The sequence below is a fragment of the Arthrobacter sp. UYCo732 genome (assembly GCF_040547265.1).
Classification (GTDB): Bacteria; Actinomycetota; Actinomycetes; order Actinomycetales; family Micrococcaceae; genus Arthrobacter.
The window spans coordinates 1-57,032 of sequence record NZ_JBEPPJ010000024.1 but is presented as its reverse complement, the minus strand read 5'-3'; the positions used below and the strand labels follow the sequence as shown (position 1 = coordinate 57,032).

Below are 57,032 nucleotides of genomic sequence, written 5' to 3'. Positions count from 1 at the left end.
GCGGATCGGCTTGCGGGCATGGCCTCGGGCCTCCATCTTCCTCAGCCTCGCGGGCTGGACGTCCCCATTTGATTGTCAGAGATACAAACCGGGAAGCCCCCGAGTAGGCTCTAGCCCTTAGTCAAGAGGAGCAGTCGCCCCAATGCGAAGCCACCCTGCGGGCTAACGAGGAGGATTTTCGTTCAGTCGGGCGAGTAGGGACCGGAATGGCCCTGGGTCGAAGTCGACGCGCCGCCGCACTGACCAGGCTTCAGCCACGTCTACGGCATCTCGCATGGCTTGTACTCCATACGCATATGGATCATCCGGCGGGTCAACGGGTACGGCTACCTGAATCTTTAGGAGGTGGTCGGCCTTGCGGAACGCGCCGGTGCGAACTCCTTGGAAATCAGGACTGATGATGTGTCCAGGGATTTGGAACTCGACGTTAATGTTGAAATCCGACTCAAGTTGATCCCGTATTTCTGACACGTCCCTGGATAATCGCGTGAGCGCCTCCCGCCAGACCTTACTCTGGGCGGTAAATCCGCCGACAATGACTCCGACGGAGAGCGCTTTGGGCCTGTCGGGAATTGATTCAATCACGGCACAGCACTTTCGAAGTCTCCCGTCCCACATTCCCGGATGCCGCTCCACGGCCCGATCGCGTTGATTGATGCGTGGCCGCTAGCCTCACAGATCGCGTCAATATGTCCCCCGTCAAACAAGATCGCTTCCGTATCTGCATGCATAGAGCTTACTGAAGGGCTCAGCAGGGTGGTTGAGGTGCCGCGCACTGTGAATCAGACCACGTCACAGCCCCCGCTCAGGGATCCCTTACCGGATACCTCCTATCCCGAGTCCGGGTGGCAGGACCATGCGCCTTCGGCAGTTCCTGCCAGCCGCTGAGGAGGCAGGGCCCGACTTGATTCACTAGCCTTGCCTTTTGCAGGTGCGCCCGCGGCCCAGGAGCCAACTGCCGGTCCAAAGCAGCACCACGAGAGTCAGGATCGCGGTGCCATTGGGAGCCAGGCTGAACACTGCTGGAACGTACGGGAGTACGAAGATGATGGTGGCTGTCCCGGCGCCCGGGGATGAGCCACCCCCGGGCGCTGATCCCCGTTCTCCGCTATTGAGCCCGCTACGCGCTTTCTCCCGCCGCTCGTCGGCTTGGAGGATGCCGTCGCGGACAGCGGCGCGGATGACGCCGTAGAGGACGTAGAAGAAGACTGCCGCGAAGACCACGAGCAGGACCGGGTTGTTGAGTGGATTCATCCCTGCACGTCTTCCTTCAGGCCAGTACTTCTGGACTCCAGCAGCGGCATCTCGAAGCTGAAGGCCGTCGAGGGAGATGGAGCTTTCGGGCATGCCCATGTCCGTCCACTGCGCGACAAGGCGCAGGTCCCCGGCCGGCGGCAGCGGCCAGAGCCAGAGTGCGGCGTTTGCTGACATGTCATCTTCCCCGCCATTACCGCCCTTGGGCCGGTATTCGAAGACCGGGCCATCAGGTTTCTGGTCCAGCGGCTTGTGCCCGTACATCGCCAGGGATGAGCTGCTGGCCTTTGTGCCGTCCGGGAACTGGACTCCGAGCAGGAGGATGGAGTCGGAAGAAATGCCTCCATCGCGCACTTGCGGCGCCGGCCGGTGAGAAACGGCATTGATCTCCGCCCACTTTCGGTCCTCCTGGTCGGTGCGGCGCAGAATCCATTTCACGTCAATGATGCATCCGGTGGAGTAGACCTCAACGGCCATCACAAAGGTCGGGGACTGGTGGACGAACCGATTCACCGGGACGAGGGCGGGCAGTTCGTAGGGGGGTGGCGCCCGCCCAGGGAGGCGGCGTGAACTGCGGCGTCCGTGGGCGGGGAGGCGACGACGGGATCGAGTAGTCCTGGAAGAAGGTCACGGTCGTTCCTACGGTTACGATGGCTGCGACCGACCAGTGGAACAGCGGCGTGCGCCGCTTTGGATCCCCCAATCCGCCCTTACCGGCCCCAGTCTAGCCTCGGACCACAGTCCTAGGGATCGTGACGCCGGAGCGACGGCACGAGCTGCCCGTTAGCCGGTGGCCCACGGGGCTCCAGTGCCCGATTGGGATCCTTTACCGGGCACCTTTCCGTCGAGACGAGCCAGCCACCGCGGACGCTGTGAATCGCCGCGATAGGGCACTCCGTATGGTGGGAACCTGAGTCTGCAGATTTGCGCCTAACAGGTTACCTCGCCAACGCCATCACTGCATGGGGCTTGCTGGGCGCTGCCGTGGGCCAAGCAACACGGACGCTGCGAACCCGGCGCCAAGGACAAGGACACACCCGAACCATCCGAGTACCAGATAAACCCTGATCATTGTGTCTGTGGCCTCGTAAGGGGTGAGCGACTGCCCGGCAACCACGACTTTTCCGGCCGATGAGCGGGCAATGACTGCCATCCGTAGTCCGGGCTCCGGCTGCCACGTCACAGCATCCTCACCTGATCTCCTTGCCGTGTCGAGCACGCCGGATGGGAGGGTTGGAAGTACTCCGTGGAGAGTGGCCGTTCCCGTCTCCGGTTTGTCATCGGTGCCGTACACGATGACAAACACCCCACTATCGGGGGTCAACTCCACCAGTGGGACCGACGCAACGGATGTGCCGAGAAGCTGCATCTGGGCAGCGGCCGCCGCAGAGGGCGCCACATTGGCAGACCTACGGCCGGATTGCTGGAATGCAATGTACAGACTGCCGAATACGACCGTCACGACAGCTGCTGCTGCCAGCCACCCGATAATTCTTTTCATACCGGTCATCATCGGACATCCACCGCCAAGGCGGAAGGGACGGCGCTTGGCCCGGTCGGCAGGGGTTACTTGGCAGACCTGCTGGTGCCAGTCCCGGCCACCCGTTCACAACTAGGAAGGATCCCGGTGACGCGCCGCTCGGAACGTTCCTTGCCGTGGGGATGGTTCCGCCAGTGGCCGCTTGACATAGCGCGATGGCCGTTCCGTTCACGGAACGGCCATCGAAGCCGGGTGCAGGTCGAACAATAGCAGGCGCCCGTACCGCAATCGATACCGTTTGCCGAGGCCGGCTTGGCAACAGAGGTGGAAGCGTGTTTTCGCGTCGGGCTTACCCGGGGCATGCCCGGGTGGTCCGGTGAAGGATCGTCCAGCGGACGATCACATGGCCGTGGGTGTATAGGATTCGGGAATGGCTGAATTCATTGAAGACTGCGAGGTCTATGCCGGGGGCTCCTATCCCGTCGCGATCTCCCACGGTCACCCGATTCTGGGCAAGGTAGGGCTCAAGGCGCGGGTCGACGTCGAAACCGGCGAAGTGACCTTCTACGTCCCGACCGAGAAGATCCACAAGCTGAGGTAGCTAGCCCCCCCAGGTTCACGGCACCAGCAGAAACCTGCGCGGCCGGAGCGGCTCGCTGACCATCTGGGTCTGGCCGCTGCCAGTGGACGGTACCGACCGTCTGGTAACCGATTGGCCGGGCGTGGGCATCCTCGAGAGCGGCCGAAGTCAGAGTCCCTCGATTTTGTAGCGGCGTTCGATTCCGTCGGTGACGCGTCCCCATTTACTGCCGGCGACCCGGGCTTGGTGAGCTCTGAATGCCGTGGCATCGCGGAACAATTCATCAACGTGCCACACCAATGGGTCGTCGGTAGGGCTCACACGGAATGAGACACAGCCAACTTCGGCGCATGTTTGCGCAATGTGGACGGCAAGATGCTGGACGACGGCGACGTCGTCGTTGTCGCGGCACACGAGTTGTCCACTGAGATAAACATCAGTCATCGAGCCATCTTCCCGCATCACCAGTGGCCCCTTCAGCCGACGCGCCTTGGTGACGCGCGTGCGGTGAAGGATCCTTTAACGGGCGTATTCGACACGCTATTCGGTCGTCGGGAAGTTGGATAGCGGCCGGGGCTTTCTGCGATTGGTCACTCCGGCTCGAGGCTTGGGTCGCTTCGGAAGCTGGCGACCAGTTGTTCGAACTTGGAAACGTGCTTGTGGATTCTTGCCGCGTCCTGGTCGGAGTTGAGCCAGGGCTTACGCTTCCCAATCAGGAGAACATCGCGCAGCTTGCCGTCGATGTCGAAGGGTGTCGTTAGCGGGAGAAGGGCGTTCAACGCTTCCGATTCCACTGTTTCGTGCAACCGTGCTCGGAGCCAAGCGATCTGCTCTGTTGTGAACAGGTTGCATGGTATTCGTAGATTTTCGAGGTTGGTCAGTGAACCAAGAGGCTGGATCCGACCATCGTCGATGCGTTTCGGAAGCAAGCTTAGAGTCAGTAATCCCGTCAGCGAGGCCAGGGGTTCCAGCGTCTCGAAAGTAGTCTTGCTCCATACCGCGTCACCGAGGATGAGTTCCTTCAGAGCGTGCCCGGTTAGTAGGTCATCCAGCCGGTGGAATCGGGTGAAGTCCTCTACCCGCAACGCAGTCAGATGCGGCGTACGCGAAAGGTTCCATAGTCGTGTGGACCGCTGATTCCAATAGAACGAGACCATCCGGAGCCCTGACAGGTCCTCAAGCGGGGTGAGGTCCTCAATCCTGGGGCACTTCCAGAACTCAATCGCTGTGAACTGCCTTCCGCAGCTGGAGACCAGTCGCTCAAACACGGCCTGGTCCAGCCCGCTGATACGAAGGGCGGTTGAATCAGGGTGCGCCTCGATTTTCGAGAGGTGTCCGGGATCGAATTTCCCGCCGCCGATCTGCGGCTGGACAAGGTCAAGGAACCATAAGGGCTGGGCATCGCCCGCCCGCCTGAGCTCCAACAGGTCCTTGGGGCCTGATTCCATGTTTGCTCCGTCTCCCCGTCAGAAACCCATCAAAACGTTAGTCGCAAACCTATCAATCGGGCGCAGAAGTAAGCATGGCAACCTGAGAATGTCGTCTTGCGATGCGCCCGTAAGCCGGTCGTCCACCGGCCGTCCCGACGCTGCGCTTGGGTCTTCTTCACATCCGAGTGTTTCCGCCATTGCCGGATTCCCGTATACCCTGCCCGAATTAATGCCCGGTACGCTACAGTCCGAAGCATGCTCATCGGCTACGCCCGCTGCTCGACCAGCACCCAGGACCTCACCGCCCAGCACCATGCCCTCCACACCCTCGGCGTCGACGCCGAGATGGTCCACGTCGACCACGGATTCACCGGCACCAAACGCGACCGACCCGGGCTGGGCAAAGCTCTCGCGGCGTGCCGCGGCGGCGACACGTTCGTGATGACCAAACTTGACCGGCTCGCACGGTCCCTACCGGATGCGACGGATATCGCCGACGAGCTCACACGCAAGGGCGTGACCCTCAACATCGGCGGCAGCATCCACAACGGAGAGATCGCCGAACTCTTCGGCGTTGCCCGTTCTACCGTCTTCCGGGCCATCCAGCGCGCCGTGCTGGCCACGTGACCTTCTCCCGCCAGCTGGCCGGCGCATCGTGACCATCTGTTCGGAACCGCATGGGCATTCAATTTAGCGCCGCTGCTACCAAGAGCTGCCCCGCCACCCTCATTCAAGGCCTCCAGGGACGCCGCCAGCCGGGACCCCGGACAATGCCCAGGCGAGCCTCAGTAGCCTGACGTTTTGTGCACGCGACTCCCGACCAAAGTGACGCTTTGTGCAGGGGACTTTGGACACCAGATGTCCATACCCGTCCGCACATCTCCCGTACTTTCAGGGGCAGCTTATGCAGACGACTTCGGAAAGTGAGAATCTGCTCCGCATCGGTGGCCATGTCATGCCGATCCCCCGCACTCCTTCATGAACAGGTATCAGAGCGGAAATTCCGGACCGGCCTCAAGCCTGGGTCGATCTAAAGAATAATCAGCAAATCATGTTGCACGCGACCCTAGCCACCATGAAGTAGTGAACGCTAAAAAGCCGACGGAAGGACGAAGAAGGATGAGCACCCAGAAGGGGCCCCACAGGGCGGCACCCGGTCCGCCGTAGTCCGCCGCTCCCCCACACAAACAAATAGGTCTGTCCGGGACCCGCACACCCGGAACATCAGATTTGAGGCGAGGGTGTGCACAATGTGCACACGAAAAACACCCAAAAAGCCCCTGACCTGCGGAACCACTGTGCCCGAGGTGGGACTCGAACCGGACTCCAGCCCCTGAGTTTCCGCCACTCCCCCGAAAACATCCGCAATCCGGCCCAGTCCGGCACCAGTACGACCCGATCCGAAGCCCAGGGTGTGCACAATGTGCACAGCCCGCTTCGGCCTTCGAACTCCCCCACCGACTGCTCATCGAGAATTCCGAGCCATCAGCCTGAGCCCCCTCCGCAGCACTAGCCGCCGCATCAGGTGCTCCTCGGCCAGGACGGCGCTGCGATTCAAATCGATGTCGCCGGCCGCCACGCCAACCACCAGCCCGAAGCCCTCCGATGCGTTGAAGTAGCGCCGGTGGCCGTGGACCCAGAGCAGCAGAACCATGAGCGTTCAGACGGTGCGTTTGTCGTCCGCAAACAATGGGCACAATCCGATTGGGCGTCCGGGTCCACGAACTGGAGGTCTAGGCTGTTCGGCGGCTGTGGAGGGATTCGAGTCGCTCGGCGGAGAGCGCGTGTTCGATGGCGAGGATACTGGCACCGATGACGCCGGCCTGGGGCCCGGAGCGTGACTGTGCGATGGTCAAGTGGTGTGTGGCTATGGGTGTGGACCGGCTATAAACGGCTTCGCGGATTCCGGCGATTAGGTGTTCGCCGGCTTCGGCCATCGAGCCCCCGATGGTTATGACGGAGGGGTTGATGATGCTGACGCACATGTTCAGGACCTCACCGATGTCCCGGCCCGCCTGTCGGACGGCCTGTATGGCGGGGAGGTCTCCGGCGCGCACCAGTGCAATGACATCCGCCACCGTACGGACATCCGCGCCGTTTTTTCTGAGGCCGGCAGCTACTGCCGGACCGCTGGCGAGGGCTTCGAGGCAGCCCATATTGCCGCAGCTGCAGGGGACGAGGGCGCCACGGGAGATGGGTATATGGCCGATATCCCCGGCGGTTCCGTCGGCCCCGCGTTGAAGCTGTCCGCTGCTGATGATCCCTGCTCCGATGCCGGTGGCGACCTTGACGAAGATCATATGGTCCGTGTCGGGCCATTGGGCTGAGCGTTCACCCAGGGCCATGATGTTCACATCATTGTCGACCAGGACGGGCACCTGGAATTTTTTTCGCATGGCTTCCGGAACGTCGAATCCGTCCCAGCCCGGCATGAGGGGCGGTTTGGAGGGTTTCCCGGTGCCGTGTTCAACCGGGCCGGGCAGTCCGATGCCGATGGCTATAAGTTCGCGGGAATCGCGGTCGATCTGCTTCAGGAGTGCCGTGATGTTCTCGGCCAGGGAGGTGAGCACATCGTCGGGCCTGTCGGCAATTTCAAGTCTCGTATGTGTTTCAGCGATTCTGTTCCCGGCGAGATCGGTGATGGCGATAGCGGCGTGCGTGGCACCGAGGTCAGCGGCCGCGACAATTCCGGCGCCGGCGTTGAAGGCAATTTGAGACGACGGCCGCCCGCCGGTTGAAGAGGCATAAGAGACCGGCTTGACCAGCCCAAGCTCCGAGAGGGTGTCGATCCGCGCGCCGATGGTCGACCGTGAAAGTCCCGTTTGAGCAGTCAGCTCGGCCCGGGTCCTCGGTTTGCCGTCGCGCATGAGTTGAAAGACCTCGAATGCGCCGAATCCGGGCGTTTGGGTGGTCACTGAAACTGTCTCCCTCCGGTAGGACTGCGAAGCCCCGCTTTGTCTCATCTGTTGATTATTACACGCCAATGGGTAGGCGTCGATGATCTAATGGGCATGCTTAGGCATCTTTTGCCTATCTCTTGACATAAGACAGGTGATCAATGTCATACTGATGCAATGAACGAGAACGGAACTGATGCGGTGTCCGCCCCGCTGCGGGCAGGCTTTATTGGGGGCGGGTTCATGGCCGCCGTTCACGGGAGGGCTGTCCGATCTGCCGGTGTCATCCCCGCCGGGGTGGCCTCCTCGACGCTGGCGAGTGCTGTGCGGGCCGGTTCCCGTTTGGGTCTTGGCCGTGCTTATCGTTCTGTCGAGCAGTTACTCGACGATGATTCGATCGATGTGGTGCATGTCTGCACGCCGAACGTCACCCACGCGGAGCTCGCTACGGCGGCGCTGCAGGCTGGCAAACACGTGGTCTGTGAAAAGCCGCTTGCCACCTCCGTGGAGGACGCTGCGGCAGTGACCGCACTGGCCCGCACCACGGGCCGCACCGCTGCCGTGCCCTTTATCTACCGGTTTCATCCCATGGTCCGGGAGGCCCGGGCCAGGGTCCGCCATGGCCAGGTCGGACGTGTCCTGACCATCCAGGGTTCATTTCTTCAGGATTGGCTTCTGTCCAGCGAAGACGACGACTGGAGGGTCGATGAAAGCCTCGGAGGACCCTCACGGGCCTTCGCCGATATCGGCTCCCATCTGTGCGACGTCATCGAATTCATTCTTGATGACCGGATCAGCCGGCTGGCCGCCCTGACCCGGAAGGCCTTCAGCCAACGGGGCGGCCGGGACGTCCGGACCGAAGACATTGTCTCCGTTGTCTTCGAGACCCGCGGCGGCGCCGTAGGGACGCTCCTCATCAGCCAGGTCGCCCCGGGACGTAAGAACCGTCTCGCGCTGGAAATTTCGGGAACGACGGAAACACTGGCCTTTGATCAGGAGCAACCGGAAACTCTGTGGGTCGGGCGCCGCTCGGGCTCCCATCTGATGGTCCGCGATCCGGCCGTCCTTGATCCGTCGGCTGCCCGATACTGCAGCCTGCCGGCAGGCCATCCGCAGGGCTATCAGGATGCCTTTAACTCATTCATATCCGACGTTTACCTCGCGGTGAGATCCGGTATGGCTCCGGATGGCCTGCCCCTGTTCGATGACGGCCTGCGGGCGGCCCGGCTCACCTCCGCTGTTCAACGCTCCGCCCGGGAGGGCGGCTGGCAAGACGTTCCCCCGAACTACCCGACACCGACCGGCCACAAAACCCCTTTATTAACCTTTAAGGAAAGGCAGTAAGATGATCCGATCTCTCGATCGCGTCAAGCGATCCCGCATCGTAGCGGGCTTGGGAGCCGCGCTCACCGTAGCCCTGTTGGCAACCGCATGCACGGGCGGGTCATCAGCACCCAACACCGCCGCGGCCAAACCGGCAGAGCTGCGGATGCTCTACACCACCGATGAGGCCAACAGCGCCGCGGTCGCAGCGCTCGTGCCGCAATTCAAGGAAAAGTTCGGCATCGATCTGAAGATCGACAACCAGCCCTACGACGCGTTGCAGCAGAAGGTCTTCTCCGAGTTCGCTTCGGGCAGCAATTACTACGACATCGTCGTCGTCGACACCCCGTGGGCGCCGGCGTTGGTGCAGAACCTCGAACCCCTGACCCAGTACCTCCAGAACGGCGCCCAAAACCCTGACAGCCCGCAGTCCAACGTGGGCGACTTCATCCCCAAGGTGTTCTACGACACGGCCGTCTATAATGCTGATTCCCCGATCAAACGCTACCCGGATTCCACGGCAAAGCCCGACGCCTCCGCGATCAAGAATGCCGGATTCGACGTGTACGGGATGCCGATCCAGTCGAACGTGGCCGTCATGGCCTACCGCAGCGACCTGTTCAACGACCCGGCCCAGAAGGCGAACTTCAAAGCCAAGTACGGCAAGGACCTTACGGTCCCGAAGACATGGGACGACTACGCCCAGGTGGCAGAGTTCTTCACCCAGCCCGACAAGAAGCTCTACGGCACCACGGTCATGGCAGGGGTAGGCGACTGGGCCACTGATGACTTCAAGACCCTGCTCGCCTCCCAGGGCGGAGACGGGACCCTGGCGGACCAGAACGGCAAGCCCACGTTCAACACCCCCGAAGGAACCCAGGCACTGGACTACTACGCCAAGCTGGCGCAAAGCGGGCACGTGCCCCCGGGCAGCACGTCAGCGGACTGGGGTACAACCGCCGAATCGTTCGGCAGCGGGCTGACCGCCATGACGATCAACTACCACGACCTGAAGCTCGGTGACAACGTCAAGGGCGGCACCATCGGCTACGCCCCGGTGCCCAGCGCGAAGGCCGCCGGACCCCACTTCGGGACCTGGATGCTGAGCGTCAACAAGAATTCCAAGAACAAAGAATGGGCCTACCAGGGGATCAGCTGGCTGACCGCCGCCGAGCAGCAAACGACGATGACCGCCAAGTCCCTGCACCCCAGCCGGACCTCCGTCTTTGCCGGCATCAAGAGCGATAACCCCCTCGCACCCTTCTACGACACCCTCGGAAAATCCCTCGCAGAAGGCGTGGGCCGTGCACGGTTGACCAACTACACCGAAGTCAGCCACGAGGTGGCCGTCGCGGTGAACAACGCCGCAACCGGCGCTTCCTCGCCATCGGACGCCCTCAAGTCCGCGTCGGAGAAGGTCTCGGCCCTCCTTAAATCGGCCGGCTACTAACCCATCGGACCGCTCAAGGTCGCCCAAGGAGTATCGATTATGAAAGCAACCGCCGCACCATTGGATGCGACCTTGACGGTTGACGCTTCGAGCCGCGCGGCCGGCCGTGCCACGGCCGGCCCGCACGGCAGGAAGCCGCTGACCTGGAAAAAACGTTCGACCCCGTGGGTCTACATGGCCCCGGCCATGTTTGTCCTGCTGCTGATGACGGTGGCCCCGGCCATTTTTATCTTCTACTCGGCCTTCCGCAACGACAAGATCCTCGGGGGCGTGGGCAAATTCGTCGGACTGGACAACTTCATCACGGCGGTCACCAATGCCTCGGTCCAGCACGCATTCCTGATCACGTTCGGCTTCGTCGCGGTCGCGGTAATCCTGGAGATGATCCTGGGCTTCGCCCTGGCACTCCCGCTAGCGGCCCAGACCCGCGCCAACAAAGTCGGGGCCGCGCTCATGCTGCTGCCGTTCGCCGTCACGCCGGCGGTCGCGGCCATGGTCTTCAAGCAGCTGCTGAACCCCAACTACGGGTGGGTAGGCTACTACCTCGGCGTCTTCGGATTCCCCAAAGGCATCGACCTGCTGGGGGATCCGACATCGGCATGGATCGTCCTGGTCATTCTCGACATGTGGCAGTGGACCCCGTTCATCGCCCTGATCCTGATGGCGGGGCTTCAGTCCCTGCCCGGGGAACCCCGGGAAGCAGCCATGGTCGACGGAGCGACCCCATGGCAGATGTTCCGGTACATCACCTTTCCGGCAATGGTTCCGTTCATTGCCATCGCGGCCGTGCTGCGGACCATCCAGGCCTTCAAAACCTTCGATTCCTTCAAGATCCTGACCGGCGGCGGTCCCGGGGAATCCACCGAAATCATCAACCTGGGCATATTCCGCGTCGGCCTTCAAAGCTTCAACGTCGGTCTCGCCTGCGCCCTGGGCGTGGTCTTCCTGATCATCCTCTCCCTCCTTATCCCCTTCATGCTGCGCATCATCGGCCGCCGGTCAGACCCTGAGGAAATGTAATGACAACGACATCATCAACCAGCCGCGGCGGTGCCGTGGCACGCGTCATCGTCGGACGCACCTTTCTGTGGGCATGGCTCCTGGTCGGCCTTGTGCCGCTGCTGTTCATGTTCATCACCTCCATCAAGCCGGCCGGGATCGCCAACCAGATCCCCCCGGCATGGATCTTCCAGCCCACTCTGGACAACTACGCCTCCGTACTGTCAGCCGGCGGCGGCAAATCTGAGAGCTTCGGTCAGCTGCTCACCAACAGTGCAATCGTCAGTCTCGGTGCCACCGCGCTGGCCATCGTCGTGGGGGTCCCGGCCGCATATGCCCTGACCATGAGGGATTTCCGCGCCGGCAAGGGGCTCTCATCCTGGATCCTGTCGACCTACATGTTTCCGCCCATCGTCGCCGTCATCCCGGTCTTCGTCTTCGCCGGCAAGCTCGGGCTCATGGACACCTACCCGGCCCTGATCATCCCGTACGCTGCCTTCAACCTGCCCATCGTGGTCTGGATCCTGCGCAGTTCGATCCTGCAGCTGCCCTATGAGATCCAGGAAGCCGCCATGGTCGACGGGGCCTCGACATGGGACGTGCTCCGCCGGATCATCTGGCCCCTGCTCGTGCCGTCCGTCGCGACGGCCGCCGTACTGACCATCGTCCTGTCCTGGAACGAATTCCTGTTCGCCCTGTCCCTGACCCGCAGCGGAGCGAAGACCGCTCCGGTGGGCCTGCAGCAGTTCACCGGTATGTACGGCACGGACTGGGGCAACATCACCGCCGCCGCGACCCTGATCGTCGCGCCCATCCTGGTCCTCATGGTCGTGCTGCGCCGCCAGATGGTCGCAGGGCTCACCTTCGGTGCAGTCAAATAAATGAGTATTGGAGAAGAAAAGATGAAAGCAGTCATCCTCCCCGGTGACAAACGAGTCACCGTCGTAGAACGCGACGTCCCGGAGCCGGGACCGCATGAGGTGCTGGTACGGACCCGTGCCTCCGCGATCTGCCGCAGCGACATGAGCATCTACTACGGCACCCCGATCGTCGGCGGCGAAGGCGCCGGCCACGGTTCGGTGATACCCGGGCACGAGGCAGCCGGCGAAGTCGTCAAGGTCGGAAACGCCGTGACCCACGTCAAAGAAGGCGACCGCGTCGCCGGCTACCTCGCCCTGGGCTGCGGATTCTGCGAATACTGCCTCAGCGGCTACATGATGCTGTGTGATCAGTGGAAATGCTTCGGTTTCGACGTCCACGGCGGTGACGCCGACTACTTCGTGCTGCCCGAACGCAACTGTCTTCAGCTCCCCGACGAACTCAGCTTCCGCGCCGGGGCGGTGATGACCGACATGGTCGGCAGCCAGTACCACGTGCAGAAGCAGCTCGGCGTGGCCGGCGGAAAAACCCTCGCCGTCTTCGGCATGGGACCAATGGGATCCGCCGCAGTACTCATCGGCAAGGCCTTCGGCGCCCGCGTCATCGCGGTCGACGTCATCGACCACCGGCTCGAACAAGCCAGCTCACTCGGCGCGGACGCCGTCATCAACAGCACAACAGCCGACGCCGTCCAGCAGATCCGGGACCTCACCCAGGGCCGCGGAGCGGACGTCTGCATCGATTGTTCCGGCAACCCCGCCGGGCAGAACTCTGCCCTGGACGCCGCCGCCAAGCTCGGAGCCGTCGCGTTCGTCGGTGAGTCGCGGGCCACGCAAATCAACCCCAGCGACCAGCTGCTAAGAAAACTGCTCACCGTCGTCGGCGGCTGGTACTTCCCCATCAGCGACTGGGAAGAAATCGTCCGCCTCGTCATCGACCAGAAAATCCCGGTCGAAAAACTCATCAGTCACGACTTTCCCATCGACCAGGCCGAGGAAGCCTTCCGCGCCTTCGACCAGCGCGAAACCGAAAAAGCCGTCTTCGTCTGGTAGACCTCCAACCCGTCACACCCTCCGAAGGAGAGAACCCATGTTCAGATACGCCGCCGAGCTCGTCCCCTACCACGACCACGGCTTCGAAGACTCGATCCGCGACCTTGCCGACATCGGCTTCAAGGAAGTCAACCTCTGGTCCTCCGCCGCACCGCTGGCCCACCACGTCAACCCGGGAGATGACCCCGGCAAAATCCTCGGAGTGCTGGACAAATACGGGGTCAAACCCTGCGGCCTCACCGTCTACGGAAAGACCCAGGACGAAATCCTCGAACGCGTCGATTTCGCCGCAGACCTCGGAATCGACACCCTCATCTTCGACTGCGAAGCCAACTACCCCGACTTCGTCTCCACCTTCCTGCCACCCATCGTCGAAGCAGGAGCGCGCCGCGGAGTCCGGATCGCGGTCGAAAACCATCTCACCGTGCCGTTCGCCGCCGATTTCGAATCCGGTGCCAACGAAGACCAGCGCTGGGACGAAGGCGTGGACACTCTCGCGCAGATGAAACGGCTCATCCGCGACATCGACGACCCCTACCTCGGCGTCTGCATCGCCCCCCCGCACCTGTGGGTGATGCAGGACACCATCAGCGAAGCGATCACGTTCCTCGCCGAACGCAAACGGCTCTTCTACTACTACATCTGGGACATCGACCGCGCCTAGCGCCACGGTACCGACGGGCTGAACTTCGGCCCCGCAGACCAGCAACTTCCTCGCCCTGACGGAACACTTGACCATTCCGTGATGCTGGGAACACTGCGCCGTGTCGGGTACGAAGGCGTCGCCAGCCTCAAATGCCACGGAACGCAGGGATGGAGCTTCGAAAAAATCGGCGAACACCTTCGCGCGTCCGACGTCTACGTCAGGGAGTGCATGAAAAATGCCCAAGCCCTCTGAGCCCCCCGACCTGACGAACGGAAATCCGACATGGCAGCAAGCACTGCCACAGCCGGACCGACAACGTTTGATCCGAACGCACCGGCCCGAAACCGAGGATCCGACCAAAACCGAACAATCCAGTAGCCAAGGAGCCTGACATGCCCCGCCCGTATACCCTCTTCACCGGCCAGTGGGCCGACCTCCCCTTCGAGGAAGTCGCACGCCTGGCCTCCGGCTGGGGCTACGACGGCCTGGAAATCGCTGTCTCCGGCAACCACCTGGACGCATGGCGCTGGGACGAGCCCGGCTATGTCGAGTCCAAACTCGCGGTGCTGGAGAAGTACAACCTCAACGTCTGGGCCATCTCCAACCACCTCAAGGGCCAGGCCGTCTGCGATGACCCCATCGATTTCAGGCACGAGGCCATCGTCGGGTCCAAGGTCTGGGGCGACGGGGACCCCGAAGGTGTCCGCCAGCGGGCCGCGGAGGAAATGAAACACACCGCCCGGCTCGCGCGCGCGTTGGGCGTGGACACCGTGGTCGGATTCACCGGCTCCTCCATCTGGCAGTACGTCGCGATGTTCCCGCCCGTCCCGGAGAAGGTGATCGAGGCCGGCTACCAGGACTTCGCGGACCGGTGGAATCCCATCCTTGACGTCTTCGACGAATGCGGCGTCCGCTTCGCCCACGAAGTCCACCCCTCCGAAATCGCCTACGACTACTGGACCACCGTCCGCACCCTCGAGGCGATCGGCCACCGCGAGGCCTTCGGGCTGAACTGGGACCCGTCCCACTTCATGTGGCAGGGCATCGACCCGGTCTCCTTCATCTGGGACTTCAAGAACCGGATCTACCACGTGGACTGCAAGGACACGAAGCTGCGCCCCACCGGCCGGAACACCGTCATGGGCTCGCACCTGCCCTGGGGCGATCCGCGCCGTGGCTGGGACTTCGTCTCCGCCGGCCGCGGCGACGTGCCCTGGGAATCGTCCTTCCGCGCCCTCAACGCCATCGGCTACGACGGACCCATCTCCGTCGAATGGGAAGACGCCGGCATGGACCGCCTCCACGGCGCCCCCGAGGCCCTCGCCGCGCTCAAAAGGTTCGACTTCCCGGCGTCGAACACCTCCTTCGACGCCGCGTTCAAGCAGTAGCTCGCCGGGCCGGGACGCGCTGTGACCAATACGGCGGGGCGAAGGCGACATCGGAAACCAGAAAGGACTCCGCAGATGGATCCAGAAGAAGCACCGCTGCGCATCGGCATCCTGGGAGCGTCCCGAGTCAGCCCGACATCCATCATTGAACCTGCCAGGCTGACAGGTGCGCGGCTGGTGGCCGTCGCAGCCCGGGACCGGGACCGGGCACAGGACTTTGCCGACCGGTACGGCGTCGAACGGGTACTCGGCTCCTACGAAGATCTTGTCAATGACCCGGAGATCGAAGCGGTCTACAACCCGCTGGCCAACTCGTTGCACGCACGATGGAACCTGGCGGCCATCGCCGCGGGAAAAAACGTCCTGTCAGAGAAACCGTTCGCCGCAAACGCAGCAGAAGCCAGAGAAGTGCGGGACGCAGGCAAGCGCGCGGGCGTCAAGGTCGTCGACGGCTTCCACTATCTTTACCACCCTGTCACGAAGAGACTCCACGAACTGGTCGCCTCCGGGGAACTCGGCGAGCTCCAGCGTGTGGAAACTATGGTGATGATTCCGCCCCCGCCGCCCGAAGACCCCCGGTGGTCACTGCCACTCGCGGGCGGTGCACTCATGGACCTGGGCTGCTACAGCCTCCACGCTATTCGGGCGATGGCCTCCCTGGCAGGCGGGAATCCCACCCTCGTCAACGCCCGGGGAGCCGAACGGACCGGCCTGCCCGGTATGGACGAATGGGTTGACGCTAACCTGGTCTACCCCTCCGGAATCACCGCAACGGCACGATGCAATATGAACGGGACCCACGCCCAAATGAGCTACCGCGCCATCGGAAGCGAGGGACAAGCCACCGTGGCAAATTTCATCCTCCCTCATACCGATGACAGCCTCGAGGTGAGAACAACTGACGGCCAACGGATCGAGCGCATGGGCACAAGATCCTCGTACACCTATCAGCTGGACGCTTTCGCCGCCCTGATCCGGCACGGAATCCCTATGCCCACAGACAGCGACGACGCCGTCCAAACCATGGAACTAATCGACCAATGCTACGAAGCCATCGGGTTGGAACCCCGCGCCGGCGCCCGAAACGAGGCAAACACCCACGAACGCTAGAGAGTACCTTAACGGTCCGCGGCGATCACGCAATTGATGTCGCAAGCGGGAGCTGGCATGACGAGCGATTAACGTCCTCATACATCATGGCGGAAATTTCTGGACGAGCCGCAACCTTGGGCCGATCTACGAATACTCAGCAAGTCGTGTTGTAAGCGGCCCCGGCCATCATGAAGTGGTGACCGCGAAAACCCAACGGAAGGACGAACGAGGATGAACTCCCAGCAGAGACCCCGCGGGGCGGTACCCGGTCCGCCGTAGGCAGCCGCTCCCCTAGACAACCAAATAGGTCTTTCCGGGACCCCACACACCCGCATCGGATCAGAGGCCAGAGTGTGCACAATGTGCACACGGAAAAACACCAATAAACCCCTGACCAGGGGACGCACTGTGCCCGAGGTGGGACTCGAACTACCTTCCCGGCCTTGCAAACACAGGGAACTCCCAAAAACATAATCAATCCGAGACCGTCCGGCGCCAGTACGACCCAGTCTGATGCCGGAGGTGTTGACACTGTCAACAGCAGTTGAATTCATGGACTAGGCAAAATCCGAGCCCCTCACAGCAGACTTGGGAATACAGCGCTCCATCTTCCCGGATAAGCGCTCTTCCATTGTTCCAGTTCCAAGACATGTCGGACGAGCTAATTAGGCTGGTTGCATGACCTCTCAACCCCGAATACTCGACACTGCCTCGGAGTGGCTGCACTCAGCCCTTTCGGATCCCGACGGGGACGTCGTCCTCACGAGCCCTTACCTTTCCTATATCGTCTGCAGGAGCATCGCGGACGCGGCGATGGGATCATCCCGCTCGTGGACCCTCTGCACGGTTCTGGATCCGCTCGCCGTGGCGAGCGGATTCCTCTCCGTCCAGGGAATGGCGCTCATGCTCGACGCGGGAGTCGAGGTTCGCAACGTCGACCGCCTTCACGCTAAGTGCTTCATCTTGGGGAGCCGAGGGATGCTCGGTTCCGCCAATCTCACAGGTACTGGGCTGGGCAGCTCGGTGAATGCGAACCGTGAGCTTGGTGTCGAGCTGGATCGGGATCAGCTTGAGGAAGCACGGACGATGATCAATGCTTGGCCTTCCCGATCAGTATCGAAGGGCGATCTCGACGATTTGGCAGTGCAAGCCGCGGGGCTCCCGAAGCCCACTCCGGGGATGCTGGACCGGGACGAAGACTCGGCGCTTTTCGACGTCGAACGGCTCCTTGCCGACGCTCGGGATCCGGAGCGATCTCTCTGGGTAAAGGTTGAGGGCGGCGCTCCGGTCTTGGACCAGTGGCGGCAAGAGTGGAGATTTGCGAACCCCGGTTCAAAACGGGGCGACAGATGGATCGGAGAACCCGCTATCAAGACCGGCGATCTCGTCTTCATCTGCGCGACAGGGACTAAGGACTGCTATGTCGTAGTCGAAGTGACAACAGATCCGGAGCTTCTGCCTGAGGACTACGTCGAATGGGCTGCGTACCGGGAGGGCGAGGATTCGGAGCGATGGCCCTGGGTCAACCGCACTAGGCCACGCCTCGTTCCTTCGAGTCTCATCGGATTCAAGTATGAAGACCTCCGTGGAGGAAAGAAGCTACCTCGTGGAAGCCGTTTCCGGCTGAGCCCTGAGGAGTTCGTCGCCGGTGTCCGAGTACTCGCTCAAGGAGCGACGGAGTGATCCACTCGCCATAAGGCGGCCTTCCGATCCGCATGGCAGGGCCCCTTCATGTCTGAGGGTTGGGGCGGTCCGCATTGAGCACCGTGCCAGTTCGTCAAGGCGCGACGGCCGCATAAACGTTCCGTCTGTTATCTCGTCAGCTCGATGTTTCTAATCCGCCGTCTAATGCCCTTCGCTGGGGAGGCCACGCACCCAAGGACTGGAAGTATTCGGTCGCCTCAGCCTCTTCGGTGAACTCGAGGAGATTACCGACCTTGCCTGCTAGGACGTCCCGCACCTCGGCCGGTGTGGCGAAGAAGAACTCCTTCCGGGTGTTCGCCTGATTCACAGCGCGGGGTGCGAAGTGACGGTGTAGATCGGCTTCGAGGGTGACAGCATCTTCGGAGAAGTAGATGGTGTGGATGTCGAAGCGGAAGGGGACAGAGGCTCCGCTGAGCTCGCTGACACGGTCCGTGGGGTCGAGCCGACGGGTCAGGCCGATCTTGACGACTCCCTTGCCGAACGCCCCTCGGTTGGAGATGACGTAGACGTAGCCTGCGCGGATGTTGGCTGCACGGTAGTCGTTCTCCGCGATCGCCTGGTCGATTTCGGCGAGCCGCCGGACGAGGTCGTCGTTCGTGGTTCCGGCAGCGGAGAGAGTCTCGAGCGTCTGCATGAGCAGCGCACGTTCCTTGTCGAGCCTGGCACGTTCCTCCTCGAGCTCTTTCTCCACGCGCCGTTCCTCGCGGAGCCGGGCCCGCTCTTCGCGCTCCCGCTCCTTCTCCTCCTGCTTCATCATCAGCCAGTCAGTCGTCAGCTCGATCTCCTCAACGCGGAGACAATGGTACGCATCGCTGATGCGCATCTGCATTATCGTTCCCAATCGGGCGATCGCGACGCGGGAGGCTTCCAGCCGCCGCTTGGCCGTCTGGACGTTGCCGGCCTTCAGCGTGCGGATGCTGTTGTCGGCTTCGGCGTTGTAGGCGCGGAGCATTAGCTTGGCCAGGTCGGCGGACATCTTCCGACCCTTGGCCAGCGAGTTGTCGAAAGTGAACATGTTCGATGTCTCGATCGCATGGCCGTCGCGGATCAACGCCGCCGCGCGGGACTCGACGTCTTGGAGGCGTGGCAGGTATGCCGCGGCGTTCTCAAGAGGGTGGTGGTACCGGTAAATGCCGACTTCCTGCAGCACCCTCTGGTCATCGAGCTGAACAACGGCTGCAGACGCCACGGACACGTCCTCGAGCAGTCGGCGGAGTCGCGAGTTCTCTGCCTCGAGTGCTTCGAGCCTCCCCGTTGACGTCTCACCCCCGGAACCAAGGGCGCCCGCCTGCGTTGTCTCTTGCGCGAGCTCGGAACAGTCAGGATCCGGCATACCGGTGGGCTCGTCGGCCGCTGTCTCCTCGCCGTCTGGGACCCAAAGCTGCCAGCCCGGCGGAGGTGGAGGCCAGGAGATAGGCGGCCTCCAGCCCGCAGGGGGCGTCCACCCGGCCCGTGCATGCGGCCATCCAGGGGCGGGGTTGAACCGCAGGCGCTCCAGGCTCATGAACGACGTACGCCGACGGGATCCACCGCTGACAGCGCCGAGGGGTTTTTCGACACGGCAGCGCCGAGGTGCTGGAGCGTCGCAGCAGGGACCACACCAGAGAGGTCGAACTCCAGGAACGTCTCCCGGGGTGAGGTCACCGCGACGAGCGGAATGAACGTGCTTCGCCCTGTCGCGGGGTCCCTCGTCTGCGGGCCGACCTGCAGGGAGACAGCTTGGATGAGGCCCTGGCGGTCAGACTCGAAGATCTCGTGGAGTGATCTAATCGCGACCTGGTGCACTGCGGAAGCGTAGCGATTGTTCGCTTCCGTCTTCGACAGCTGGGCCTCGGTAATCTCGTCGCTGGCCTTGACATACCTATAGGCCTTCACGGTGCGGACTTGGTCCGGTGCTGGCACAGCGACAGTGAGCTTCAACTCAGCCGTATCCGGGTTGAACTTAGCCTCGTGCTGAAAGGGAAAGTGGTTGGGATAGAGGGAGTTCGCCAGAACGATCCCGACGTACTCCTCGACCGCGTCGGCCACCCCATATCCAAGGGCGGCCTCAAGGTCGTCGATGGATGCGTTGTGCTCGGCGACCTCCTTCTCGCGCTCCTTGCAGTCCCCCTCATAACGGGAAATCTCAGTCTTGAGCTGCTCGAGCCTCTTCTTCTCCAATGCAGCGTGCGTCGCTTTAAGCGCAGCATCCTTCGACGGGATCGAGTCCCGGTACGCTGTCCACTCCCGCATGGCCTGCTCATACTCGGCCGCGGCCTCTTGGCGAGCCGCCTCGAACTTCTTCTTCCGGCCGAAGAGTCCCGTCGGAGGCTCTGGTTCGCGCAGGACCGGAGGTTGGGGCACCTCGATGGGTCCAGGAACTGGGTTCGGACGTTCCAGTTCGGGATGAGGGAACGACGGGTGCTGCACGGTCCGCTTCAGCGACTGCAGGTCAACCCAGTCGTCTGACTCTAGGGTGGCAGCAAGGAGTCCGTCGATCTGCGCGTACTCGTTGGCTAGGTCCTCGTTGAGCTGCTCGGCCAAGGCCTGCTGCGCCTCGACGTGCGCGGCCTTGGCCTCCTTCTCGAGCTGCTTGCGCTCGGCCTCAGACGCCCGTTCCGCTGCCGCCGCTGCCCGAACCGCGGCAGCCCGCGCCCTTTCGGCCCTTGCCTGCGCAGCCGCTGCAGCCCGTTGAGCAGCGTTCTGCCGCTGCTGAGCCAACCGCTGCTGACGTTGAATTTCTGCAAGAAACCCTCGACTTCGAGCCATTCCGACCACCCCCATAGAAAAACGGACCAAAGACTACTTTAGACGTCGAAGCGCGGAACTGATGAAAGCTGAACGCTTCTTCCAGCGGCGTTTCCTGCCCAGGGCTGAACGTGAGGATGAAGCTCAGTTAGCTGCTCTTTCGTAGTTAAAGTTCTGCCCAGCGAAGCCGGAAAGGTCCGGGTACATAGTTCTGTGGGAACGGTTGAAACTATTTTCCAGGATGGGAAGAATCACTTTCTTAACCTCGGGTGGGATGATGAGTCCCAGCATCCCGAAGGAAGGCCAACGGCTTCCCTGAATATCGACATCCATTTCCTTCATCTCCCTCACCAGACTCAGCAGGAGCCAATTTCCCTTGTACGGGAAGCCCCACATGGGTGTTGCTGCCGACTGCTCGGGCACGGATGCAGTGATGAATAGCCCCTCTTGGGCTGTCATGCGCGCGTCACGAACGACAGGCTGAACCAAGAAAGGCATTTGGTTCGCTGCTGACTTTTCGAGCGCGTAGGAGTAGTCAAATCCAAGGGGATCTTCCATCCCTCCCCATGTCTGCTTGGGCAGGAACGGGACTGTTTCGATGACAGGGACATCACTGACCGCCATGCCGATAAGCACCGCTGGCTCATCAATCAGGCTCTCATCTGAACAGGCGAACCATAACGCTGTCAGCGGGTTGTATGTGACATCGATAAGTCGAGTCGGGATTCCGTGGTGCTGCATAAGGGCCAACATGTGCAGGTCAGAAGCATAACCATACTGCGAGTGCCCTAAGCCCCATTCTCTGGCCGCTTGGATGGCTCGCACCTCGTTGAAACGCAGGTTTTCTTCGGTCGGTACCACCCCGCTTGCGGCGAGTTTTCGGGCGAGTGCTGACTTGACCTCATATTGCGCGCTGGGAAGGCCACGCCATACAAATTTGGTCTCAATGCCCAAGGAGAAGCTCAAAAAGCCAATCTCGGCCCAGAGTTCCTCAGGAGTCTCAACGCTTCGGGCCCATGCTGAGTGCCAGGTTGGGATTTCCTTATCCTCATTCTGAATGTTGGCCGCAGGCTGGCTGTCGCCTGCGCTCTTGTCATTGCTCATGTCCTGCTCCGTGTTCCTCACCGTTCTCGACCCACCCTGGGTGCATACCCTTCGTCGCCCATGATCGCGCGTCACCTCCGGATGTTGTGCGCGAGCACTTCCTCCTCCTTGAAGACATCCCGCCCTGACACATGTCGCCAGATCACGTGGTCAAGCCGGCGTGGCTCCGTGGGATAGAGCTCCGCAACCCGCTTGATCAGTACCGCAGCATCCTCCTCGCTGAGCCGCCGGTCCCCCAGCTCGGCGTGCTCCTTGATGAACCGGATCACCATACGATCCGGTTTCACCGACTGGAAGCCAGCAAGGATAAGAAGGTAGTTGTACGTCACGCCGGAACGCTGGCTTGGCAGGTCCAGCCAGACGTTCTTCAGCCCGGTGAGGTGCTCGTCCTCGGCGTAAGCCCGATGCAGGTCATTCCGTGTCCTGTAGTTCAGCTCATGGAGTTTTTCAGCCGCCTGCCGGATCACCTCGGCCTTCAGAGGGGCGTTCTTCTTGGTGTGCGCCGGCTTGCGGTTGTCCACGACCTCGTCGGCCCAGACAGCCGCACTATTGCCCACGGCAGCAAAGGTCGCCAGGAGCTCCTTGGTGCCGTCCTGGTCCGCGTCACCGCCCTCGGCGCGCCGATAGGCCCGGTACTCATTCACGACGTTGATGACGCTGTTGTAGTGAGAACCCGTCGAGAAGATGGAGTCAATGATGCAGAGCGCCAGGCTGTGCGGGTAGCCATCGGCGGCAATCCACTTGCTCTCGTCCCCAAAAATGCCTCGGCATACCTCTGTCAGCTTTTCCGCTTCGGCGGTGAAGTCAGTCGTCATCCTCGGACTCTAGCAAGCATCACCAAGATCTTCGGATTCAGGTATTGCGTACCAGCTCAGCCCGTTGAGGGTGGATAGATTCAGTGTGGAGCCTGCCGCCTTTATGCAACGAGCAAATTGACTCCTCCCTCGTTTGATAAAGAAGGCACCGCCGTCCGTCGACTCGTATCAGCGCTTCCCAATGCCTGCCAGCCTGTTGCTCAACCACAGCTGCCACTGGGCTGGCGATGAACGGAACGGGATGACGAACTCATGGAAGATCACCGGCCACATTGCGGCTCCACCTTCAAGGAACGAGTCGTCACGGCCACACGACAGAAATGTGTTGACCGTCGTGGACTGGCGAGTCGCCCTAATGCTTTCTAGAGCCGACCGCGGGCTGTCTGTGGCGAAAAATGGGCGCGTCCCCACTACAGACGTGCTGCCGCCGTTCTCGAACGTGCCGACACCTTCCATGTTGTGCATGAAGACGAACGATTGGTAGGCCGAGGGCCTGCCGAAATAAGTGCGTTCTGCGTAGGCATAGCTGACCGAGCCAACCTCTTCGATCACGCCTGACGGCTGCTCTACGACATCGGAGAAGCGGGACCGACCAAGTTTTCCCTTGACTAAACCAAACGTCAGATTCCTGAGGTCTACTTTGAAGCGCTTGTCCGTGACTGTTACCGACCAAGCCAGGACCTCGCCGCGCTGGATGCGAGCGACGATCCAGGCGTGCTCGGTCGTGAAGATGTAGTCCACGGCGTCAGCGACGTTATAGGCGTCCTTCTGCATGAGAGGCGTACCAAAAAGCGACTTCGCGTAGTCGAGAGTGACGCCCACGGCCATCTTGCTCAGGCGCCTACTGAGCTGCCTGCGGCTGCCGAAGCTGCGCATCCACCAGTTCCGGGTAGACACTCCGAACGGAATAGCAGCAGCCACCGCGGCAAACACGGTGGCGAAGAGTCCTATTAAACTAGCCGCGTCCACCACCCAATTGTGCCCTAAACGGGCACAGCTACTTGTGTAAATGGGGGGGTATGCCCGAACGTGTGCTGCCTCGTCAAAGAACAGCACCCCGCTGGGGTGCCGGTTACCTCCAACTGGCCGCCCTCGTAATCCGGGCAGGGACGGCCTCATCGGAACTGGATGACCCGCGCCCAGATTCCAGCACTCAACCGGCGAGGGATGCGGGTTGAGTCTTCAAGGAAATATCTGATCTGCTACTTGCAGAGGACGCTGCGCGATCTAGAGCCTGTTGCGCGAGACGCGACGCATCGTCGCCATGAAGACTTCCGGAAAGTCAAGCTCTGTCAACAGAAAAAAGACAAAAACCCTCTGACCTGCGGAAACACTGTGCCCGAGGTGGGACTCGAACTGCATTCCTGCCCTTGAAAACACTGGCAAACCGCGAAAACATGCGGAATCCTGGCCAGTCCGAAGGCTGTTTGGCCCAGTACGAGACGAAAAGTGTGGACATTGTCCACACCCTCTTTCGGGGGCGCTGGAGGACTACCGGGGCACCAGATGCCTGGAAATCTATGCGGCAGAGTCAAGCAAGTCGATAGTGCCCGCGGCGACTCCGAGCGACTCACCCGAGCAGGGCCGCGGTGTCTTGGAAAGCTCTGTTGTTTTTCAAGACGCTAGGCTGCTGAACCCAGAAGTGTGTTTACTTCCGGCCTCGCTCTAATCCCCTCGAGCCGACGCCCGCTCACCTGTCTCATAACCAGGTTGAGTACCAGATTTTGGCTACGAAGTTATGAGACATAGTTACGAGAATTGCCCTTGCCATCGCGCGTCCAAGATTCCGTAGAAAATCAGCGACCGTGCAGGTCAGGCGTCTATCCGCTCGATGAGACATCTCGTTTCCCAAGAGGTGTGAGACGCTCGGGGCCGTCGCAGTTGAGGGACCTTCCTCGCACACAGAATCGCGCTGGGTATGCGGTGCGCTCCACGGCCAGCAGTGGCGCGGAAGACCAGAAAGTAGTTTGTGCTGTCCGCTGGGGACCGGTATACGGGCGGCGCGAGCAACTCACGTGAGGCGCTGTTGCTGCCAATGGACCGCCCCTGTTTGCTTCGATTGAAGAATACGAACCATCACGGCCGTCGAAGAGAACGAAGGCCGGGTTGACTGCACCGAAAGCGCGGCCTGAGCCAGGAGACACTTTTCCCGCATTGCCGCCCGCCGGAGGCGGTCCGGAGGGTAGGGACAACACCGGAGGGGACGAGGCAAGGTGCCCCGTCCCCTCCGGTCGTTGCTGCAACGCGGGGATTGGTTATCGGCGGCTGTCGTCGATGCCGTCGGTGTCGATGCGTTCCTTGCGGACTTCCTCCTCAACGGTGGCCTCGCCGGTCACGGTTTCCTTGCCCAGACGGACCCGCTCGACCGGGACGGTTTCCTTTTGGACCACAGGGCGTTCCTCGTGGAGGATGACCTCGTGTTCTTCGTCGCTGATCTCCGGGCCGCTCATGGCCGCCCCGCGGTTCTCCTCGGTGATCGGTTCCCGTTCCAGCCTCACTTCTTCACGCTTCACCGGGACGGTCTGGGTGACGTTTTCGGTGGTCACGTACTTGCGCAACCTCACCCGGGACGCTTCCTGCTTCTCGGTGCCCACGTTGAGGCGTTCCTCCGAACGGGTCATCGCGTCATCCGTGGTGGGACCGGAGGTGTCGTGGCCGACGGTGCCGGTCCTCTCCCGGTCTTCGTAGCGGCCGGTGCCGGCGGTGCCGGTGTCGCGGTCAGTGGTGGCGTCCGTGTCGGTCCGGCCACCGCCGCTGAGCTGGTAGTGCTGGTAGAGCCGGTCTTCCTCGGCGGGCTCCAGGTGCCCGTCAACGTCTACCCGGGGGGCGTCCTTGACCTGGTCCTTGGTGTACGGGACGACGAGGTCATCCCCCCGGACCTGGGCGCCTTCAAGCGGGACGAACGTCTCCGAGGTGCCAAACAGGCCAGTTTTGGCCGTGACCCAGGTGGGCTGGCCGTTGTCGTCGTCGGCGTACACCTGTCCGATGGAGCCGATCTTGTCCCCGTCGGCGGAAAGGATATTGCCCTTGCGGTTGAGCAGGTCATCGATGTGTTCTTTGGCGATCATGGTCACTCCTGGGATGTTGAATCGGTTGTGGTGGATTTTTCGTCATCAGGCCTTCGCGGGGTCGACCCGCTGCCTGGCAACGGGTCAGCATCCGTGCCGACCAGTGTTGAGGACTGTTAGTACTGGTGTGAGCCTCCGGTCTCTTGCGGTTCTTCCGCTGGCACGTGCTGGCCGGCGGCGTCCTTAATCTGTTCCGCAGCCGGCGGAGCTGCCTGGGCCTGGGACTTGATCTTGGGGGCTTCTTCTTCGGCCCGGTTCAGGTATTGCTCCCAGCGGGCGGACATCGGCTTGATCAGCCCGCCGCCAACACCGACGACAACGACGCCGACAATGGCCGCCAGGACCGCGATCAGGATCGGGGTGGTGACTGTGGTGGCGATGTCAACCTGGTTCAGGGCCGCGATGATGCCGATGCCCAGGATGAAGATGCTGGCGATGTTGGCCAGGACCTTCCCGTAGGACAGGCCGCCCAACGATCCCTGGATGAGGGTCTTCACGGCCGCGGCGATCGCGGCGCTGATGATCACGATGATGATCGCGACGACGACCTTGGGCAGGAAAGCGATGATCGACGCGAGCAGCACGCTGACCGGGTTGGGCCCGAAGACCCCGAAGGCGAACTGCAGCACAAACAGGACCAAGGCGTAGTAGACGATCTTGGAGATGATGTCACTGGCATCCAGTGAGGATTTCGCCATGGCATCCTTGAGGGCGCCGCGTTCGACCAGTCGGTCAAAGCCGACTTTGTGCAGCACCTTGGAGAGGGCTTTGGAGATCGCCTTGGCGATCAGCAGCCCCACGATCAGGATGACCAGGAACAGCAGGAACGCAGGGATGAACGTTGCCACCACCGTCAGCCCGGCTTTAAGGGAGTCGAGAATGTCCAAGGGGGAAGCCTTTCGGGTCAGGGAGTCGGGAGGCGGTGGCCTCCCAGCGGTCGAGGCCTTCTTGCGTGGCCTTCATCACAACTAACTAAGCATGCTTACTATCTGCTTGGCTAGGATGCTTTGCATATTTTTTTGTTTTCGGGGGTACGGCGCTTGGCGGGCGTCGGTGGTGATGGTTTCGGTGTCCGCGGTGCTGATCACTGGTCCTTCGCGGGATTGGTGCGGCGCGCTATTGGAGGACGGTGCCGGTGGAGTGCACCACGGTTCCAGTGGTCTGCGCATGCCCGCTGGCGTCGATTTGTAACCGGCGCCGCTGCAGGGGCGACTCTAAGGCCGCGGAAAGGTCCGGCAGCGTGGACCTCTCCAGCCGACGAAGCAGGTCCTGGATGTCGGCCCTGTCGTTGACGGTGACTTTCAGGGTCAAGTCCGGCTCGTCGGCGGTCCCGCGCAGGATGGCTGAAGAGCCGACTACGCCGGGCAGGGTGTTGACCTGGTTCTCGACCGCAGTGGCCAGGACGGACGGCTCGCAGATAGTGCGGCCTTGGCCGCCGTCGGTGTGTAGGCGGTAGGCGTCGGCCGGGTTTTTCCGCGGAATTTGAGCGATGACCCACAGCAACCCCAGCCCACCGATAATGGCGCCGATGAGTAGTAGAAGAACCACCGCCCATGATTGGGCAAAGAACGGGCGCGGATCACCCGTAACGACCTTCGCTCCCGCGGGTGCGGTGTTGGCGAGGCTTTGCAGTACCCCGGCGGACTGCAGGAGCAGCCCGATGCCGGCGGCCAGGAAAAGGATTCCCAGAATCGTCAGCCACGTGCGGTTCAAGGTTCCGGCCGTCTGTCGCATTAGTAGCCTTCCTTCGGTAAATGGAGCGCTGAAGCGGACGTGGGTCTCAACTCTTGGATTCGACGGTGGCGGTAACACGCGGTACCGGGTCAAGCCCGATCGCGTTCAAGCGGTCGCGGACACCATCGGTGACGCGGGTACGCAGATCACCGGTGTCCCGCAGGGACGTCTTTACACGCAAGTGCACGCGCTTGTTGGTGGCGGTTGCTGAAGCCGAACTGACACCGTCGGTTTCCACACACTGTGCCTTCGCCAGATGGGCCACGGCACTGCGGGTTATCACGGTCTCCCGTTCTTGCGCCCGGACCCGCCCGTCGGCATCATCGGCACTGGCGCTCCGAACCGTCAAGGCGTTAAACCTGCCCGGGATGAGGGCGCACAACAGCAGAATCAAACCCACCACGCCGGCGGCCGTCCCCACACCCCACACATCCGGAGCGTTCCATGCCAGCCCCGTGAGCCAGTCACGGGGTCCGTGCAGGAGCGAGGACCAGGTGCCGCCAACTAACCGGGCGACAGTCAGCCACACCAGGGCGACGCCGGCGGTAAGCAGCAGGATCCCCACGATCAACGCCGGAACCGTCCGGCTGGGCCGGCGCCGAAGCCGGGTCGACTGTCCGTTGTTGCGGCTCATAGCAGCCTCCTGCGGCCGCCGGTGTCGCCACCGGTGCTGGTCAGCCAGGAAACCTTGATATCGATCTGTCGGACTTCAACGCCGGTAAGCTCCGTCACCTTGGCCCGGATTCTCCGCCGCAAGGCCTCGGTTGCCTGCCGTAACGGGACGGGGTAGAGCATCCCGACTTCGACGCTGAGGGTGGCGATGTTCCCGCTCAGCTCCACCGAGGCCTTGGGCCGGGCAGAGAGGTCCGCGTGGGTTCCGATGCCCAGGAAGCCCCCGGAGGAGCCACCGGCGACCGATTCCTCACGGACGACCTGGCTGGCAATCTTCTCGATCACTTTGTCCGCCAGCACGGTCTGCCCCCGTGAGTCGATGCCGGCGTCAAGGCGATCATCGACTCCGGGGGTGGACTGCGCGTGTGCGCCTGGCGGGGTCATCGGCTCGATGCTTTACCGAACAGGGCCGCCAGGTCCAGCTTCCCCTCCGCGACCCGGCCGACCACCAAACCGATGAAGCCCAGGACCACCGCGGACACCAGCGCCCACCAGCCGCCGAAACCCAGAACAATTCCCAGTAAAAGTCCTATCGCCAGGCACCACCGTGTAGTAGACATAGCCATCCTTTTCCTTTTCGGTTTTACGCGCGCACCGGTCGGGGTTGCCGCCCGGTGCTAGTGGACTTACTGAAGTTCGGTCTTTTGGTCCTTCTGGCCTTGCTGGTCCTGCTGGTCCTCATCGGGCAGGTGCACATCGGTGACGTTGACGTTCACCTCCAGCACCTCCAGCCCGGTGGCATGCTCGACGGACTGGATGACGTTTCGGCGGATGCCCTGGCTGACATCCACGATCGAGATGCCGTAGTCCACGACGATCGAGACGTCGATGGCTGTCTGGCGTTCGCCTTTTTCAACGCTGACGCCGCCGCTGACGTTGGTCTGCGAACCCGGGATACGTTCGGCCAGGGCGCTGAACGCCCGCCGCCCTGCACTGCCCATGGCGTACACGCCCGGTACTTCGCGGGTGGCCATGCCGGCCAGCTTTTGCACCACGGTTTCCTCGATCGTGGTGTCGCCCCGGTCCGTGTGCAGCGCATCGTGCCTTTTGGGCTGTTCCACCGATGCGTTGCGTTTCTGCTCCTCGGGGGTGGCCACAACGCCGCTGGAAGCGCCGGGGGTATTGGGTGACTCTGCCATGAAAAACAGCTCCTTTGAGGGGATCGTGATCGTGCTTACATAGATAAAGACGTAGCCGATCCTGAAACGTCACGCCGTGGCGCAAAGTATTTTTCTCCAGAGACGACGCACCAGGGACGGTTCCCAGCTGATGCCCGGCTATGGCATATTGGGGCCAAGCGCCGGTACAGCACCGGATGGACGGACAGCGCATGGACGATCACGGACCCGCCTTCGACGCCGAACCCGACCTCGATGAAGGAAGTATCGTCGCGCGCGCCCAGGACGGCGACCTGGCGGCATTCGAACACCTGGTGATCACCTATCAGGACAGACTTTTCCGGCTGGCGTATCGGATGCTCAACGACCGTGGACAGGCCGAAGACATCGTGCAGGAGACCCTGACCAGCAGCTGGCGCGGCCTGCACATGCTCGCTGACGTCAACGCCTTTGGCGGCTGGATCTACCGGCTGGCGACCAACAAATGCCTTGACCTCCTGCGCAAACGATCCACCCGTGCCGAGAACCTCACTAACCCCGACGACATCCGCTCTATCACCGAAACCGGCACCAACCAGGCGCCCGCCGGAACGGACCCGGCTCATGAGGCCCAATGGTCCGCCCAACAAAACGGCCTGACCGAGGTGCTCAACACGCTCCCCCCAACACACCGGGCCTGCTGGCTGCTACGGGAAATGCACGGCCGCACCTACGCCGAAATTGGTGCCACACTGAAGATCAGCCCGACAGCGGTCCGCGGCACACTCGCCCGGGCACGGCACCAAATAGCAGAAGGGATGAGCCAATGGCGTTAGAAGACATCCCCCGCCTGGGCTGCGGGCGCAGCATCGACGGGATGTGGGACACCATCAACGAGCCCCCCACCGCGCACGAAGCGCAGTGCGATCAATGCCAAACGGCCAGGACCCGGCTCAAGGGACTCCGCGAGGCAACGACTTCACTACGCGAACACGACCTGGACAACCCCGCCCTCAAACCCCGCCCCGGACTCACGAACGCCATCATGGACGTCGCCCGCGCCGAGATCCGCCGCAGCAAAAGAATCGTCCTGCGCAACACAGAGACCGGCACCACCGAGATCAGCGAGCAAGCCCTAAGCTCCCTCATCCGGTTCGCAGCAACGACGATCCCCGGCATTCACGCACGGCGCTGCCGCATCGAAATACGCTCCGCCGCCGACAGCCTGACCGCTGAGGACAACCCGACCGGTAACATCCACATGACCACCGCTGACGGCCCTCAGCTGATAGTCAATCTCAGGGTTGCCGCCGCCACGGGCATCGACATCCCCCGAACCGTTGCCGCGCTGCGGCACGAGATCGGCAACGCCATTCCGGCCGGTGTCGGCATCAGTGCCGGAACCATCAACATCACAGTCGAGGACCTCTACGATGTCTGACCAAACCCTCCACGGCGAAATAATCACCAGCCAGCTGATCGCCTCCCTCGCCGCCCGCACCGCCCTGGAAACACGCGGAGTCCTCAGACTCGAACCCACCATCAAAGGTTTCCTGGCCCGCCTCGGGCCCGCAGCGCTGCAAAACCTCCGCAACCCCGGAAGCCAAAACGGCACCTACCGACACGACGGCGTCGCCGCCACAATAAGGGAAGGCACGGCACACGTCCACCTCGATATCGCTACCGACATCGCCTGGACCGCCCTCACCGTCGCCGAAGCAGTACAAAAACGCGTGCGCGAAAGAATCAGCCACACCGGCCTAACCCCAGGCCGCATCGACATCTGCATACTCGCCATAGAACCTCAATCAAGGAAAAGACCCCAATAGCGGTTCACGAGCGTTCCTCGGCCGCCCTCCTGATTGGCACCCGCCAAGCCCCACCCGGCGGTCCCCAGTGCAACACGCCATCGGAGGAGGCTAAGCAGGGCGGGCGGGCGCCGCAGACGACCTTGAAAACAACAACACTGGGCAAAGCCACGCGTGTCCGATGGAAGATCCACAAACGGCACGTTAAACGGCCAAACCGAGCTGTGAGAAAGCCGCCATTCTGAGCTAACAGTCACACTTCAGCTCTCCGCCAAAACCGTTCTCGAAATCCTTCGTTACTGAGATTCTGCCCCGGAGCCTACTTCGACACCAACGGCGCCTCCAACGGGCCCCCGAAGCAATCAACGGCGTTATCGAAACCACCCGCAGGATCGCCCGCGGCTTCCGCAACTTCACCAACTACAGAATCAGATGCCTACTCGCGGCCGGCGGTGGCCGCCTCTGGGGCTTCTCCGTCGCTCTACGAAGAAGTAAGCGTCAACTCGATGCTGGAATTGTTGCCCTGATCCGCCGGCTGGAGAATACCGCGAGTACATCGGCATCGCGAACAGCCAGCGAAAACCCGGCCATTGGAACTCGTCCGGGAGGATCGCGCTCTTCCATTGTTTGAGTGTGCGGCCAAGCCGTGCCACTTCCGGGGTCGGGCACGTCGGGAACGAGACGATAACTTCGGTGACAAGTTCCCTGCCCCGTTTCGGTCGCACGTTGTAGATGTTGCGGAGTTTTTGGTGGCACTGCCAGGCCAGAGTGACTTCGTGGTCCGGGTCCCCGACGATGGGTGGCGCAGGGGACGCTAGAGCCATTTGACCGGGAGCGCCTGGGCGCAGATGACGGCGCTGTTTTCGTGTCCTGGGGTCGTTACCCTGCATAACGGCGGGGTCCGGAAACGGCACCGGAACGGTTACGGAGGGCGGCAAAAAACCCTTCGGATGTACGTGGGCGTGATACGGCTGGGGTGTTATTCACGGTTCCGCGCCGAAGCGGCCACAACCCTCGTTTCCAGCATCCGGCGCCCCTACTCTTGAGCTATCCAACCGCACCACTTCCTCTGGATGGCACCCACAATGAAAAGATTCCTCCTCTGGCTCACGGCGCTTCTCGCGGCCGTTGGGCTGGGCATCCTGACACCGGGACCCGTCTCGGCAGCCACTTCGTATTGCGGGCTCGACTGGGGATCTCTGGCTAAAACCGCGCCTGAGATGAGCACCGCATCCGTCACCAACGTCCGGACAGGGCAGCAGTCCTGCTTCGACCGGATGGTGGTTGACCGCAACGGCCCCGCAAAGGGCTACACGGTCCGGTACGTCCCGGAGATAATCCAGGACGCCACCGGCTTCAACATTCCGGTGCAGGGCAACGCACGCCTGCAGGTCACCGTGAACGCACCCTCCCATGACAGCAATGGCAACGTCACCTACAACCCGGCCGCCAAGGCCGAGCTGTCCAACGTGGCCGGCTACCAAACCTTCCGGCAAGTGGTTTACGCCGGAAGCTTCGAGGGCTCCACCAGCATTGGCCTGGGCGTCCGTGCCCGGCTGCCCTTCCGGGTCTTCACCCTGGACGGGCCAGGGTCCGGTTCCCGGCTGATAGTGGACGTGGCCCACTCCTGGTGATGAAACCCAAAAGGTGCCGTACCCCGCTGATCCGGGGTGCGGCACCTTTTGAGTGTGTGCTGCACGAAGTCCACTCCGTGACCATCAGGGCCGGGCTGTCTTGCTTCAGGGTCTCTCCGCGGAAGAACCCGGGCCGGCACACCGCCTTCACACCCCAGGTATGAACGCCTCACCAGCCGAAAGGCTGCCCAGCCCTAGAATGAGTTATGGATACGATCTCGTCGCTGGCCCTGATTTTCGGTGCGGCTTTCGCTTGGATCGGCTTGACGGTATTCGTACTCGTGCGGCTGCGCCGTCGCCGCCGCCGGAACGGGTCCTCGCTGGTAGCGTCGGCTTCCCCTCCCGCTGAACCCGTCAGTAAACACCCCCACAGGCCCTGGCGGCGCATCCGCCCTGTAACAGGCCAGGCCCCGGCGCGACGCAGGTTACGCCGCCGGAAGGTCCGCAGCTGAAGGCCGCAGTTGGGCCTGTGCGCCCGACAGCTCCTGACCTCGGCAGGCGAAGTCCGTGTCCCCCCACAGGGTTCTTCCGGTATCTTCGGGGTGGAAAAGCAGGTATCGACCACTCGGGCATCTCCCAGGGATGAGCCCTACGGTGGTGAAAGGAGCCGGCGACGAGGGTGCGCTTCTGAGATCGGGTGCACCTCCCCCAGCCGCCGCCGGCTCCTCCTGTCCCGACCCTAACCTGAGGCCTGAAGCTCCGGAGAGTACGCCCGGGCAGGACTACACGAAGGCAGCATGAACACGGCCATCACTGGTGACTGAGACTTGGCCACCTATTCCAGACGGCCGGGGCCGCCCCGGAAGCGGGCTGCGTACCCGGTCCGACGCCATGGGGCCGAACCTCTCGCTCTACACGCGCGAACAAGGGATCCGCAACAAGTTCGGGAAGAGCCCGTCCAGGATCTGGCTGAGGGCGATCAAAGTAAGGGGGAAACGTCCTGGGCGGCACTGCCGGCTTGTCGTCACAAAATGCCGCCACATAGCGATCAAATTCACAATTCGGTGGCCTCGAAATCATCGACAGTTTGCTCGTGCCGTCTTACTAAAGAACCCTCTATTTTGACGAACGGCCACGCTGTTCAGGGGTGGTCGAGCATTGTAAATCGCAGCGGCAAGGGACTTCGACTCGCCGCTAAGCAGGTCGGTGGCCTCTCTGTTAAACAGTGGAAGCGGCCGACGCCAGGCAGGAAGTCCGGCTCTCCAGCGGCGCGGCTTCGCTGCCAGCGAAGCAGCCCGCGAGGGCTTTTACTAAAGGATTAGGTTTACCGCGGGAAAGTTTGGGAATGTTCTGCGAGGGAAGGTCGTCCTGCCACCCGCCGCCCGGTGGAGGACCGCCGCATCTTAAGCCGCCACGCCGCCAGAAGCGCCCCGGTGAGAACTGCCACGCCAAGCAGCGCCCATAGCCATAGATCCATTGCTGTCCCCAATTACTCCAGAACCATGAGGCGGTGAAAGTATTCCCACGGCTCGGCCTGAGTGCAGTACATCAGGGCGGCCCGTATTCCTCACAATTGCCGGCTTTTATGACAAAGGTAGGGTCAAAGCCCGGCCACCGCCTATAAATCGCCTCAAGATTTGCACAATAAAGCTCGTCGATGAACGGATCTTCTTCCGCTCCGGCATGACTGCTGGTATTCGCTGACGTATCTGCCGACGCTGGAAACGATGAAACCGTGCAACAGGAAACCATTCCTGCACCGCCGCAAACAGGGCACGGGCCAATCGATTGGTACGGCGATGTCTTGCTGGCTTCTCGACAGTCAAATCACTTCAAAATTTCGGACTGGCCTTGATCATGGCCCGAAAAGAACCCGGACAGACCTACGCCAGGGAACGTGTGATGGAACGAGTAATCTTTTTTGATCAGCGTGCAGTCAACAAGCCGCGATCCGCGCAATCCATGGGCCCGGCCCCGGTTCCCGCTCCTCCCAACAAACCCACCACACCTCTAGCAGAACCTTCCAAGGGGCGTGAACGGGAGGTCCAACAGCTCATTCACGACCTCGCCGTCCTTGCCGCCACACACCGTTCTCCGTACTCGTAACAAGCTGCCCAGAAGCCAAGCAACCTGCTGGAGTCTTTACCGAACAGTGACCCATGAGGCGCATGTTACCTATTGTTACGCGTGTGACTTGCAATTACTCTAGCTTATGTGGTGCTAGCCCTGCGCAGAGACCCGATCTTCCCTGCCACCGGGCCCGGCACCCATATCAGAAGGAGAATTCCAATGGGGGAAATTCAGGCCGGCGCACCGGCATCCAGCGGGCAAGTCCGGCGATTGTCCGCGTTAGTCCACCAAACCCTGGCCCGCGCATCCACGGTGCCTGTTCCCTACAAAATCGGAGAAGTAGTCATCGGCGACGATCCCTTCAACGGCCGCAACGAAGGAGTCGTGGCCTCCAAAAACGGCACGTTCGTAGGGCTGCAGACCGCAGACCACATCGTCTTCTACGACTATCGGCAACTAAGGCGCCCCGACTAGCCACGAGCCCAAACGAGATCCGAACCCGCGAGAGTCGGAAAGTCATGTCCATTGCAAACGTCCCAACCCAGTACCTGACCATCGCCGAGGTGGCCTCGATACTGCGCGTGTCCAAGATGACCGTATATCGACTGGCCCAGGCCCGCGCCCTGGCCTCTGTGCGCTTCGGCAACTCCTACCGCATTCCTGAAAAAGCCGTCGAAGAGTACATCAAGAAGGCTGGCACCTCCGGTACCAACGTGTAGGGGAAGCCCGGATCCTGAAGGAGCTGGTCGAATTGCCCGGTTGGAACCGCCACCAGCTTTGCGACGGCGAACACGACGGCCGGAGCGGAAGTTTCCCGGCTTAGGGCTTGTCTAACCGGTGCTCAATTGGGTGTTCTCCACCTACCGAAAATGGTCCTGTATTTTGTCTTGACAGGTTGCGGAACCTCTTGTACGCGAGGGTGGAAAGGTGTCTTATGGGATAGTCGGGACGCGGAGCTGCGGTTCCTTGACAAGCAACTGTTTGGGCTGGCTGAGGGCCCTTTTCCCGTCCATGGGCGGGGCCAAGTCACCACCCTTTGTCGCAGGAGAAACCATGTACAAGCGCTTTTTTGCAATCCTCGCCGCCGTCATTACGGCACTCTTCCTGTTCGGAAGCCCGGCAACAGCCGCCAGCGGAAATCCGCACTTCATCAAGAACGCCACCAGCGCCACCCTGTCCGGGCCGAACCTCAAAGTTAGCTTCAAGGAAGTAGGTCTACCCTCCGGCTCCACGGAGACCGTAACGATTACGGCTACGGCTACCACGACCTACGAGTGCGTCAACAACGGCGGCAAGAACCCGTCCGCGTCGAATAAGACGACAACGCAAACGGACGTCAGTACGAGCGGAACGTTTACCGCGGACCGTAGCGGCAACATCACCGGAACACTGACACTGACGCCGCCCACCGCCAGCGAACTTGGCTTCACCTGCCCGCCAGGTCAGACTGTGACCTTCGTCAGCGTTGTCTATTCGAACGTGGTCATTACCGACACAACCTCCGGTGCCAGCACGAGCTTCCCCGGTACGTTCACGTACACCGACCCCACGGCTCCATAACCTGGGACTTCCACGAAGGGAATTGTCCAACGGCCCGGCTCTGACTCTCAGGGCCGGGCCTTCCTTTCACGGCTGGGAAGCTTGGAGCGGCGTTCACGGTTCTGCGGATCTTGGCAAACAGCTCATTCAACCCTGCGAGAACGCCTGGCTATTTACCGCTACGATTCACATGCCACCAGAGGTCACGGAAAGCTCAATTTGGTATGTTAGCTTCCCTTGCTGAATACGAACGGTTCCGACTTCCCAAATGGACGAGGGCGGATTGAAGGCGGCGAATTCTGGGCGTCGTTGCAACACCGTTGGTGGTTAGTTCGTCAAGAGTAGATCACGCAGGCGCTCGGCTGGGGTAGCCCAGTCGAGCGTTTTGCGTGGGCGGCCGTTGAGTTCCTGGGCGACATGTTCGAGGTCTTCGGGCGCGTAGGCGGACAGGTCGGTGCCTTTGGGGAAGTATTGGCGCAGCAGCCCGTTGGTGTTCTCATTTGAGCCGCGTTGCCAGGGGCTGGCAGGGTCGCAGAAGTATACGTCCATGTCGGTAGCCATGGTGAATGTTTTGTGGGCTGCCATTTCCGCGCCCTGGTCCCAGGTCAGTGAGCCGCGCAGATGTGCTGGCAGGGCACTCATGGTCGCTACGAGCCCTTTGCCGACAGCTTCTGCGGTGTGATCGCCGGGCAGGTGAACGAGCATGACGTAGCGGGTGGTGCGTTCCACGAGGGTCGCGATCGCGGACTGGTTGGAGGCCCCGGTGATCAGGTCTCCTTCCCAGTGTCCGGGGCCGGCGCGGACCTCTATTTCGGGTGGGCGTTCGGAGATCATCACCATGGGGTCCGCGAACCGGGAGGTGCGCTGCTCGCCGGTGTTGCGGGGCTTACGCCGGGTTCGGCCGGTGCGCAGGGCCGCCTGGACCTCGCGGCGCAGTCCGCCACGGGCCTGGACGTAGAGGCCCTGGTAGATCGTCTCTGGACTCACTCGCATCTCCGGATCATCGGGGAATTCCTTGATCAGGGTGTTGCCGATCTGTTCCGGAGACCAGCGTAGGCGCAGTTTCTCTGTCACATACTCGCGCAGGCGCCCTTCCCTGGAGAGTTTGCTGGTCTTGGGCCGTGGCCGGCGGACGCAGCCGTCCGCTGTGCAGCGTAGGGCTGGTAGCCGATGGCAGGGGTGTGTTCCTGTTCAGTCCGAGTTGCGCGGCGGCGTCCGTGGCACTTCCAAGCCGGCCAAACAGATCGAAGAAGGCATCTTTCTCTTCCGCGGAGACCTTCCGCTTCCGCAACTGGGTCCCCGCGGCACGGGCCCACTGATAGCCGACCGACTTGTTCAGGCCGAGCTCAGCGGCAACAGACGAGACGGTCCCGCCCCGGCCAAGCGCCTCAAAGAACCGGTCCTTATCGAACTGTGTGTATTTCCTGTTGGAACGCGATCTTTCCGTTAAAGACGGCACGGTCGTTGCAACTCCCAAAAAATCTCGGGGTGTTGCAACTGCTAGAACTCAAGGGCTTGGAACTCCGCGGCCCCGAGTGTCTTGCCACCGGGCATCGAGGCCGGCATTCAATAGGGCGCTGGAAGCACTGCACGAGGGGGACACACTGGTGATCACCACGTTGGATCGGTTGGGAAGGTCCACGGTGAATATGCTCGGCCTTGCCGAAGAGCTGCGGGCAAGGGGCATCAACCTTCGGGTGCTGAACCTGGGCGGCGGGAATGTGGACACCGGCACCCCGATGGGATCCATGGTCTTCACTGTTATGGCGGCCCTGGCCCAGATGGAACTCGAGATTAGGCGCGAACGCATCAACGACTCTGTCTCCAAACGCCGGGCCGCGGGGAAGGATCTGGGCGGACGGCGGCCGCAGTTCAGCGACAGCCAAATCAACAATGGCCGCCGACTGATCGAGGCTGGGGAGGCAGCCACCCACGTCGCCCGTGACCTGGGTATGTCGCGGGCGACCCTGTACCGGCGGATCGGAGAGCTGGATGCCCGGCAATGGATAACCTCTCAGACGCCCTGAGGCAGACCTGCAGCAGCAACCCAGCATCGGCCGGTTCACCCTTCGGCACTCTCAGGTCCCCAACTGATGCCAGGCCGCCTTGGCGACTTCGGCTTTTGCAAGCCAATTGTTGCCCCCGCAAACGATCCCCCATAGGCTCATCCGTGTGAGTGGCGGGGACGGTATTCCGAGAAGCGGAACCGCCCAGCGACGCGTGAAGGAAATCAAGCATGACAACAGGTACTGTCAAGTGGTTTAACTCCGAAAAGGGCTTTGGTTTCATTGCCCCTGACGACGGAAGCGCTGACGTGTTCGCACACTATTCGGCAATCGCATCCAGCGGTTACAAGTCCCTGGACGAGAACCAGAAGGTTCAGTTCGACATCACCCAGGGCCCCAAGGGCCCCCAGGCTGAGAACATCCAGCCGCTCTAGCAATTCCCGAGAGACTGGTCAGCCGTTGCGGCCGGCCAGTCTCTCGCTGCGTCCGGGGTGAGAGTAAACATGCGGCACGATGACGTTAATCCGGGCGGTGGCCACCGCACAGCCTTTGGACCCGCTGCTCTGGCCCCTCGTGCTCATCTTCGGGGGCGATCTGCACACCCTGATCGCCTAGTGTACTCAAGACGGCAGCGAATACCCCCTCCTGCAATCTCGGCCCGGATCCTCCGGACGGCAACGACCCCCGGTGAGGCCCCGGACAACCGGATATTCGGGTTGTCTATGGCACCCATTCGTGACGCTTTCGTCCCTACAATTAGTTGTCGGCCTCTGCGGCATTCACGTCGCGGGAGCGGCCAAATAAGGAGGATCGCGATGAGTTTGGGAGACAAGATCCACAACGCTGCCGAGAAGCTCCACGGTAAGGGCAAAGAAGCCGCCGGCGACGCCACCGGCAACGACCGGCTGAAGGCCGAGGGCAAAGGCCATCAGGTCAAAGCCGACCTCAAGCAGGCCGGCGAGAAAGTCAAAGACGCCTTCAAGAAGCACTAACACAAACAGCCGGACGACAGTGCGGCGGACGGATCACACCGCCGCCGCGCAAACGACTGTCGGCCAAACATCAGCGCAGCGCCTTTCACACTCCAGGCCACGGCGGCCGCGGTGCTCCCGGAACCGAGGCAGCGACCCCGACGTTCGCCGACCACCAAGGTTCGTGCCGCCTTAGCCTGAGTCCAGGCCTGTATTGCCGGGTTTGATCTGGCTGGCGCCATGGTAGCGCTAGATGCGTTCGCATCCGACGGCCTCCAGGTGCCCGGATCTGCCGCGCGGTGTCCTGCTCCGCCGAGCTCACGCGGGCATATCCGAGGCGCGTCAAATATAACCTTCCACCTGTCGCGTCAAAGGACGACTTTCGTCGGTTCAGAGAATATTAGGGTGAGACACATTGCTGAGACGCAGCGGAGGTCGAAAAGCCCAAGGTCGCCAGAAAGCAGATCGGGCGGGTGGGCCCGGTCCCGGCAAAGGATCCTCTGCTGAGATGGGAGGAACCGCTCGTCAAAAATTCTTCCGAGCCCTGTCTTGTGACTTTCGGCGCTCTTTGGCGGCGATTTGAGATCGCTAAATGGCGCGCAGAACCGGGGATCGAGGGCCTGGCCGTCTCGTATCCCTAGAGATTCGAGACGTCTCACCGAGCGGATTAGACGTTTCAACGATATCAGTTCGATTTCCATTGCAACCGGAGATTCTCGTAAATATGTCTCGCAACCTTCTGGAGAAAACGACGTGTCCATCGTTAGTTACGAGACAAGTGACGCCTTCTCGGCGCCCCCAAAAGACGATCCGTCAGCGTGCAGAGGGAGGCGAGTCGTGTCGCGGAACGAGGCCCATCCCGGAACTTGAAAAGGCTATTGAGGCCAACCACAAATTTGCAATCCCCACGGCGCGGCAGCGTCCCTGGACCGCTAACTCCCGTTCGTACCGGTGGGCTTGAAAAATTCCCACCCGATCCGATGGTTGCTGATCCACAACCTTGATGAAAGTCTGAGCACTATGAGTCGCTCACCCACGGTTCCAGTGGAGAAGAAGATCCGGGCCCTGCGAATCGGGGTCATCGCCTCCATCGCGCACCGGACGCCTCCGCGAGACTATGGGCCTTGGGAGCAGGTGGCGTCGACGTTGACCGAGGGCCTAGTGGCACAAGGTCATGACGTCACGCTGTTCGCGACTGGCGATTCGATCACGTCCGCGCGCCTGCACGCCGAGGCGCCGAGCGGATATGAAGAGGACCCGAATGCCGACGCCAAGGTGTATGAAGGGTTGCACATTGCAGCCGCCTTCGAGCGCGCCGACGAGTTCGACGTCCTGTCCAACCAGTTCGACTTCCTGCCGCTGACTTACTCCCGTCTGGTGGCCACACCCGTAGTGACGACCATCCACGGATTCTCCTCCGACCGTATCCTCCCGGTGTACCGCGCGTACGACGACATGGCTCGCTATGTCGCCATCAGCGACGCCGACCGGCACCCCGACCTGACCTACGAGGCGACGATCTACCACGGCATCGACCTGTCCGGTTTCACCTTCCGACCCGACCCGGGCACTTACCTGCTCTTCCTCGGTCGCATCCACCCGGATAAAGGGGCGCACCGGGCCATCGAGGTAGCACGCCGCTCGGGGCTGCCGCTGATCCTGGCGGGCATCGTGCAGGACCAGGCGTACTTTCGCGATCAGATCCAGCCCCACTTGGGCAAGCCTGGCGTCACCTACGTGGGTCCGGTCGGACCGGCTGAGCGTGACACGCTTCTCGGGGGAGCCCTGGCGCTCCTGCACCTGATCGACTTCGCCGAACCATTCGGTCTGTCGGTGGTCGAGGCCCTCGCTACGGGCACCCCGGTGATCGCGCACGCTCTGGGCTCGCTGCCCGAGCTTGTTCGTCACGGTGAAACCGGTTTCCTGGTCACTGACGTACCCGCGGCGGTCGCGGCCGTCGGCATGGTCAAGGGGCTGCATCGCAGGGACTGTCGGGATGACGTCGAGAGGCGCTTCACGGCGGACCGAATGGTGGTCGACTACGCCGATCTGTTCGCCCGGGTCATTTCCAGGGGCCGTCCACGGTGAGCCGGTCCAGCAGCAGTGGAATGTCCACGAAGGCAAAGCGGACCGACGAGTCGCTGACCCCATAGGGCAGCAGCAACTGGTCCCCATATACGAGCGCTCCGCACGAGTAGACGACGTTGGGAACGTACCCGTCCTGTTCGCTCGGTGCCGGGCGGATGAGGGGCTCGCGCAACGCACCGATGACCCGGCTTGGGTCATGCAGGTCGAGCAGGATGGCCCCTAGGGAGTACTCGTGCATCGGACCGACACCGTGGGTGAGGACCAGCCACCCGGAGTCGGTCTCGACGGGCGAACCAGCGTTGCCGAGCTGGATAAGCTCCCACGGTTGTTCCGGGGTCTGCAGCGTCGTCGGGCTGCCCCACGCCCGGCCGTCCGGAGAGGTGGCGATCGCGTTGCTCTCGCGGTCCCAACGCGACAGTGCGACGAAGCGGCCGCCCACCTTGCGAGGGAACAGGGCCATGCCTTTGTTCCTCGCCGCGAGGCCCGAGAGCTGCCTCATCTGGAAGCGTTGGAAGTCCGCCGTCTCGATGAGCTGCGGTGTAACCTGTTTCCCGTCGAAGGCCGTGTAGGTCGCGTAATATGTGGCACTGCCGTCGTCGTCGATGAAGCGTACGAAACGGGCGTCCTCGATGCCCCCGGACTCAGACGGGGAGTGTGGCCTTAGAACCCGCTCCGGCAGCGGGGATGTTGAGTCGAACTCGATGTCATAGTTACACATCGCTATGTGCCGTGCCAGCTGGCCGGTGCGAGCGGCGCCGTGCCGGGTTTCGGGCTGGTCCGCCAGGTCTGACAGCGCCGATTCCAACGCCGCATTCTCGAAGTGGGGTGGGAGCCGGCGCATCAGGAACGAAGAGCTTTCCTCATCGGCGGCCACCTCCGCAAGCTTGCCCAGAAACAGCTCGCGGTCGTACGTCGTGGGTTGGTGTTGCCCGGCGTCGAGGAACCGTCCGGGATCATCGAGCCGGAGGTTGCGGCCCGGACCCACCACCCCCGTGCGGAACTCAAGGCTTGAGATGTGGCCCTCGCCGACGGCCCGCAGGCTCAGGACGAACCGGACGGCTCCCCGCTCAAGGCCCGACTGATCTGGGTGCGCCACGGCCGAGGGGTTGAACAGCGCAGCGGCCTCAACCGAGTATTCCTTTGTGAAGCAGGCACCGATGAGCAACCGCCGCTCGTTCGATAGGGCTGTATCGTCCGTCACACGGTGCGCGACCCGCTCATAGTGTGCCTGCAGGGTCGCGCGCAGGTCCCGGTGCCGTCCAGTGAAGCGAGCGGTCACCGCCTCGAGAGTGGTGTCCACCGCCTCCTCCGGCAGGGCGAGGATACGGTTCAGCACACCGGAGGTGCGGGACGCGCGGTCCCGGACGAGTTCCTGGCCAGGAACGAAAAGCTGGGCCAACACGCGGGACGGGTCGGGATCGAGGCGAACCTCGGCGTGGGCGATCAGCTGCCGGATGGCGGCGCTCATCGGCTCGCCCCGAGAAGCCGACACCCGTGCTGCAGGGTTGAGAGCACGGCCAGCGTCGACTCGGCACCTTGATTCTCGTTGCGCCCGCGGTGTTCCAGGCCATCGCAGCCGCCGCCACTGACCGGGTCGTATAGAGGCGTGCCTGCATCGTTGGCACCGAGGAACCAGGTCACGGCAAGCTCGAGCCCGTCAGCCCATCGGGGTTCGCCGGTGACGGAGTACGCCCGGGCGCAGGCGTCGGCGATGGCCGCGACCTCTATCGGCTGCTGATCGAACGCCGGGGCGACGTCGCCAGGTCCGCGACCCCCAACAGGTGTCACGGACAGGTACCCGCCGCGTGTTTCAACGTCGAGCAGCCACCCCAAGAGCAGCAGGCCATCTGCACGCAGCGACTCGTCGTCTAGTGCGGCTCCGGCAGCCAGCAGGGCTTCGGGCAACACCGCGTTCGCGTACGTGAGGCGGTCCTCGGGCCAGGGCCAGAGCGGGGACGCGCGCGGCCGACCGATCCGGTGCGCGGCGGCGACCAGCAGGGCGCGCGCGTCAGGGTGGTCGGGGAGAACCCGCAGCACCTCCGCAGCGCCGAGAGCGGCGAAGGCCATGGAACGCCGCCAGGGTGACCGCCACCGGGCACCGAGGGTGAAGGCATCGAGGGCTGTGTCGCGTAACTGAGACGTCGGGCATGCGGCTGCGGCCGCTCCCAACCCCCAGAGGGCACGTCCCCAACAGTCCTCGACCGTGGGTTGGTCTTGCCAGCGCCGATCGAGGCCGAGCCGATTGTGGAAGCGCCCGTCGCTTGCTTGCGCCGCGAGCACAAACGACAAGTACACCCGTGCGCGCCCTTGGAGTTCGCAGTTGCCGGAAGGCGCGAGCTCACGACATACCACCACCAGGGCACGCGCCACGTCGTCGACGCAATAGCCGCAGTTGCGGCGGGCCACGACGCCCTCGGCGTGCTCGAACAGGCCCGTGTCGTCGGTGAGTCGACCCAGGTGTGCGAACGAGGGGGTGGGGATCTTCACGAGACGGCCACGAGGCTCGCGGCGACCGACCGGTAGCGCTGCGCGACTGCACTCCAGACCAGGGAGGGGGCCTGGCTCGAAGCGCTGGCAGCCATCTCTTCGGCGAGTCCGGGCTCGGTCAGCACGCGACGCAGGGACAGAGCCAGCGCGCCCGGGTCCCGCTGCGGGACGATCAGGCCGGAACCGCCCGCCAACAGCTCCACCGCGTGCGGGAAAGCCGTCGAAACGACGGGTTTGCCGGCGGCAACCGCCTCGATGAGGACGCCCGAGGTGACTTGGTCGGGGGAGTCGTATGGCAGCAGCACCACGTCAGCGGACTCGACGAGGTTACCCAACGCGGGAAGGTCGAGGTAGCTGGCGTCGAACTCCACAATGTCGGCGACCCCACGCTCGCGTGCGCGCACCGCGAGGCTGCGTCGGTACTCCTCACCGTCGCGTTTGAGCACTTTGGGGTGGGTCTTGCCGATGACCAGGTACCGTGGCTGCAAATCGCGCAGGCCCTGCATTGCGTCGATCGCCCACTCGATGCCCTTCCCCGGACCGAGCAGACCCCATGTGAGGATCAACGGCCGGGGGCCGGCGAAGTGGGTCCCCCGCAAACTGCGGTGGTCGATGGCCCCATGGGAGATCACCACGATGCGACCCGGGTCCACGCCGTAGTGCTCCACCAGCCGGTGTCGCGCGATCTCGGCCATCGTCACGATGACGTCGGCAGCGAAAACAAGCCTTTCCAGGATCCAGCGCTGTTGAGGAGTTGGGTTCTCCAGCACGGTGTGCAGGACCACCATTGTCGGCACGGTGAGGGCCTCGACGACCTCAAGCACGTCGGCGCCGTCGAACCCGCCGTAGATGCCGTACTCATGCTGCACGACCACGACGTCGTAACCGTTCAGGGTGTGCGCGGCGGCGGCGGCGCCAGCACGGGAACCGTTCACCAGGTCGGCGACGACTTCCGATGCCTGCGCCCCCTCGTGGGGGTCGTCCAGAACTCTGACAACCCCGACGTGTCCTGGCAACCGGCTCAGGTGCTCGTACAGGGCAGCGGTGAACGTCGCCAGCCCGCACTCCGTCGGAGGATAGGTGCTCAACAAGGCGATGGTGGGCGTCGACGGCGATGTCAGTGTTCGGAATCGAGAACCTTGTCGGTGCGCAGACCTCACGTCAGGCTGCGCGAATTGGAATTGTTCGTATTCCAGCGTCATGGGCAACGCTCCCGTCTTGACCGCGAACCGACCGCATCGTCTCTCATCGTTGGCGACGCGATCTTGGGTTGTCCGCAAGCGAAATAGCTCCGATACCCCCGCACTCTACTCCACTCACTGGCGCCCCCGCCCAGAAGAACATCCGAGGACCAAGGCAGGCCAGGCCTGAAGGAGCCATTTCATGGCCTCTGATCTGGAGTTGAAGAACCGGGACGGAGAGCCAGCCCTTCGCTTTTGCCACGTTCATCCCCTCTCGGGTCCTAACGCGGATCGGGTCTGCTTCGAAATCTCAACTCACAGCGAAGGGAGTGCCCCGGTACGGGTCGGCGTCGGTGGTACAACTTCACCCGCGGACCTTCCTAATGCGCAGTCTGCGCCCCGGCGCCGGCGTCTTGACCATATCTGGGCGGATGAGGCGCCAGGGCCTGTGGGACGACTGCTGCTCGGGTCAGTGGGAGGGGAAGCGGAAGCCACTAGTGATGACCCGTTCCTGCGGCGCCGCAACCGGAGGAGTACGATATCGTCAAGCCCATCCAGACGAAAGCCGCACCGAAAATCAGGATCACCAACGGGATCGTCTCCATGACTGAGTTTAGGCCCGGAACAGCCCATATGCCTTACGCGTTTCCAGAGGTGGCTACCACGTGGTTGCCGGCATTCCGAGCGGGGAGTACCTGCTTCGGAGGTCTGGTCGGTGAAGGGACCCTGTTCTTCTTTTGACCTGAGACGTACTCTTAGCGAAATCCCAAGGCCGGGCGGCCGGTTGTTGGGGAAACGGGAAAGGGCGAATGCACGAGATGGTACTGAAGGACGAGTGGGACCGACTTGATTCACAGACGCGCCAGTGGCTTTTAGATAATCCGGGATGTGTGACTGTGCCGCGCACTGTGGCCGCCATGATTAAGCAGAATTCCGCGGGGCACGTCGAAGTTGACGGACACGGACAGATGCTGCTTTCCCGTGAGGATCAGGATTTTATCCGCGAGAAAGGAACGGGCGTGGGCGCTTAGAAGCCCGCCTAGCCTCGGGCGTACCCAATCTCCTTGTCTCGCAACTAATGATGGCTATCGATGGTCCCAAGCCTGCTGGACAAGGACGCTGTGACCGAAAACGTCCGGTCGACGAGGAAGTCCGCAAGGAAAACATCGACACAGATGGAACCGGCGGCACGCGCCACTAAAGCGGAGGTCTATGTGATGGGCCCGGGTCAGTACTCGGGCCCATTGACATGTTCCGGTCTTACGGCCCCGTTCCCCAGGTTATGACCGAGACCGGGACCGCCCCGGGGAGGCAGGGGTGGGGTCAGGTCCGGGAGTCGTTTACCAGCAGCCAGGTGATTGCCTCCGTGCCGGAGGTGATGAGCGTGTGGGGCAGGGGAGTTTTTGTACGGTCAGGGACCAGTTCGCGAGCATCCGGTCAACGGGGCTGCTGCCGAGCAGCGCGATGCGGGAGGCCGCGGAGCGGATGGTGAATACGGAGCGTGCTTGGCGGTGGATGGGCACAGCAAAGAGGTCCGTCTCCGGGAAGGAGACAGACCTCTGTAAACGCGCTGGGCGTTTTAGGCGTTACCGCCTGGTGTGCAGAGGAGGAAACACCATGGGACTAGGCGACAAGATTGAGAACGCTGCCGAGAAGGCTGGCGGCAAGGGCAAGGAAGCTGCCGGGAAGGCCACGGGCGATGAAAGCCTGCGCGCTGAAGGCAAGACTGACCAGGCCAAGAGCGATCTGAAGCAGGCCGGCGAGAAGGTCAAGGACGCTTTCAAAAAGGACTGACCCGAACGCAGACGAAGGGCGCACCCAGCGAACGGGGTGCGCCCTTCGTTGTGAACGGACGGCAATGGCTTACCGCGGACCGGGACTGGAAATAGATCAGGCACCTACCAGTGGGGGCTGCCACCGGCCGTAAGCAAGTACCGACTATTCGTTCCCCGGGCGAACGGGGTCTTAGGATTCCCCTGAGGCGCCGGCTTGCCTGATGTACTCTTCCACTGCGGTCTCAGGAATGCTGTAGGAGTTACTAGAGAGGCTAATGCGTGGGCCCGGAACAGCCGATAGGCGGTCTTCATGGACACGCGCAGGATGGTGCCACCTCCGCAATGGTAGGTAACGGCTAGGCAGAGCTGCAAGGGACATGCGCTTCGGCCTCTCGTCCGGTCGAATCTGGTTTGCCGGAGGCAAGCTTGGTGCGGACACGGCTGCTAGTCCGGCCGCCTAAGTTGTCGACAGTCATAAAAGAAAATTTGGTCTTCGGCCCGCACCCCAACGAACGTGGCCGTTCTTGACGGTCACTCCAGATCGTCTCGCAACCCATGTGTTTCGAGACAGAAAAGTTTCCAGACACCCCTAAAGTGGTCGCTTCTGGCTCTCTCGGGTCACCAATGGTCCTGAATAGTTGTGAGTGCGTCATCGCCGTGCCGTTGCAACGGCACGGAGCGACGGTCCTCCTGCCGCCTCCCCAGCACGTGCTCCTACATCCGGCCCGCGGCAAGATCCGGGTCAGCATCAAAATCCGTGCCGCCGGTCTCCTGCACAGCTAACCAGGGCACGGGCTCTTCCCCGACCGCCTGCAAGGAGCGCCACACGACAACACCGGTCCCGGCCATGGCCAACAGCGCCCCGATCCACCACCACTTCATGGACCCCGTCCGTCCAGCCTCAACCGGTTCCACGACCTCCGCCGCAGCTTTCGGCCCCACCCGCCTCAAACGTTCCTGGACCCGCGGAGTGAGTGTATCCACCCCGCCGGCCAGGTCGTCAGCGAGGTGGCGCAAAACCGTCTGGAGGCGAGGGGATGCAGTCTCAATGCCGGTATCCAGCCCGGCCACCGCTCTTTGCAGTGCAGCCTGCACCCCAGGGGTGGCCCATTCCCTGCCCTTGGCCAAATGGGCCATGACGTTTTCGGAAGGACGGTGGACCTGCTCGGTTTCAGTCATGGGTTCTGCCGTGCGCATGCGGTGCCTCCTGTGTGCAGTGGATGCCCATAGCCTACGGCCCGCAGCACCCCAAAAACAGGTCGCATCGATACCGTTCCAGTTCCTTGTTATTGAAGCGCTGGTCCCGTAGTGACAACAGGCAGGCAGGCCGCCAACCAATCTGGCCAGCAGGACATGAGTGCCCCAAAAATTTCACGCAGCGCCACACGTTCCCTGATCCATGCCCACCCTCAGGCCGGTGCCTTCGCTGGGTTCGCCAGAGACTATTTCACGCAAATCATCAGCCAGCACCCCACCCGCGCTCTTCGCCCACGTTTGAACGCTCATCACAGCACGAACTTCAGCTGCTTGTGGGGCCGGAAGCTAAGCGTCGAAGTGCGTCCGGACACTCGGGTCGGTGGTCAGTGATGTGACTACCGACGCTGCGATATCCCGCAGCTTTACGTTGCGCGAACTGGAAGCAATTTTCAGGATCTTCGTCGCAGCTTCCTGGCTGCACCGGTTTTGCGCCATGATGGCGCCGGCTGCCAGATCGATGACGGTGCGCGACTCCAGCGCAGCTGTGAGATTGGTCTTGGCCTCGGCCAGCTGGCTGATCCGCACCGCCAGCCGGAGGGCCTTGGACGCGTGATAGGCATAGGATTCGACGTTTCCGATATCCTCGCCGGTGAATCCGTGGGAGCGGGTGGAATACATGTTCAGGCCCGCTTCGGCTTCCCCTTCCAGGACCAGAGGTACGGACAGGCTGGAACCTACTCCCTCAACCCGCGCGGCCGCGGTGTAGTCAGGCCAGCGGCGTTCACTGACCAGGTCCGGCACATGTATGACAGCCTCCTCACGGATGGCGGTCAGGCATGGCCCGTCGCCGGCACGGTATTGGGTTTCGTCCAGCCGGAGTGCGCCCTTTTCGCTGCTGGCTACCGTCACTGGCTTCTTTCGGCGCATCAAGGTGATGCTGCAGAAGACCAAAGCAGGGTCAGAAAGTGTCAGCGCCGTAAAGTCAGCGAGTTCGTCCAGCATCACCTTCACGTCCTGGGTCTTCAGGACGAGGTCCTGCAGATGATCGATGACGAGCTCCGGCGGCAGTTGGTGTGACTCCCTGGCCATGATGGGCCTCATTCCTCTTATGCCCAAACAACAACCCCTTGGCAGGGGGCACCAGAGGACTGCGAAGCCGCACACGCGGCACTCCCCTGAGTATGCCCGCCCACACCACTAATAGATAGCAACCCGCGGATCTGCTCTGGCCCGCGAAGCGCGCCGAAGATGGTCAACCGGCTGTCAGAGCAAATCGTGGCGGCCCTGGATGAACGGCACGTCGTGGCTATTAGAACCAAGGCCGCTGGATTCGTACTGCCGGAGCCGGCGGCCAGGCTGGCCGGGACCCCGAGGCAAAGGCAAAAGTCATGATCCGGGTCAAGGCCTTTGTCGAGGCTAACCCTCTTTACTCCTTCCTGACATCCATGCCGGCGGTGGAAGTCAGGACAGCCGAACGGAACCCCCACCGACGTCGTCGGCAAGACGGGTCCTCACTCCGCGGGCGACCACGCCTCGCGCAGGGACGGAGCCTGCAGGCGCGCTGCACCTCAGGGCTGCGAGGCTACGGACTTGCGGGCGGACGGCCTCCCCCGGATCAACTGAGGCTCCCTATTCGCATCCCGGACCGGTCGGATCCGGAAGGGTCCTGCGATGAAAAGAGAGGTCCGTCCCTGCCTCAAGCGCTAATATTGCCCGCCAGCTCTTCCGCAGCCTCAACCGCATCATGGCCTGACCAGCCCAAGCCGGACCAGTCGCCGCCGACACCACCTTGACACGGAGTACAGAAGGGTCAGCGGTCGGGTGGTTGCGGAAGTGGCGAACCTATTGTCGCCCAACATCGAGAATCCTCCAGCCTTCAGCGGGCGTGTAGATCGCGAGGACAGGACCCTCGCCAAAAGCCGGATTTGATCCCGGGATATGCCGCAGGACAGCAGAGGTGCAATGCAAACCCAGCAGAGCATCCTTCGCCTCTGATAGAGCGTCGGCAAACTTCACGCAATAGATAACGGAATGGCCAACAGCCTGGTCCGTCACGTATTCCACGAAGTACGGCATGCGCGGTAGCATGACACGCTCATCAGCTCCGGCACAGGGCCCTAAGTCACATCGTTCCCACTCGAAAGCAGAGCGATGACAGCTCTCACCAGGCTTACAACCGAAGTCGTGATGCACCCCTAATCAAAACGGGAATTTAAAGCATACGGAGCACCCTCGTAGACAAGACAGGTCATGACGGGCAGGAGCTCTGCGACGGACCGGCATCACCAAACAGCCAGCGCGCCACCGGACGCCCCGCAGGAGTGCGAGCCCTGCGAGCATGCCGTCCCCTCGCGCGGTTCGGCCACCAGTAAGCAGCGCCCGGGTGACCACTCCAGGACCCGCGGCACCTTTCGGAATTGGTGTTGTCGGCTGCCGCCGATGTCATTTTGAGGGTTTGGATTTTAGGATGAGTGCGGGAGTGCTCCTTGGCCCGGGATGGGTCAAGGAGCACTGCATTGGGAAAATGTCTGCATGGGTCAACCGGGAGCGTTGATTTCCTCCGCAGCCAACTGCAGAAGCTTCCGCTCAAGTTGCGGCAGGGACATCAGCCCATTCACGTGTGCTTCGACTTCACCCTGGGTGGCCATTCCCCCGATGCTGTAATAATGCAACCACAACTCTCCGACTCTGATGTGAGAGCGACTCAAAACAGTGTTCAGAACCTGAATGTCTTGTTGTTCTTCAAAATCCAGGGCCATCGGCGCTACTCCCCGCGATGCACGTATCGAACAGGGGCTCCTTGCTGAACCGGTGGCAGCCGAACCGCGGGCAGCGTCTGGCAAACATTTTACGCCGGTGACGATAGCCCCAACTGCCAGCTCCGGTCGCCCAACAACGATCTGACTCGGAACGTAAAGCAGGGGCCCGCCACTGTAAACTGAGAGTTCCCTCCGTCATCGGCCACTCCCCCCAGTTGGCCGGTGACGGCGGGCCCTTAAGCCGACAGCGCGAACCTGTCGGCTGGGGTGCAGCGTCGCGCTACCGGGACTAGAAGGCGCACCGCGCCGAGCGCAGGGGGCGACGCGGGGCTTCATCGCACCGTGGATCATGGATCATGCTCATACACTAAGGGCAGGCGGACAACTCCGTTGCCGTGGGCAGATCCCCGGGCGGTGAGTTGACATCCAGCCAGCCCCTGGAGAGCCGGGTGGCCCCCTCCTGCTGTCAGTCAGAGAGTAGGAGCGAATCATTGCTGCAGCGGATATGGAGATTTCCGCGGCAAAGGCGTGGAGTACGCCTTGCTGGCGGCGAAGTGGGCATTGGGCGGAGACCGTTCATTGACCTTCCCGGCGTCCTAGACCAACCCTGCCGAGCGGCAGGGCGCGGGCGAGAAAAGACCATCACCGGATGCGAGAACCAGAAACAACGGCCCGGAACCTCGGACACCCGGCAGGGAGCCGCCTGGCGCGTACGGACTCTGCCCTTGTGGTTCCCCTATGGGCCGTGGATAACACCGGTACTTTCACTTTCTCAAGCGGAGCCAGCGCCGCACTGCTCGGTTACGAAACCTCCGAGCTGGTCGGCCAGCCGTTCAGCCTTGTTATAGATGGCGATGACTTGTTCAGTGCCCGCGAAGCAGTCGCCGAGGCAACGAACGACGCTCATGGCTGGACCGCTGCCACCGTCTCCTGCCGGCACCGCAACGGCTCCCCCGTCCCGATGGAAATGTCGGGCAAGTCCCACCCGTCGTTCGATGGGCGCGGCCTACGGTTTGAGGGCACCAGCCGGCTGCTGCCCACCCCCGACGCGGAGACACAAGAGGCACAGCGGATGAAGGAGTGGATCGGCCGCATCATCGACGGCGGGATGATCCTCACCGCGTTCCAGCCCATCCATGACCTCACCAGCGGGCACATGACCGGTGTCGAAGCGCTGGCACGTTTCCCCAGCGACGACGGCAGAAGCCCGGAGCACTGGTTCATTGAGGCGGTCTGTGTGGGCCTTGGTGGGGAACTTGAATTCGCCGCACGGGCCGCAGCCCTGGGCAAGAACGCCAGACTGCCCGGCCACCTGTACGTTTCTTTCAACGTCTCACCCGAGACGTGCTGGATCCCCGGCTGCCCGGCTTGCTGCGCCGCTCGGGTGTGGCCCTTGCGCGTGTGGTGCTGGAACTCACCGAACGGCTCGCCGTCAATGACTACGCGCTGCTCCTGGCGTCCTTGGAGCCCCTGCGCCGGGATGGTGTGCGGATAGCGGTCGACGATGCAGGATCGGGCTTCGCCTCGATGCGCCATATCCTGCAACTCCGGCCCGACATCATCAAGCTTGACCGGATCCTCATCGCCGGCATCGACCACGATCAGGGACAACGGGCTCTGGGTACAGCAATGACGAGTTTCGCCCAACAGACCGGCGCCCACATCGTAGCCGAAGGAATCGAAACCTTGGCCGAACTCCTCACGGTCACTCAGATCGGCATGACATCAGCCCAGGGATACTTCCTCGGGCGCCCCACGCTTCACCCGTCCGATTGGACCGACTGGCACAAAGAACCCGAATCCTGATCCCCTGACGGCCCGACAATGCCACTTCGCATTCCTGCCGGAAATGGCCCAGTCAATTCGCTATTTACAGCTCGCCTGCCTAAAGTTCTTATGGAAACCCGCCCCGTCCCCCATGGGCGTTTTTTTCGTATCGTCCCGCTTCGCCTGGCTCAGCCACCCAGTGTTGCGTCGATGGTTAGAATCCGATGCCCCGCATGGGCCGGCCACGATCAGTCCGAAACCTCCGCGCGGTGCCGCCTTCGAAAAAGCTATACGGGTGGAGCAATCCGGTTGCGGGAGAAAGTATGGTTACTGCATGAATCCACTGTCCGGGTCCCAAGAGGTTGCGCTCGTCGGCGGCAGATACCGGCTTTTGGAACAGATCGGGGCCGGTGCGGCAGCCACCGTGCACAGAGCCGCGGACGTTTTCCTGGATCGCGACGTGGCGGTAAAGATCATCCGGAATCCGGAGCGGGGGAGGAAAACGGGCGTGCCGGACCAGGATGAGGTGAAGGTTCTGGCACGGATGAACCATCACGGCCTCGTCAGTCTTCTTGACGCCGGTGTTGACCAGGCAGGCGGGGAAATGTCCCGCATCTACCTTGTCATGGAACTCATTGCGGGTCCGGATTTGAAACACAGACTGTCCAGGGGCCCGCTCACGCCCAGACACACGGCACAGATCGGCCAGGATCTGGCGGACGCCCTCGCCTACATCCACCGCAACGAAGTGATCCACCGGGACGTAAAACCGGGCAACATCATGATCTTTGATTACCACAAGGACGATGCGAGAATGCGGGCGAAACTTGCCGATTTCGGCATCGCTCTGATGACCGGCTCACCGGCCGGGGATAACGGTAACTTCCTGGGAACCGCCGCCTATCTCAGCCCGGAACAGGCCCGGGCCGAGCCGGCGGGCCCTGCCAGCGACGTATATTCGCTCGGACTCGTCCTCCTGGAGTGCCTCACCGGAGACGTCGCCTTTCCCGGTGAACCCATCCCGAGCGCCCTCGCCCGCCTCATCACTGACCCGCCCATCCCGGACAGCCTGGACCCAATGTGGAGGAGACTGCTCACGGCAATGACAGCAGCTGACCCCCTGGCCCGGCCCTCCCCCCGGGAAGTCAGCATGAGCCTCCACGAGCACGTCCTCGCCGGCCGGGGTCGGCGAAAAGTCGACCCCGACGTCATTCCCGTCAACGAAGCCGCCAGGATGGATGCCGTTCACCGCTACGGGATTCTCGATACTCCCCCAGACGGGGCATTCGACAGAATCACCGCCCTCGCAGCACGGCTTTTCTCCGTCCCGATCGCGATCGTGTCGGTAGTGGACCACGACCGTATCTGGTTCAAATCCCACCACGGAACACCAGTGGAACAAATCGACCGGGATCCTGGCCTCTGCGCATCGGCCATCCTCCAAGGCAACCCCTGGGTTGTGAAGGACGCCTCTGCGGACCCGCGGACACTTTCAAACCCCCTGGTCGCGGACGGGTTCGGCCTGCGCTTCTACGCCGGCGCCCCCCCTGCGCACACGAGACGGCTACAACCTCGGGACCTTGTGCATACTCGACTACAAACCCCGCACGCTGACCGACGAGGAAACCTTAACACTGCAGGACCTCGCCTCCGTCGTCATGAACGATCTCGAACTACGGCTCGACAGCCGCACCGCCGCCAACGGACCCTCATCCTGACCACAATCCAATACCGGCGCATGAAGAAAAGACCGCTGCCGTTTCAGTCCCGGAAGTTGCCAAGGTGTATCAGTGCCCGCGACCCTTAAGCAATCCATCCTTGCCCGGCCGGTGCCGGGCACCGGCCATCAGATCGCGGCGCTGCTGGGGTTCCTTGTCCTCTCCCACACCGTGTCATTCCTGGGCTCACTGGCGATCATCACAAACTCCGATCCGCTGGCCGCCAGCCGAGAGGCCTGCCTCGTACTCCGCCCCGTGCCAGGTTCGGACTGAAGTGGAACCAGCCCATAGAGCCTCTGACTTAGCCGATCGAAAAAGATCTTTGCCCCCCATATTGCTAAGTATACTTAGCATATCCAGGCGCTTTGGACACGGCATTCCGGTGTCATTGGGGAAGGCCTTCTGCAAAGAGCAAAGGGGAGATCAGGAGTAACAACCCGGAGTGGTTTCCCAGCATTCGGGAGGAAGCCCCGGAGCTGCAGGTCCAGCTGGAACTGCAGCTGCAGGCCCTGGAAATCAACGGCGAGAGTCCCTCTGCGATAGGGGATGACGAAGTGGGCGGGTACCTCGCGGTACGCCACCTCATCGACCTGGGACACAGCGGCATCGCCGTCGTCACCGGACCGAACTTCACCTCCACCGGAACAGCACATCTGGCAGGTGCCCGCGAAGCTCTGGGTGAAGCAGGTATCAAACCGCGGGAAGAGTGGCTGATCGCCGCCGGCTACGGCATCGAAAACTGCTACGCGGCCGGCGAAACCCTCCTCGCTGGGACACCACATCCGCGTCCCACAGCCATGTTCGCCGCGAACGACAACATCGCCATGGGTGTCTGGCAGCGGCTCACCGCAACGGGATCACCATTCCCGATGACCTCGCGCTGGTCGGATATAACGACACCCCCCTCTCTGCACTGTCCCCACCCCATTGAGCTCCGTGCGCGTCCCGCTGGACCAGATCGCTACCACCGCCATCGACCTCATCGTCAACCCAGGGGGAACCCCATATTCGGCGGTTTATGCCGACACTCATACCGCGCCAGTCCAGCGGGGCACGCAAGCACTTTGCCAGTTAGACCGGTGCGTAGACGAACACGGTCACACCCTCCCTTACCAGGCACCTAGAACTAGCTGTCGGACGGGCGACTCCTTCTCCTAATCTGACTCGGTGTCTCGAAACCTCTGTGTGTCGAAACCCTAGCGTTTCGAGGCAACCGGGCGGCAGGCGGGAGCTGGCCTGAGTGCCTCTTACACCAAGGTTTCCATGGCGTGTGCTCGTGCGTGAGCCAGACCATTGCGGGGTTCAGAGAGCGAATCAGTAGCTGACCCTGGGTGCGGGGGTGATCAAGTTCGTCGAACCAGACCGCCGTGTCACCCCCGACGGTGGTCGGGCCTCCTGCTCCGTCAACGACGACAACCTGTGCGCCTCGGCTGTGACCAGGTGCCGGAAGGAGCCGCGGCCCGGGAAGCAATTCGAGCTCACCCTCGACCGTGTTGTAGTGCATCCCTGGAAGGTCTACCCATTCGGGGATGGTGTAGTCGTCTCCCGGATTTCGCCGGAGGCCCGAACGGGCGCGGCATTGGTTCCGTCAGCCTCACCGACTCGATCGACACCGCCGCGGCTTCAAACGCTTCTTTAATGTGATGGCCACCCTTTGCACTCCACACCCTCCGCTCCTGGATGTTCGCCGGAGTGTGCGTCCTGGTCACTTCGATGACGCTCCTGTTGTTCGGTTGGTGCGGTGCGATGCTGAATACCCGGGCAGGACACATTTATCGTGCGCGCACCTAAACTGAATCATGGAGACGATTCCTGCGGTGATGCTGGTTTTGGCGGGGGCTTTCGCGTGGATCGGCTTGACGCTATTCGTACTCCGGAGGCTGCGGCGCCGCAGGAAGGGATCATCGGTGACGGCTTCGGCTCCGACTCCTGCCCCCATCAGCTATCGTCCCCACAGGCCCTGGCGCCGTGTCCTACTGATAACGGGTCAAGCCCCGACACGGTGGCGCCGCCTGGGACGCAGGAAGGTCCGCGGCTGACGGCGTTACCCCTGAGGCAGCTACTGAACGGCCCAGGAAAGCCGGGCAACCCAATAATTCGACAGGCATCACCCGTGATGAGGGCGATCAGTTCTTGGGAGCAGACATGGATACCGGGACGATTCTCGGGTTTATCTTCGGGTACGTTGCCGCGGTCGCCGGGGTTTTCCTCCTGTACCTACCGGACATCGTCCTTTTCGTTGCGCTGCTGATCGCAGGCGGTGTCCTGCAATTGCTGCTGCTGCCGTTCATCTTCCTGGTCCGAAGGCTTCGACGGCGGCCACAGCTGGACACGGATGCATCATGGCTCTTGGATCGGTCCAACCGCTAGCCGGATTGGGTCCTACCCCCGTCGGCGCGTGAACCAGCAACAGCCGTCGCCGATCAGGCCACGCTCCGTGAGCCGGTCCTAGCAACAGGCCAAGTGAGATCCATCAGGTCATGGGTAGCCTCCTCCACCGTCGGAGCCGTCAAAATTCATGGGCTCTCCGTGCGCCGACAAGATGCCGAACCCTTCCTCATGTCCCGAAGGCATAGCTGAGGCGCAGCGCAAGTTCAGTCGAACAACCCTACGTGTCAGGGTTGGGTGAGGCCAGTACCTCATAGCAACTTCGTCTAATTCGTAGGGCGAGAATCAGGATCATCACCAATGTCTGTCTCCA

The 57,032-nt window shown here is 62.3% G+C and carries 52 protein-coding genes and 4 pseudogenes; 31 read left to right on the top strand and 25 right to left on the bottom strand.

Annotated elements, in window-relative coordinates; translation table 11 throughout:
• Positions 1-912: 912 nt before the first annotated feature.
• The gene (locus tag ABIB45_RS20405; protein ID WP_354217674.1) at positions 913-1,692 is read right to left on the bottom strand and encodes a hypothetical protein; all 780 of its coding nucleotides are present in this window, start codon (positions 1,690-1,692) and stop codon (positions 913-915) included.
• A gap of 517 nt (positions 1,693-2,209) precedes the next feature.
• Positions 2,210-2,755 carry a hypothetical protein gene (locus ABIB45_RS20400; protein WP_354217673.1) on the bottom strand — a complete coding sequence of 182 codons (546 nt, stop codon included), beginning with the start codon at positions 2,753-2,755 and terminating at the stop codon, positions 2,210-2,212.
• Between the two features lie 409 nt (positions 2,756-3,164).
• Here ABIB45_RS20400 and ABIB45_RS20395 point away from each other — a divergent pair, with 409 nt between their 5' ends.
• Positions 3,165-3,335 (top strand): hypothetical protein, encoded by a 171-nt coding sequence (locus ABIB45_RS20395; RefSeq protein WP_354217672.1) that lies wholly within the window; start codon positions 3,165-3,167, stop codon positions 3,333-3,335.
• Between the two features lie 147 nt (positions 3,336-3,482).
• Here ABIB45_RS20395 and ABIB45_RS20390 read toward each other — a convergent pair whose 3' ends face one another.
• Complete coding sequence (locus ABIB45_RS20390; protein ID WP_354217671.1) at positions 3,483-3,758, bottom strand: putative quinol monooxygenase; 276 nt, start codon at positions 3,756-3,758, stop codon at positions 3,483-3,485.
• A 146-nt stretch (positions 3,759-3,904) separates the two neighbouring features.
• A complete protein-coding gene (locus ABIB45_RS20385) occupies positions 3,905-4,762 on the bottom strand; it encodes a hypothetical protein (protein WP_354217670.1) in 858 nt (285 codons plus the stop codon).
• A 237-nt stretch (positions 4,763-4,999) separates the two neighbouring features.
• Here ABIB45_RS20385 and ABIB45_RS20380 point away from each other — a divergent pair, with 237 nt between their 5' ends.
• Positions 5,000-5,371 (top strand): recombinase family protein, encoded by a 372-nt coding sequence (locus ABIB45_RS20380; RefSeq protein ID WP_354217669.1) that lies wholly within the window; start codon positions 5,000-5,002, stop codon positions 5,369-5,371.
• 838 nt (positions 5,372-6,209) lie between these two features.
• On the opposite strand, the gene ABIB45_RS20375 is transcribed toward ABIB45_RS20380, so the two are convergent.
• The gene (locus tag ABIB45_RS20375) at positions 6,210-6,398 is read right to left on the bottom strand and encodes a hypothetical protein (protein WP_354217668.1); all 189 of its coding nucleotides are present in this window, start codon (positions 6,396-6,398) and stop codon (positions 6,210-6,212) included.
• 79 nt (positions 6,399-6,477) lie between these two features.
• On the bottom strand, positions 6,478-7,611 hold the full coding sequence (locus ABIB45_RS20370) for an ROK family transcriptional regulator (RefSeq protein WP_354217683.1): 1,134 nt from the start codon (positions 7,609-7,611) through the stop codon (positions 6,478-6,480).
• Positions 7,612-7,818: 207 nt separating this feature from the next.
• On the opposite strand from ABIB45_RS20370, the gene ABIB45_RS20365 reads away from it, so the two are divergent.
• From ABIB45_RS20365 to ABIB45_RS20325, 9 genes are all read left to right on the top strand, one after another.
• Positions 7,819-8,985 carry a Gfo/Idh/MocA family protein gene (locus ABIB45_RS20365; protein ID WP_354217667.1) on the top strand — a complete coding sequence of 389 codons (1,167 nt, stop codon included), beginning with the start codon at positions 7,819-7,821 and terminating at the stop codon, positions 8,983-8,985.
• Position 8,986: 1 nt separating this feature from the next.
• Positions 8,987-10,414, top strand: coding sequence for an ABC transporter substrate-binding protein (locus ABIB45_RS20360; RefSeq protein WP_354217666.1), 1,428 nt, complete (start codon positions 8,987-8,989; stop codon positions 10,412-10,414).
• Between the two features lie 39 nt (positions 10,415-10,453).
• On the top strand, positions 10,454-11,434 hold the full coding sequence (locus tag ABIB45_RS20355) for a carbohydrate ABC transporter permease (RefSeq protein ID WP_354217665.1): 981 nt from the start codon (positions 10,454-10,456) through the stop codon (positions 11,432-11,434).
• Positions 11,434-12,294, top strand: coding sequence for a carbohydrate ABC transporter permease (locus tag ABIB45_RS20350; protein ID WP_354217664.1), 861 nt, complete (start codon positions 11,434-11,436; stop codon positions 12,292-12,294). Before ABIB45_RS20355 ends, ABIB45_RS20350 begins: the two co-directional genes overlap by 1 nt.
• A 21-nt stretch (positions 12,295-12,315) precedes the next feature.
• A complete protein-coding gene (locus ABIB45_RS20345) occupies positions 12,316-13,344 on the top strand; it encodes a zinc-binding dehydrogenase (RefSeq protein ID WP_354217663.1) in 1,029 nt (342 codons plus the stop codon).
• A 37-nt stretch (positions 13,345-13,381) separates the two neighbouring features.
• Positions 13,382-14,008 (top strand): sugar phosphate isomerase/epimerase family protein, encoded by a 627-nt coding sequence (locus ABIB45_RS20340; RefSeq protein ID WP_354217662.1) that lies wholly within the window; start codon positions 13,382-13,384, stop codon positions 14,006-14,008.
• Positions 14,009-14,382: 374 nt separating this feature from the next.
• Positions 14,383-15,378, top strand: coding sequence for a sugar phosphate isomerase/epimerase family protein (locus ABIB45_RS20335; protein WP_354217661.1), 996 nt, complete (start codon positions 14,383-14,385; stop codon positions 15,376-15,378).
• A 75-nt stretch (positions 15,379-15,453) separates the two neighbouring features.
• Positions 15,454-16,488 carry a Gfo/Idh/MocA family protein gene (locus tag ABIB45_RS20330; protein WP_354217660.1) on the top strand — a complete coding sequence of 345 codons (1,035 nt, stop codon included), beginning with the start codon at positions 15,454-15,456 and terminating at the stop codon, positions 16,486-16,488.
• A gap of 660 nt (positions 16,489-17,148) precedes the next feature.
• Positions 17,149-18,153: a phospholipase D-like domain-containing protein gene (locus ABIB45_RS20325; protein ID WP_354217659.1), complete on the top strand. Its 1,005-nt coding sequence runs from the start codon at positions 17,149-17,151 to the stop codon at positions 18,151-18,153.
• Positions 18,154-18,289: 136 nt separating this feature from the next.
• On the opposite strand, the gene ABIB45_RS20320 is transcribed toward ABIB45_RS20325, so the two are convergent.
• The 12 genes from ABIB45_RS20320 to ABIB45_RS20265 all read right to left on the bottom strand — a co-directional run bounded on the left by ABIB45_RS20320 (position 18,290) and on the right by ABIB45_RS20265 (position 29,433).
• Positions 18,290-19,363, bottom strand: coding sequence for an SNIPE associated domain-containing protein (locus ABIB45_RS20320; RefSeq protein WP_354217658.1), 1,074 nt, complete (start codon positions 19,361-19,363; stop codon positions 18,290-18,292).
• 311 nt (positions 19,364-19,674) lie between these two features.
• Positions 19,675-20,874, bottom strand: coding sequence for a hypothetical protein (locus ABIB45_RS20315; RefSeq protein ID WP_354217657.1), 1,200 nt, complete (start codon positions 20,872-20,874; stop codon positions 19,675-19,677).
• Between the two features lie 171 nt (positions 20,875-21,045).
• Complete coding sequence (locus tag ABIB45_RS20310; RefSeq protein WP_354217656.1) at positions 21,046-22,005, bottom strand: FRG domain-containing protein; 960 nt, start codon at positions 22,003-22,005, stop codon at positions 21,046-21,048.
• 71 nt (positions 22,006-22,076) lie between these two features.
• Positions 22,077-22,820, bottom strand: a complete 744-nt coding sequence (locus ABIB45_RS20305) for a DUF8548 family protein (protein WP_354217655.1) — start codon at positions 22,818-22,820, stop codon at positions 22,077-22,079.
• A gap of 168 nt (positions 22,821-22,988) precedes the next feature.
• Complete coding sequence (locus tag ABIB45_RS20300; protein ID WP_354217682.1) at positions 22,989-23,696, bottom strand: ETEC_3214 domain-containing protein; 708 nt, start codon at positions 23,694-23,696, stop codon at positions 22,989-22,991.
• Positions 23,697-25,075: 1,379 nt separating this feature from the next.
• Entirely contained in the window at positions 25,076-25,888 is an 813-nt protein-coding gene (locus tag ABIB45_RS20295) for a DUF2382 domain-containing protein (RefSeq protein ID WP_354217654.1), read from the bottom strand.
• Between the two features lie 116 nt (positions 25,889-26,004).
• Positions 26,005-26,775: a mechanosensitive ion channel family protein gene (locus ABIB45_RS20290; RefSeq protein WP_354217652.1), complete on the bottom strand. Its 771-nt coding sequence runs from the start codon at positions 26,773-26,775 to the stop codon at positions 26,005-26,007.
• 229 nt (positions 26,776-27,004) lie between these two features.
• Positions 27,005-27,622, bottom strand: a complete 618-nt coding sequence (locus tag ABIB45_RS20285) for an Asp23/Gls24 family envelope stress response protein (RefSeq protein ID WP_354217651.1) — start codon at positions 27,620-27,622, stop codon at positions 27,005-27,007.
• A 46-nt stretch (positions 27,623-27,668) separates the two neighbouring features.
• Positions 27,669-28,256 carry a DUF6286 domain-containing protein gene (locus tag ABIB45_RS20280; protein WP_354217650.1) on the bottom strand — a complete coding sequence of 196 codons (588 nt, stop codon included), beginning with the start codon at positions 28,254-28,256 and terminating at the stop codon, positions 27,669-27,671.
• On the bottom strand, positions 28,253-28,678 hold the full coding sequence (locus ABIB45_RS20275; RefSeq protein WP_354217649.1) for an Asp23/Gls24 family envelope stress response protein: 426 nt from the start codon (positions 28,676-28,678) through the stop codon (positions 28,253-28,255). The genes ABIB45_RS20280 and ABIB45_RS20275 overlap by 4 nt, the downstream gene beginning before the upstream one ends.
• On the bottom strand, positions 28,675-28,854 hold the full coding sequence (locus ABIB45_RS20270; protein WP_354217648.1) for a hypothetical protein: 180 nt from the start codon (positions 28,852-28,854) through the stop codon (positions 28,675-28,677). The genes ABIB45_RS20275 and ABIB45_RS20270 overlap by 4 nt, the downstream gene beginning before the upstream one ends.
• A gap of 66 nt (positions 28,855-28,920) precedes the next feature.
• Positions 28,921-29,433 (bottom strand): Asp23/Gls24 family envelope stress response protein, encoded by a 513-nt coding sequence (locus tag ABIB45_RS20265; RefSeq protein ID WP_354217647.1) that lies wholly within the window; start codon positions 29,431-29,433, stop codon positions 28,921-28,923.
• A 191-nt stretch (positions 29,434-29,624) separates the two neighbouring features.
• Here ABIB45_RS20265 and ABIB45_RS20260 point away from each other — a divergent pair, with 191 nt between their 5' ends.
• From ABIB45_RS20260 to ABIB45_RS20225, 8 genes and pseudogenes are all read left to right on the top strand, one after another.
• Positions 29,625-30,227 carry an RNA polymerase sigma factor gene (locus ABIB45_RS20260; protein ID WP_354217646.1) on the top strand — a complete coding sequence of 201 codons (603 nt, stop codon included), beginning with the start codon at positions 29,625-29,627 and terminating at the stop codon, positions 30,225-30,227.
• The gene (locus ABIB45_RS20255; RefSeq protein WP_354217645.1) at positions 30,218-30,832 is read left to right on the top strand and encodes an Asp23/Gls24 family envelope stress response protein; all 615 of its coding nucleotides are present in this window, start codon (positions 30,218-30,220) and stop codon (positions 30,830-30,832) included. Before ABIB45_RS20260 ends, ABIB45_RS20255 begins: the two co-directional genes overlap by 10 nt.
• On the top strand, positions 30,825-31,220 hold the full coding sequence (locus tag ABIB45_RS20250; RefSeq protein WP_354217644.1) for an Asp23/Gls24 family envelope stress response protein: 396 nt from the start codon (positions 30,825-30,827) through the stop codon (positions 31,218-31,220). The genes ABIB45_RS20255 and ABIB45_RS20250 overlap by 8 nt, the downstream gene beginning before the upstream one ends.
• A gap of 296 nt (positions 31,221-31,516) precedes the next feature.
• A pseudogene (locus tag ABIB45_RS20245) lies at positions 31,517-31,653 on the top strand (transposase); the annotation flags it as partial.
• A 631-nt stretch (positions 31,654-32,284) separates the two neighbouring features.
• Positions 32,285-32,833 (top strand): AMIN-like domain-containing (lipo)protein, encoded by a 549-nt coding sequence (locus ABIB45_RS20240; RefSeq protein ID WP_354217643.1) that lies wholly within the window; start codon positions 32,285-32,287, stop codon positions 32,831-32,833.
• A 2,229-nt stretch (positions 32,834-35,062) separates the two neighbouring features.
• Positions 35,063-35,317: a hypothetical protein gene (locus ABIB45_RS20235; protein ID WP_354217642.1), complete on the top strand. Its 255-nt coding sequence runs from the start codon at positions 35,063-35,065 to the stop codon at positions 35,315-35,317.
• Positions 35,318-35,361: 44 nt separating this feature from the next.
• Positions 35,362-35,562: a helix-turn-helix domain-containing protein gene (locus ABIB45_RS20230; protein WP_354217641.1), complete on the top strand. Its 201-nt coding sequence runs from the start codon at positions 35,362-35,364 to the stop codon at positions 35,560-35,562.
• 334 nt (positions 35,563-35,896) lie between these two features.
• Positions 35,897-36,403: a hypothetical protein gene (locus tag ABIB45_RS20225; protein WP_354217640.1), complete on the top strand. Its 507-nt coding sequence runs from the start codon at positions 35,897-35,899 to the stop codon at positions 36,401-36,403.
• 306 nt (positions 36,404-36,709) lie between these two features.
• On the opposite strand, the pseudogene ABIB45_RS20220 reads toward ABIB45_RS20225, so the two are convergent.
• Positions 36,710-37,551 (bottom strand): annotated as a pseudogene (locus ABIB45_RS20220) (IS30 family transposase); the annotation flags it as partial.
• Between the two features lie 366 nt (positions 37,552-37,917).
• Between ABIB45_RS20220 and ABIB45_RS20215 the strand changes: the two are divergent.
• From ABIB45_RS20215 to ABIB45_RS20200, 4 genes and pseudogenes are all read left to right on the top strand, one after another.
• Positions 37,918-38,409 (top strand): annotated as a pseudogene (locus ABIB45_RS20215) (recombinase family protein); the annotation flags it as partial.
• A gap of 209 nt (positions 38,410-38,618) precedes the next feature.
• Positions 38,619-38,822, top strand: a complete 204-nt coding sequence (locus tag ABIB45_RS20210; RefSeq protein ID WP_354217639.1) for a cold-shock protein — start codon at positions 38,619-38,621, stop codon at positions 38,820-38,822.
• A 381-nt stretch (positions 38,823-39,203) separates the two neighbouring features.
• On the top strand, positions 39,204-39,380 hold the full coding sequence (locus ABIB45_RS20205; RefSeq protein WP_354217638.1) for a CsbD family protein: 177 nt from the start codon (positions 39,204-39,206) through the stop codon (positions 39,378-39,380).
• Positions 39,381-40,403: 1,023 nt separating this feature from the next.
• A complete protein-coding gene (locus ABIB45_RS20200; protein ID WP_354217637.1) occupies positions 40,404-41,447 on the top strand; it encodes a glycosyltransferase family 4 protein in 1,044 nt (347 codons plus the stop codon).
• Here ABIB45_RS20200 and ABIB45_RS20195 read toward each other — a convergent pair.
• From ABIB45_RS20195 to ABIB45_RS20185, 3 genes are read right to left on the bottom strand one after another with little or no spacing between them, the layout of a single operon-like run.
• Complete coding sequence (locus ABIB45_RS20195) at positions 41,422-42,915, bottom strand: glycoside hydrolase family 130 protein (protein WP_354217636.1); 1,494 nt, start codon at positions 42,913-42,915, stop codon at positions 41,422-41,424. The genes ABIB45_RS20200 and ABIB45_RS20195 overlap by 26 nt on opposite strands.
• Positions 42,912-43,934 (bottom strand): glycosyltransferase, encoded by a 1,023-nt coding sequence (locus ABIB45_RS20190; protein WP_354217635.1) that lies wholly within the window; start codon positions 43,932-43,934, stop codon positions 42,912-42,914. The genes ABIB45_RS20195 and ABIB45_RS20190 overlap by 4 nt, the downstream gene beginning before the upstream one ends.
• Positions 43,931-45,022 carry a glycosyltransferase gene (locus ABIB45_RS20185; RefSeq protein ID WP_354217634.1) on the bottom strand — a complete coding sequence of 364 codons (1,092 nt, stop codon included), beginning with the start codon at positions 45,020-45,022 and terminating at the stop codon, positions 43,931-43,933. The genes ABIB45_RS20190 and ABIB45_RS20185 overlap by 4 nt, the downstream gene beginning before the upstream one ends.
• A 902-nt stretch (positions 45,023-45,924) precedes the next feature.
• Here ABIB45_RS20185 and ABIB45_RS20180 point away from each other — a divergent pair.
• Both ABIB45_RS20180 and ABIB45_RS20175 read left to right on the top strand, forming a co-directional pair.
• On the top strand, positions 45,925-46,146 hold the full coding sequence (locus tag ABIB45_RS20180) for a hypothetical protein (RefSeq protein ID WP_354217633.1): 222 nt from the start codon (positions 45,925-45,927) through the stop codon (positions 46,144-46,146).
• 586 nt (positions 46,147-46,732) lie between these two features.
• Entirely contained in the window at positions 46,733-46,909 is a 177-nt protein-coding gene (locus ABIB45_RS20175; RefSeq protein WP_354217632.1) for a CsbD family protein, read from the top strand.
• Positions 46,910-47,604: 695 nt separating this feature from the next.
• Here ABIB45_RS20175 and ABIB45_RS20170 read toward each other — a convergent pair.
• From ABIB45_RS20170 to ABIB45_RS20160, 3 genes are all read right to left on the bottom strand, one after another.
• A complete protein-coding gene (locus ABIB45_RS20170) occupies positions 47,605-48,087 on the bottom strand; it encodes a hypothetical protein (protein WP_354217631.1) in 483 nt (160 codons plus the stop codon).
• Positions 48,088-48,432: 345 nt separating this feature from the next.
• Positions 48,433-49,176 carry a GAF and ANTAR domain-containing protein gene (locus tag ABIB45_RS20165; RefSeq protein WP_354217630.1) on the bottom strand — a complete coding sequence of 248 codons (744 nt, stop codon included), beginning with the start codon at positions 49,174-49,176 and terminating at the stop codon, positions 48,433-48,435.
• Positions 49,177-50,624: 1,448 nt separating this feature from the next.
• Positions 50,625-50,846 carry a hypothetical protein gene (locus ABIB45_RS20160; protein ID WP_354217629.1) on the bottom strand — a complete coding sequence of 74 codons (222 nt, stop codon included), beginning with the start codon at positions 50,844-50,846 and terminating at the stop codon, positions 50,625-50,627.
• A gap of 649 nt (positions 50,847-51,495) precedes the next feature.
• On the opposite strand from ABIB45_RS20160, the gene ABIB45_RS20155 reads away from it, so the two are divergent.
• From ABIB45_RS20155 to ABIB45_RS20130, 6 genes and pseudogenes are all read left to right on the top strand, one after another.
• Positions 51,496-52,341: a PAS domain-containing protein gene (locus ABIB45_RS20155; protein WP_354217628.1), complete on the top strand. Its 846-nt coding sequence runs from the start codon at positions 51,496-51,498 to the stop codon at positions 52,339-52,341.
• Positions 52,233-52,652: an EAL domain-containing protein gene (locus ABIB45_RS20150; protein WP_354217627.1), complete on the top strand. Its 420-nt coding sequence runs from the start codon at positions 52,233-52,235 to the stop codon at positions 52,650-52,652. Before ABIB45_RS20155 ends, ABIB45_RS20150 begins: the two co-directional genes overlap by 109 nt.
• A 295-nt stretch (positions 52,653-52,947) precedes the next feature.
• Positions 52,948-54,420: a protein kinase domain-containing protein gene (locus tag ABIB45_RS20145; RefSeq protein WP_354217626.1), complete on the top strand. Its 1,473-nt coding sequence runs from the start codon at positions 52,948-52,950 to the stop codon at positions 54,418-54,420.
• Positions 54,404-54,604, top strand: a complete 201-nt coding sequence (locus ABIB45_RS20140; protein WP_354217625.1) for a hypothetical protein — start codon at positions 54,404-54,406, stop codon at positions 54,602-54,604. The genes ABIB45_RS20145 and ABIB45_RS20140 overlap by 17 nt, the downstream gene beginning before the upstream one ends.
• Before the next feature lie 281 nt (positions 54,605-54,885).
• A pseudogene (locus tag ABIB45_RS20135) lies at positions 54,886-55,262 on the top strand (substrate-binding domain-containing protein).
• Between the two features lie 1,214 nt (positions 55,263-56,476).
• Positions 56,477-56,701 carry a hypothetical protein gene (locus ABIB45_RS20130; protein WP_354217624.1) on the top strand — a complete coding sequence of 75 codons (225 nt, stop codon included), beginning with the start codon at positions 56,477-56,479 and terminating at the stop codon, positions 56,699-56,701.
• The last annotated feature ends 331 nt before the right edge of the window (positions 56,702-57,032 follow it).

Coding starts and splice junctions, on each gene's coding strand:
- ABIB45_RS20280 (WP_354217650.1), bottom strand. CDS start 28,256: ATGAGCCGCAACAACGGACAGTCGACCCGGCTTCGGCGCCGGCCCAGC.
- ABIB45_RS20275 (WP_354217649.1), bottom strand. CDS start 28,678: ATGACCCCGCCAGGCGCACACGCGCAGTCCACCCCCGGAGTCGATGAT.
- ABIB45_RS20130 (WP_354217624.1), top strand. CDS start 56,477: ATGGATACCGGGACGATTCTCGGGTTTATCTTCGGGTACGTTGCCGCG.
- ABIB45_RS20365 (WP_354217667.1), top strand. CDS start 7,819: ATGAACGAGAACGGAACTGATGCGGTGTCCGCCCCGCTGCGGGCAGGC.
- ABIB45_RS20350 (WP_354217664.1), top strand. CDS start 11,434: ATGACAACGACATCATCAACCAGCCGCGGCGGTGCCGTGGCACGCGTC.
- ABIB45_RS20175 (WP_354217632.1), top strand. CDS start 46,733: ATGGGACTAGGCGACAAGATTGAGAACGCTGCCGAGAAGGCTGGCGGC.
- ABIB45_RS20165 (WP_354217630.1), bottom strand. CDS start 49,176: ATGGCCAGGGAGTCACACCAACTGCCGCCGGAGCTCGTCATCGATCAT.
- ABIB45_RS20235 (WP_354217642.1), top strand. CDS start 35,063: ATGGGGGAAATTCAGGCCGGCGCACCGGCATCCAGCGGGCAAGTCCGG.
- ABIB45_RS20305 (WP_354217655.1), bottom strand. CDS start 22,820: ATGACGACTGACTTCACCGCCGAAGCGGAAAAGCTGACAGAGGTATGC.
- ABIB45_RS20160 (WP_354217629.1), bottom strand. CDS start 50,846: ATGGCCCTGGATTTTGAAGAACAACAAGACATTCAGGTTCTGAACACT.
- ABIB45_RS20210 (WP_354217639.1), top strand. CDS start 38,619: ATGACAACAGGTACTGTCAAGTGGTTTAACTCCGAAAAGGGCTTTGGT.
- ABIB45_RS20310 (WP_354217656.1), bottom strand. CDS start 22,005: ATGAGCAATGACAAGAGCGCAGGCGACAGCCAGCCTGCGGCCAACATT.
- ABIB45_RS20340 (WP_354217662.1), top strand. CDS start 13,382: ATGTTCAGATACGCCGCCGAGCTCGTCCCCTACCACGACCACGGCTTC.
- ABIB45_RS20400 (WP_354217673.1), bottom strand. CDS start 2,755: ATGAAAAGAATTATCGGGTGGCTGGCAGCAGCAGCTGTCGTGACGGTC.
- ABIB45_RS20205 (WP_354217638.1), top strand. CDS start 39,204: ATGAGTTTGGGAGACAAGATCCACAACGCTGCCGAGAAGCTCCACGGT.
- ABIB45_RS20195 (WP_354217636.1), bottom strand. CDS start 42,915: ATGAGCGCCGCCATCCGGCAGCTGATCGCCCACGCCGAGGTTCGCCTC.
- ABIB45_RS20390 (WP_354217671.1), bottom strand. CDS start 3,758: ATGACTGATGTTTATCTCAGTGGACAACTCGTGTGCCGCGACAACGAC.
- ABIB45_RS20285 (WP_354217651.1), bottom strand. CDS start 27,622: ATGCGACAGACGGCCGGAACCTTGAACCGCACGTGGCTGACGATTCTG.
- ABIB45_RS20250 (WP_354217644.1), top strand. CDS start 30,825: ATGTCTGACCAAACCCTCCACGGCGAAATAATCACCAGCCAGCTGATC.
- ABIB45_RS20370 (WP_354217683.1), bottom strand. CDS start 7,611: ATGCGCGACGGCAAACCGAGGACCCGGGCCGAGCTGACTGCTCAAACG.
- ABIB45_RS20385 (WP_354217670.1), bottom strand. CDS start 4,762: ATGGAATCAGGCCCCAAGGACCTGTTGGAGCTCAGGCGGGCGGGCGAT.
- ABIB45_RS20170 (WP_354217631.1), bottom strand. CDS start 48,087: ATGCGCACGGCAGAACCCATGACTGAAACCGAGCAGGTCCACCGTCCT.
- ABIB45_RS20225 (WP_354217640.1), top strand. CDS start 35,897: ATGTACAAGCGCTTTTTTGCAATCCTCGCCGCCGTCATTACGGCACTC.
- ABIB45_RS20230 (WP_354217641.1), top strand. CDS start 35,362: ATGTCCATTGCAAACGTCCCAACCCAGTACCTGACCATCGCCGAGGTG.
- ABIB45_RS20295 (WP_354217654.1), bottom strand. CDS start 25,888: ATGATCGCCAAAGAACACATCGATGACCTGCTCAACCGCAAGGGCAAT.
- ABIB45_RS20360 (WP_354217666.1), top strand. CDS start 8,987: ATGATCCGATCTCTCGATCGCGTCAAGCGATCCCGCATCGTAGCGGGC.
- ABIB45_RS20180 (WP_354217633.1), top strand. CDS start 45,925: ATGCACGAGATGGTACTGAAGGACGAGTGGGACCGACTTGATTCACAG.
- ABIB45_RS20265 (WP_354217647.1), bottom strand. CDS start 29,433: ATGGCAGAGTCACCCAATACCCCCGGCGCTTCCAGCGGCGTTGTGGCC.
- ABIB45_RS20270 (WP_354217648.1), bottom strand. CDS start 28,854: ATGTCTACTACACGGTGGTGCCTGGCGATAGGACTTTTACTGGGAATT.
- ABIB45_RS20155 (WP_354217628.1), top strand. CDS start 51,496: ATGCGAGAACCAGAAACAACGGCCCGGAACCTCGGACACCCGGCAGGG.
- ABIB45_RS20335 (WP_354217661.1), top strand. CDS start 14,383: ATGCCCCGCCCGTATACCCTCTTCACCGGCCAGTGGGCCGACCTCCCC.
- ABIB45_RS20375 (WP_354217668.1), bottom strand. CDS start 6,398: ATGGTTCTGCTGCTCTGGGTCCACGGCCACCGGCGCTACTTCAACGCA.
- ABIB45_RS20380 (WP_354217669.1), top strand. CDS start 5,000: ATGCTCATCGGCTACGCCCGCTGCTCGACCAGCACCCAGGACCTCACC.
- ABIB45_RS20240 (WP_354217643.1), top strand. CDS start 32,285: ATGAAAAGATTCCTCCTCTGGCTCACGGCGCTTCTCGCGGCCGTTGGG.
- ABIB45_RS20260 (WP_354217646.1), top strand. CDS start 29,625: ATGGACGATCACGGACCCGCCTTCGACGCCGAACCCGACCTCGATGAA.
- ABIB45_RS20330 (WP_354217660.1), top strand. CDS start 15,454: ATGGATCCAGAAGAAGCACCGCTGCGCATCGGCATCCTGGGAGCGTCC.
- ABIB45_RS20355 (WP_354217665.1), top strand. CDS start 10,454: ATGAAAGCAACCGCCGCACCATTGGATGCGACCTTGACGGTTGACGCT.
- ABIB45_RS20325 (WP_354217659.1), top strand. CDS start 17,149: ATGACCTCTCAACCCCGAATACTCGACACTGCCTCGGAGTGGCTGCAC.
- ABIB45_RS20145 (WP_354217626.1), top strand. CDS start 52,948: ATGAATCCACTGTCCGGGTCCCAAGAGGTTGCGCTCGTCGGCGGCAGA.
- ABIB45_RS20345 (WP_354217663.1), top strand. CDS start 12,316: ATGAAAGCAGTCATCCTCCCCGGTGACAAACGAGTCACCGTCGTAGAA.
- ABIB45_RS20255 (WP_354217645.1), top strand. CDS start 30,218: ATGGCGTTAGAAGACATCCCCCGCCTGGGCTGCGGGCGCAGCATCGAC.
- ABIB45_RS20395 (WP_354217672.1), top strand. CDS start 3,165: ATGGCTGAATTCATTGAAGACTGCGAGGTCTATGCCGGGGGCTCCTAT.
- ABIB45_RS20300 (WP_354217682.1), bottom strand. CDS start 23,696: ATGCGCAGCTTCGGCAGCCGCAGGCAGCTCAGTAGGCGCCTGAGCAAG.